This window comes from Crossiella sp. NPDC003009 (assembly GCF_053591555.1).
Window position 1 is genome coordinate 1 of the sequence record NZ_JBSFUA010000048.1, and the last position, 56569, is coordinate 56569.

General features: G+C 71.8%; 52 protein-coding genes (2 of these 52 running past the window's edge). 16 read left to right on the forward strand and 36 right to left on the reverse strand.

All coding sequences use genetic code 11. From position 1 onward, the window contains the following. Positions 1-431 precede the first annotated feature (431 nt). Positions 432-1076 carry a TetR/AcrR family transcriptional regulator gene (locus tag ACWDY5_RS33855; RefSeq protein WP_449726266.1) on the forward strand — a complete coding sequence of 215 codons (645 nt, stop codon included), beginning with the start codon at positions 432-434 and terminating at the stop codon, positions 1074-1076. Here ACWDY5_RS33855 and ACWDY5_RS33860 read toward each other — a convergent pair. The 13 genes from ACWDY5_RS33860 to ACWDY5_RS33920 form a co-directional block, all read right to left on the reverse strand. Continuing rightward, positions 1042-1494 carry an MmpS family transport accessory protein gene (locus tag ACWDY5_RS33860; protein ID WP_449726213.1) on the reverse strand — a complete coding sequence of 151 codons (453 nt, stop codon included), beginning with the start codon at positions 1492-1494 and terminating at the stop codon, positions 1042-1044. The two genes, ACWDY5_RS33855 and ACWDY5_RS33860, sit on opposite strands and share 35 nt — an antisense overlap. A gap of 70 nt (positions 1495-1564) precedes the next feature. Beyond that, a complete protein-coding gene (locus ACWDY5_RS33865) occupies positions 1565-2338 on the reverse strand; it encodes an enoyl-CoA hydratase (protein ID WP_449726214.1) in 774 nt (257 codons plus the stop codon). Further along, positions 2335-3234 carry a 3-hydroxyisobutyrate dehydrogenase gene (mmsB, locus tag ACWDY5_RS33870; RefSeq protein WP_252479569.1) on the reverse strand — a complete coding sequence of 300 codons (900 nt, stop codon included), beginning with the start codon at positions 3232-3234 and terminating at the stop codon, positions 2335-2337. Before mmsB ends, ACWDY5_RS33865 begins: the two co-directional genes overlap by 4 nt. After that, complete coding sequence (locus tag ACWDY5_RS33875) at positions 3231-4271, reverse strand: enoyl-CoA hydratase/isomerase family protein (protein WP_449726215.1); 1041 nt, start codon at positions 4269-4271, stop codon at positions 3231-3233. Before ACWDY5_RS33875 ends, mmsB begins: the two co-directional genes overlap by 4 nt. Beyond that, a complete protein-coding gene (locus tag ACWDY5_RS33880) occupies positions 4268-5437 on the reverse strand; it encodes an isobutyryl-CoA dehydrogenase (protein WP_449726216.1) in 1170 nt (389 codons plus the stop codon). Before ACWDY5_RS33880 ends, ACWDY5_RS33875 begins: the two co-directional genes overlap by 4 nt. Positions 5438-5441: 4 nt before the next feature. Next, complete coding sequence (locus tag ACWDY5_RS33885) at positions 5442-6941, reverse strand: CoA-acylating methylmalonate-semialdehyde dehydrogenase (protein WP_449726217.1); 1500 nt, start codon at positions 6939-6941, stop codon at positions 5442-5444. Positions 6942-7021: 80 nt separating this feature from the next. Beyond that, positions 7022-8017: a phosphotransferase family protein gene (locus ACWDY5_RS33890; RefSeq protein ID WP_449726267.1), complete on the reverse strand. Its 996-nt coding sequence runs from the start codon at positions 8015-8017 to the stop codon at positions 7022-7024. After that, positions 7966-10311, reverse strand: a complete 2346-nt coding sequence (locus ACWDY5_RS33895; protein WP_449726218.1) for a hypothetical protein — start codon at positions 10309-10311, stop codon at positions 7966-7968. The genes ACWDY5_RS33890 and ACWDY5_RS33895 overlap by 52 nt, the downstream gene beginning before the upstream one ends. Then, on the reverse strand, positions 10308-11240 hold the full coding sequence (locus tag ACWDY5_RS33900; protein WP_449726219.1) for a hypothetical protein: 933 nt from the start codon (positions 11238-11240) through the stop codon (positions 10308-10310). The genes ACWDY5_RS33895 and ACWDY5_RS33900 overlap by 4 nt, the downstream gene beginning before the upstream one ends. An 86-nt stretch (positions 11241-11326) precedes the next feature. Then, positions 11327-12586 (reverse strand): glycosyltransferase, encoded by a 1260-nt coding sequence (locus tag ACWDY5_RS33905; RefSeq protein WP_449726220.1) that lies wholly within the window; start codon positions 12584-12586, stop codon positions 11327-11329. Then, complete coding sequence (locus ACWDY5_RS33910; RefSeq protein WP_449726221.1) at positions 12583-12783, reverse strand: ferredoxin; 201 nt, start codon at positions 12781-12783, stop codon at positions 12583-12585. The genes ACWDY5_RS33905 and ACWDY5_RS33910 overlap by 4 nt, the downstream gene beginning before the upstream one ends. Further along, positions 12783-13991 carry a cytochrome P450 gene (locus ACWDY5_RS33915; protein WP_449726222.1) on the reverse strand — a complete coding sequence of 403 codons (1209 nt, stop codon included), beginning with the start codon at positions 13989-13991 and terminating at the stop codon, positions 12783-12785. The genes ACWDY5_RS33910 and ACWDY5_RS33915 overlap by 1 nt, the downstream gene beginning before the upstream one ends. A gap of 36 nt (positions 13992-14027) precedes the next feature. Then, positions 14028-15248 carry an MFS transporter gene (locus tag ACWDY5_RS33920; protein ID WP_449726223.1) on the reverse strand — a complete coding sequence of 407 codons (1221 nt, stop codon included), beginning with the start codon at positions 15246-15248 and terminating at the stop codon, positions 14028-14030. A gap of 73 nt (positions 15249-15321) precedes the next feature. On the opposite strand from ACWDY5_RS33920, the gene ACWDY5_RS33925 reads away from it, so the two are divergent. Then, positions 15322-16311: a DUF5937 family protein gene (locus ACWDY5_RS33925; RefSeq protein WP_449726224.1), complete on the forward strand. Its 990-nt coding sequence runs from the start codon at positions 15322-15324 to the stop codon at positions 16309-16311. On the opposite strand, the gene ACWDY5_RS33930 is transcribed toward ACWDY5_RS33925, so the two are convergent. From ACWDY5_RS33930 to ispG, 3 genes are all read right to left on the reverse strand, one after another. Next, on the reverse strand, positions 16297-17271 hold the full coding sequence (locus ACWDY5_RS33930; RefSeq protein WP_449726225.1) for a hypothetical protein: 975 nt from the start codon (positions 17269-17271) through the stop codon (positions 16297-16299). The genes ACWDY5_RS33925 and ACWDY5_RS33930 overlap by 15 nt on opposite strands. 67 nt (positions 17272-17338) lie before the next feature. Then, positions 17339-18382: a terpene synthase family protein gene (locus ACWDY5_RS33935; RefSeq protein WP_449726226.1), complete on the reverse strand. Its 1044-nt coding sequence runs from the start codon at positions 18380-18382 to the stop codon at positions 17339-17341. Further along, positions 18379-19485, reverse strand: a complete 1107-nt coding sequence (gene ispG / locus ACWDY5_RS33940; RefSeq protein WP_449726268.1) for a flavodoxin-dependent (E)-4-hydroxy-3-methylbut-2-enyl-diphosphate synthase — start codon at positions 19483-19485, stop codon at positions 18379-18381. Before ispG ends, ACWDY5_RS33935 begins: the two co-directional genes overlap by 4 nt. Before the next feature lie 463 nt (positions 19486-19948). Between ispG and ACWDY5_RS33945 the strand changes: the two genes are divergently transcribed. Further along, positions 19949-23605, forward strand: a complete 3657-nt coding sequence (locus ACWDY5_RS33945) for a S8 family peptidase (protein ID WP_449726227.1) — start codon at positions 19949-19951, stop codon at positions 23603-23605. Positions 23606-23652: 47 nt separating this feature from the next. Here ACWDY5_RS33945 and ACWDY5_RS33950 read toward each other — a convergent pair whose 3' ends face one another. Beyond that, entirely contained in the window at positions 23653-25311 is a 1659-nt protein-coding gene (locus ACWDY5_RS33950; protein WP_449726228.1) for a catalase, read from the reverse strand. Between the two features lie 65 nt (positions 25312-25376). Then, a complete protein-coding gene (locus ACWDY5_RS33955) occupies positions 25377-26240 on the reverse strand; it encodes a manganese catalase family protein (protein ID WP_449726229.1) in 864 nt (287 codons plus the stop codon). 108 nt (positions 26241-26348) lie between these two features. Here ACWDY5_RS33955 and ACWDY5_RS33960 point away from each other — a divergent pair, with 108 nt between their 5' ends. Continuing rightward, a complete protein-coding gene (locus ACWDY5_RS33960; protein WP_449726230.1) occupies positions 26349-27008 on the forward strand; it encodes an AfsR/SARP family transcriptional regulator in 660 nt (219 codons plus the stop codon). A 50-nt stretch (positions 27009-27058) separates the two neighbouring features. Here the strand turns inward: ACWDY5_RS33960 and ACWDY5_RS33965 are convergent, their stop codons facing one another. The 13 genes from ACWDY5_RS33965 to ACWDY5_RS34025 form a co-directional block, all read right to left on the reverse strand. Next, complete coding sequence (locus ACWDY5_RS33965; RefSeq protein ID WP_449726231.1) at positions 27059-27667, reverse strand: hypothetical protein; 609 nt, start codon at positions 27665-27667, stop codon at positions 27059-27061. 44 nt (positions 27668-27711) lie between these two features. Further along, positions 27712-28347 (reverse strand): DUF6801 domain-containing protein, encoded by a 636-nt coding sequence (locus ACWDY5_RS33970; protein WP_449726232.1) that lies wholly within the window; start codon positions 28345-28347, stop codon positions 27712-27714. A 208-nt stretch (positions 28348-28555) separates the two neighbouring features. Then, positions 28556-29302, reverse strand: coding sequence for a hypothetical protein (locus ACWDY5_RS33975; protein WP_449726233.1), 747 nt, complete (start codon positions 29300-29302; stop codon positions 28556-28558). Between the two features lie 11 nt (positions 29303-29313). Next, positions 29314-29847, reverse strand: a complete 534-nt coding sequence (locus ACWDY5_RS33980) for a hypothetical protein (protein ID WP_449726234.1) — start codon at positions 29845-29847, stop codon at positions 29314-29316. Beyond that, the gene (locus ACWDY5_RS33985) at positions 29844-31058 is read right to left on the reverse strand and encodes an MCE family protein (protein ID WP_449726235.1); all 1215 of its coding nucleotides are present in this window, start codon (positions 31056-31058) and stop codon (positions 29844-29846) included. Before ACWDY5_RS33985 ends, ACWDY5_RS33980 begins: the two co-directional genes overlap by 4 nt. Beyond that, the gene (locus ACWDY5_RS33990; RefSeq protein ID WP_449726236.1) at positions 31058-32155 is read right to left on the reverse strand and encodes an MCE family protein; all 1098 of its coding nucleotides are present in this window, start codon (positions 32153-32155) and stop codon (positions 31058-31060) included. The genes ACWDY5_RS33985 and ACWDY5_RS33990 overlap by 1 nt, the downstream gene beginning before the upstream one ends. Beyond that, complete coding sequence (locus tag ACWDY5_RS33995; RefSeq protein ID WP_449726237.1) at positions 32155-33243, reverse strand: MCE family protein; 1089 nt, start codon at positions 33241-33243, stop codon at positions 32155-32157. Before ACWDY5_RS33995 ends, ACWDY5_RS33990 begins: the two co-directional genes overlap by 1 nt. Then, positions 33240-34229: an MCE family protein gene (locus ACWDY5_RS34000; RefSeq protein ID WP_449726238.1), complete on the reverse strand. Its 990-nt coding sequence runs from the start codon at positions 34227-34229 to the stop codon at positions 33240-33242. Before ACWDY5_RS34000 ends, ACWDY5_RS33995 begins: the two co-directional genes overlap by 4 nt. Beyond that, positions 34226-35245: an MCE family protein gene (locus tag ACWDY5_RS34005; protein WP_449726239.1), complete on the reverse strand. Its 1020-nt coding sequence runs from the start codon at positions 35243-35245 to the stop codon at positions 34226-34228. The genes ACWDY5_RS34000 and ACWDY5_RS34005 overlap by 4 nt, the downstream gene beginning before the upstream one ends. Next, complete coding sequence (locus ACWDY5_RS34010) at positions 35242-36492, reverse strand: MCE family protein (RefSeq protein WP_449726240.1); 1251 nt, start codon at positions 36490-36492, stop codon at positions 35242-35244. The genes ACWDY5_RS34005 and ACWDY5_RS34010 overlap by 4 nt, the downstream gene beginning before the upstream one ends. Positions 36493-36501: 9 nt before the next feature. After that, positions 36502-37755 (reverse strand): DUF6801 domain-containing protein, encoded by a 1254-nt coding sequence (locus tag ACWDY5_RS34015; protein WP_449726241.1) that lies wholly within the window; start codon positions 37753-37755, stop codon positions 36502-36504. A gap of 3 nt (positions 37756-37758) precedes the next feature. Continuing rightward, positions 37759-38379, reverse strand: coding sequence for a DUF6801 domain-containing protein (locus tag ACWDY5_RS34020; protein WP_449726242.1), 621 nt, complete (start codon positions 38377-38379; stop codon positions 37759-37761). A 398-nt stretch (positions 38380-38777) separates the two neighbouring features. Then, positions 38778-39035: a hypothetical protein gene (locus tag ACWDY5_RS34025; protein ID WP_449726243.1), complete on the reverse strand. Its 258-nt coding sequence runs from the start codon at positions 39033-39035 to the stop codon at positions 38778-38780. An 81-nt stretch (positions 39036-39116) separates the two neighbouring features. Between ACWDY5_RS34025 and ACWDY5_RS34030 the strand changes: the two genes are divergently transcribed. Genes ACWDY5_RS34030 through ACWDY5_RS34050 form a run of 5 tightly spaced genes read left to right on the forward strand, consistent with a single transcriptional unit; the run spans position 39117 to position 44211 of the window. Continuing rightward, positions 39117-41630 (forward strand): DEAD/DEAH box helicase, encoded by a 2514-nt coding sequence (locus ACWDY5_RS34030; RefSeq protein ID WP_449726244.1) that lies wholly within the window; start codon positions 39117-39119, stop codon positions 41628-41630. 3 nt (positions 41631-41633) lie between these two features. After that, positions 41634-42224: a Uma2 family endonuclease gene (locus ACWDY5_RS34035; protein WP_449726245.1), complete on the forward strand. Its 591-nt coding sequence runs from the start codon at positions 41634-41636 to the stop codon at positions 42222-42224. A 45-nt stretch (positions 42225-42269) separates the two neighbouring features. Next, on the forward strand, positions 42270-42620 hold the full coding sequence (locus ACWDY5_RS34040; RefSeq protein WP_449726246.1) for a RidA family protein: 351 nt from the start codon (positions 42270-42272) through the stop codon (positions 42618-42620). Next, entirely contained in the window at positions 42620-43258 is a 639-nt protein-coding gene (locus tag ACWDY5_RS34045) for a helix-turn-helix transcriptional regulator (protein WP_449726247.1), read from the forward strand. Before ACWDY5_RS34040 ends, ACWDY5_RS34045 begins: the two co-directional genes overlap by 1 nt. Then, entirely contained in the window at positions 43255-44211 is a 957-nt protein-coding gene (locus tag ACWDY5_RS34050; protein ID WP_449726248.1) for a threonine ammonia-lyase, read from the forward strand. Before ACWDY5_RS34045 ends, ACWDY5_RS34050 begins: the two co-directional genes overlap by 4 nt. Before the next feature lie 22 nt (positions 44212-44233). Here the strand turns inward: ACWDY5_RS34050 and ACWDY5_RS34055 are convergent, their stop codons facing one another. Continuing rightward, positions 44234-46981, reverse strand: a complete 2748-nt coding sequence (locus tag ACWDY5_RS34055) for an FtsX-like permease family protein (RefSeq protein ID WP_449726249.1) — start codon at positions 46979-46981, stop codon at positions 44234-44236. 67 nt (positions 46982-47048) lie between these two features. Continuing rightward, positions 47049-47639, reverse strand: a complete 591-nt coding sequence (locus tag ACWDY5_RS34060; RefSeq protein ID WP_449726250.1) for a helix-turn-helix transcriptional regulator — start codon at positions 47637-47639, stop codon at positions 47049-47051. A 29-nt stretch (positions 47640-47668) separates the two neighbouring features. On the opposite strand from ACWDY5_RS34060, the gene ACWDY5_RS34065 reads away from it, so the two are divergent. The 3 genes from ACWDY5_RS34065 (at position 47669) to ACWDY5_RS34075 (ending at position 50807) form a co-directional block, all read left to right on the forward strand. After that, positions 47669-48478 (forward strand): LuxR C-terminal-related transcriptional regulator, encoded by an 810-nt coding sequence (locus tag ACWDY5_RS34065; protein WP_449726251.1) that lies wholly within the window; start codon positions 47669-47671, stop codon positions 48476-48478. 83 nt (positions 48479-48561) lie between these two features. Continuing rightward, positions 48562-49593, forward strand: coding sequence for an L-threonine 3-dehydrogenase (tdh, locus tag ACWDY5_RS34070; RefSeq protein WP_449726252.1), 1032 nt, complete (start codon positions 48562-48564; stop codon positions 49591-49593). Positions 49594-49622: 29 nt separating this feature from the next. After that, complete coding sequence (locus ACWDY5_RS34075; RefSeq protein WP_449726253.1) at positions 49623-50807, forward strand: glycine C-acetyltransferase; 1185 nt, start codon at positions 49623-49625, stop codon at positions 50805-50807. Here the strand turns inward: ACWDY5_RS34075 and ACWDY5_RS34080 are convergent. Next, positions 50804-51430: a uridine kinase gene (locus ACWDY5_RS34080; protein WP_449726254.1), complete on the reverse strand. Its 627-nt coding sequence runs from the start codon at positions 51428-51430 to the stop codon at positions 50804-50806. The two genes, ACWDY5_RS34075 and ACWDY5_RS34080, sit on opposite strands and share 4 nt — an antisense overlap. A 75-nt stretch (positions 51431-51505) precedes the next feature. Here ACWDY5_RS34080 and ACWDY5_RS34085 point away from each other — a divergent pair, with 75 nt between their 5' ends. The 3 genes from ACWDY5_RS34085 (at position 51506) to ACWDY5_RS34095 (ending at position 54614) form a co-directional block, all read left to right on the forward strand. Further along, positions 51506-51985: a DUF4383 domain-containing protein gene (locus tag ACWDY5_RS34085; RefSeq protein WP_449726255.1), complete on the forward strand. Its 480-nt coding sequence runs from the start codon at positions 51506-51508 to the stop codon at positions 51983-51985. A gap of 466 nt (positions 51986-52451) precedes the next feature. Further along, entirely contained in the window at positions 52452-53567 is a 1116-nt protein-coding gene (locus tag ACWDY5_RS34090; RefSeq protein WP_449726256.1) for a carboxylate-amine ligase, read from the forward strand. Positions 53568-53576: 9 nt separating this feature from the next. Further along, entirely contained in the window at positions 53577-54614 is a 1038-nt protein-coding gene (locus ACWDY5_RS34095) for an rRNA adenine N(6)-methyltransferase family protein (RefSeq protein ID WP_449726257.1), read from the forward strand. On the opposite strand, the gene ACWDY5_RS34100 is transcribed toward ACWDY5_RS34095, so the two are convergent. After that, complete coding sequence (locus ACWDY5_RS34100) at positions 54568-55479, reverse strand: putative RNA methyltransferase (protein WP_449726258.1); 912 nt, start codon at positions 55477-55479, stop codon at positions 54568-54570. The genes ACWDY5_RS34095 and ACWDY5_RS34100 overlap by 47 nt on opposite strands. A gap of 192 nt (positions 55480-55671) precedes the next feature. On the opposite strand from ACWDY5_RS34100, the gene ACWDY5_RS34105 reads away from it, so the two are divergent. After that, on the forward strand, positions 55672-56569 hold the 5' portion of the coding sequence (locus ACWDY5_RS34105; protein WP_449726259.1) for an endonuclease/exonuclease/phosphatase family protein. Its footprint extends 26 nt past the window's final position; 898 of the gene's 924 nt are visible here — the first part of the coding sequence; the start codon lies at positions 55672-55674; its stop codon lies beyond the right edge, outside the window. Beyond that, on the reverse strand, positions 56545-56569 hold the 3' end of the coding sequence (locus ACWDY5_RS34110) for an FAD-binding protein (RefSeq protein WP_449726260.1). It continues 1577 nt past the right edge of the window; the window shows 25 of its 1602 coding nt (coding positions 1578-1602); its start codon lies beyond the right edge, outside the window; the stop codon is at positions 56545-56547. The two genes, ACWDY5_RS34105 and ACWDY5_RS34110, sit on opposite strands and share 51 nt — an antisense overlap.

Genomic DNA, 56569 nt, shown 5'->3' on the forward strand with positions numbered 1-56569 from the left:
GGCAGCAGCGCGCGGGCGGATTGCGGCGGTGGCGGATGGCCACGGGCGCGAGCTCGGCGCGGTGGCTGTGGCGCTGGCGCGGCGGCAGTGTGGGCGGGGGGGGCAGCGGTGGTGGCGGGGCGGCGGTGCGCGGGCGGATTATGCTGGCGGTGGATGGACCACAGGCGTGGGCGCGGTGCGGCGGCGGGTGATGGCGGCACGCTGTGGGGCGAGTGCGGGCGGGCGCAGAGCCCGGCGCGGCGGCGGGTTCTGGGGTGGCGTCTTGGTGCGCGGTGGGGATGAACCGGTCGTCCGGCCAGGTGCCCCGGCGGTCGGCCCGGGCCGTGGTCTGCCACCATGCGTGGCATCCTCGGCGGCTTGGCGTCGGCCGGGGGACCCCCAGACGAGGAGCGCCGGTGACCGTGACCAAGGCGGCCAGGGCGGCCAAGTCCGTGCCGGCGGCGGACCGCATTCGGCGGGCGGCGCTGACCCTGTTCGCGGCGAAAGGCTTCCACGGCACCGGGATCCGTGATCTGGCCGAGGCGGCCGGGTTGTCCTCGGCCAGCCTGTACCACTACATGGGCACCAAGGAGGACCTGCTGCTGCGGATCATGCGTGAGTGCATGTCCCGGCTGCTGACCGCGGGGCACCGGGTGGTCGCGGCGGATCCGGATCCGCGGTCGCGGCTGGCCGGGCTGGTGCAGGTGCATGTGCTCAGCCATGCGCTGCACCCGCTGGAGACCGCGGTGGCAGACCACGAGCTGCGGGCCCTCTCCCCCGCCGCCCGGGCGAGCGTGGTGGCGCAGCGGGAGGAGTACGAGGACCTGTGGCGGGCGGCCATCGAGGAGGGCTGCGCCCGCGGGGTGTTCCGCACCTCGGCGCCCGCGGTGACCCGGTTGGCGCTGCTGGAGATGTGCGGCGGGGTGGCCCGCTGGTACTCCCCGCGCGGCAGGCTGGCGCTGACCGGGCTGGCCGTGCACTACACCGAGATCGCCTTCGGCGCACTGCACGCCGAACCGTCCACAGTGGACACTGAGGCGGCGCGGCTGCGGACCGGGCTGGTCACCGAGGTGTGGGGCGGGCCAGTGCGCCGTTGAGCGTCTCCCCGGTCGGCGTGCGCGCGGTGCAGACCAGCGGCTGTCCCGGTTCGGCCGTCCTGGTGGCCAGCACGCGTTCCCGGCTGCGGCCCTTGTCCAGGGTGATCACGCAGCTCAGCCCGGCGGCCGGGTCGGCGACGCTGACCCTGGCCTCCGCGCCGGGTGGGATGGCCACCTCTTGCTGCCACGGCAGCGAGGCTCCGTCCACAGTGGCCTGCACCGGTGGCTTGTCCCGGTCGCCGGTGGGCTCGTGGAGGTACTCGATCCGCGCCGGGGCGACCGCGCCGGAGACCTCGTAGGTGACCGCGTAGATGTCGATCGGCCGGTACACCACGGTGAGCAGGTAGGTCACGTAGACCACCACGACCAGGCCCACCACACCGAGCGAGGCCAGCAGCGTCTTCGCCCACGGCTTCATGGCCCCCAGCTTGCCACCGGGCTCGCGCGCCGGTGGGCAGCTGGGGGTGTGCTGGCGTGTCCGGACCAGGTCAGTTGTGCTCGAACTTGGCCGCGCGCTTCTCGATGAAGGCGGCCATGCCCTCCTTCTGGTCCGCGGTGGCGAAGGTGGCGTGGAACAGGCGGCGCTCGAACCGGACGCCCTCGGCCAGGGTGGTCTCGTAGGCGCGGTTCACCGCCTCCTTGGCCATGATCGCGATCGGGGCGGACATCCCGGCGATGGTGGCCGCGGTGGCCAGCGCGTCCTCCAGCAGCGAGTCCGCGGGCACGATGCGGGAGACCAGTCCGGCCCGCTCGGCCTCCTCGGCGTCCATCATCCGGCCGGTCAGGCACAGCTCCATCGCCTTGGCCTTGCCGATCGCGCGGGTGAGCCGCTGCGAGCCGCCGATGCCGGGGATCACGCCGAGCTTGATCTCCGGCTGGCCGAACTTCGCGGTGTCGGCGGCCAGCAGCACGTCGCAGATCATGGCCAGCTCGCAGCCGCCGCCCAGCGCGTAGCCGGAGACCGCGGCGATGATCGGCTTGCGCACCTGGGCCAGCTGGTCCCACTCGGCGAACCAGTCGTCCAGGTAGACCTGCGGATAACCGTTGGGCTGCATCTCCTTGATGTCCGCGCCGGCCGCGAAGGCCTTGGCCGAACCGGTGATCACCAGCGCGCCGATCTCCGGGTCGCGGTCCAGCTCCCGGGCCGCGGTGGTGACCTCGCGCATCAGCTGCAGGTTCAGCGCGTTGAGCGCCTTGGGCCGGTTGAGCGTGATCAGGCCGACCCGCTCGCGTCGCTCCAGGAGGATGGTTTCGTAGCTCACGCCTGGTCTCCCTGCTTCGAGCGGTCACGGATGGCGTTGATGATGCCGGAGAAGTCAGTCCCGGCCCCACCCTCGGCGGCATAGGCGCGGAACAACTCCGCGGTGTGCCGCCCCAGCGCGGTGTCCGTGCCGGTCTCGGTGGCCGCGGCCTCGGCCAGGCCGAGGTCCTTGAGCATCAGCGCGGTGGCGAAGCCGGGCTGGTAGTCCCGGTTGGCCGGGCTGCCGGGCACCGGGCCGGGCACCGGGCAGTTGGTGGTCAGCGCCCAGCACTGGCCGGAGGCGGTGGAGGCCACGTCGAAGAGCGCCTGGTGGGACAGGCCGAGCTGCTCCCCCAGCACGAACGCCTCGCTGACCGCGACCATGGAGATGCCCAGGATCATGTTGTTGCAGATCTTGGCGGCCTGCCCGGCTCCGGACTCGCCGCAGTGCACCGAGCGACGGCCCATCACCGCCAGGATCGGCTCCGCGCGGGCGAAGTTGTCGGTGCTTCCGCCTACCATGAAGGTCAGGGTGGCGGCCTGGGCGCCGACGACGCCCCCGGAGACCGGGGCGTCCAGTGCGGCGTGCCCGGCGTTCGCGGCCGCCTCGGCGGCCTGGCGGGCGGCGGCCACGTCGATGGTGGAGCAGTCCAGGAACAGGGTGCCGGGCTTGGCCTCGGGCAGGATCTCCCGGTAGCAGTCCAGCACGTGCGCACCGCTGGGCAGCATGGTGATGACCACCTCGGCCGCCCGCACGGCCTGCACCGCGCTGCCTGCCGGGCTGACGCCCGCGGCTTCGGCGGCGTCCACCGCGGCGGCGACCGGGTCGTAGCCGTGCACGGTGTGCCCGGCCTTGACCAGGTTGGCGGCCATCGGGCCGCCCATGTTGCCCAGGCCGAGGAATCCGATGACGGTCATGCCGAACCTCCGAACACGGGCTGCTGTCCTGGCTTCGGGGTGAAGTACTCCTCGACCGCGGCGTCGGTGACCTCGGCCAGGGTGGCCGGCTGCCAGGTCGGGTTGCGGTCCTTGTCGATGACCGCGGCGCGGATGCCCTCGGCCAGGTCCGGCGCGGTGAGGAACCGGCTGACCAGGCGGTGCTCCAGGTTCAGGCATTCCTCCACAGTGGACAGTCCGCGGGCGGTGCGCAGGGCGCGCAGGGCGACCTTGACCGCGGTGGGCGCCTTGGCCTGGATCTCCTTGGCCGCGGCCTCGGCTCCCGGGTGTCCGCTGCCGTAGAGGTTGGCCAGGATCTGCTCGACGGTGTCGGCGGCGTAGCAGGAGTCGATCCACTCCCGGTCCTCGGCGAGCTGACCGGCCGGCGGGGTCTCCGCGCGGGCGGCGATCTCCACCAGCAGCTGCTCGGCGGGCAGTTCGGCCAGTTCGGGCAGGGCCGCGCTGGGCAGGTACTGGTCGGCCAGGCCGCACAGGATCGCGTCCGCGGCGCCGATCCGGCCGCCGGTGAGCGCGAGGTGGGTGCCCAGCTCGCCGGGAGCGCGGGAGAGCAGGAAGGTGCCGCCCACGTCGGGGATGAAGCCGATGGAGACCTCGGGCATGCCGATCGCGGTCCGCTCGGTGACCACCCGCACGCTGCCGTGCGCGGACACCCCGACCCCGCCGCCCATGACCAGGCCGTCCATGAACACCGCGTACGGCTTGGGGTAGTTCGCGATCAGCGCGTTGACCTGGTACTCCTCGCGCCAGAAGTCGATCGGCCCGTCGGTGCCGTCCTGGATCGCCTGGTAGATCGAGCGGATGTCGCCGCCGGCGCACAGGCCGCGCTCGCCGGCGCCGTCCAGCAGCACCGCGTGCACCGCGGGGTCGTTCGCCCACTCCGCGAGCGCCGTGCCCATCTCGCGCAGCATGTCGTCGCTGAGCGCGTTGATCGCCCGCGGCCGGTTCAGGGTGATCCGGCCAAGGCCGTCGGTGAGCCTGATGAGGATGTCCTCGCTCATCGGTCACCGCCCATCAGGCCGCGGGAGACGATGACCCGCATGATCTCGTTGGTCCCTTCGAGGATCTGGTGCACCCGGAGGTCACGCACGATCTTCTCCACTCCGTACTCGGCGAGGTATCCGTACCCACCGTGCAGTTGCAGCGCGCGGTTCGCCACTTCGAAGCCGGTGTCGGTGGCGAAGCGCTTGGCCATCGCGCACAGCCGGGTGGCCTCGGGGTGGCGGGCGTCCAGCGCGGAGGCGGCCCGCCACAGCAGCAGCCGGGCCGCTTCCAGCTCGGTGCCCATGTCGGCCACGGTGAACCGCAGCGCCTGCTGCTTGCTCAGCGGCCCGCCGAAGGCGGTGCGCTGGCCGAGGTGCTCGATCGACTTGTCCAGCGCGGCCTGCGCACCACCGAGGGAGCAGGCGGCGATGTTGATCCGCCCGCCGTCCAGGCCGGACATGGCGATGCGGAAACCGTTGCCCTCGCCGCCGATCAGGTTGGCCGCGGGCACCCGCACGCCGTCCATGATGACCTGGCGGGTGGGCTGGGCGTTCCAGCCCATCTTCTGCTCGTTGGCGCCGAACTCCAGGCCCGGCGTGCCCTTCTCCACCGCGAAGGCGGACACCCCGCCCGCGCCCGGCCCGCCGGTGCGCGCCATCACCAGGTAGAAGTCCGAGGCCCCCGCGCCGGAGATGAACTGCTTGACCCCGGTGAGCACGTAGTCGTCGCCGTCGCGGACCGCGCTGGTGCGCAGTGCGGCGGCGTCGGAACCGGCGTCGGGCTCGGTGAGGCAGTAGCTGGCCAGCAGGTCCATCGAGACCAGGCCGGGCAGCCACTTGGCGCGCTGGGCGTCGTCGCCGAAGCGGTCCAGCATGCCGGCGACCATGTTGTGGATGGACAGGTAACCGGCGATGGACGGGCAGCCGGTGGCCAGCGACTCGAACACCAGCACCGCGTCCAGGCGGCTGAGCCCGGACCCGCCGTGCTCCTCGCCGACGTAGATGCCGCCCATGCCCAGCTGCGCGGCCTTGCGCAGCACGTCGACCGGGAAGTGCTTGCGCTGGTCCCAGTCCACCGCGTGCGGGGCCAGGTGCTCGGCGGCGAAGTCGGCGGCCATCTCCCGGATGGCGCGCTGGTCCTCGTTGAGCCCGAACACGTCCGGCCGGATCTCCGAGATGGTCATCGGCTCAGTCCATGGTGGGGATGACGAAGGACGCGCCTTCCTTGACCCCGGACGGCCAGCGCGAGGTGACCGTCTTGGTCCGGGTGTAGAACTTGAACGAGTCCGGCCCGTGCTGGTTGAGGTCGCCGAAGCCGGAGCGCTTCCAGCCGCCGAAGGTGTGGTAGGCCACCGGCACCGGGATCGGCACGTTCACCCCGACCATGCCCGCGCGCACCCGGCGGGAGAAGTCGCGGGCGGTGTCGCCGTCGCGGGTGAAGATGGCCACGCCGTTGCCGTACTCGTGTTCGGAGGGCAGGCGCAGGGCCGACTCGTAGTCCTCGGCGCGCACGATGGTGAGCACCGGGCCGAAGATCTCCTCGCGGTAGATGCTCATCTCCGGGGTGACGTGGTCGAACAGGCAGGCGCCGAGGAAGTAGCCGTCCTCGTGGCCTGCCAGGGTGAAGTCGCGGCCGTCGACCAGCAGCGTCGCGCCCTCGGCGACGCCGGCGTCGACGTAGCCGCGGACCTTCTCCAGCAGTCCGGCGCTGGAGAGCGGGCCGAACTCGGCCTGCTCGTCGAAGGAGTGCCCGATGCGCAGCTCCTTGACCTTGGCCGCCAGCTTCTCGGCCAGCGCGTCCGCGGTGGCCTGGCCGACCGGCACCGCGACCGAGATCGCCATGCAGCGCTGGCCGGCGGAGCCGAAACCGGCGCCGAGCAGGGCGTCCACCGCCCCGTCCAGGTCCGCGTCCGGCATGATGATCATGTGGTTCTTGGCGCCGCCGAAGCACTGGGCGCGCTTGCCGTTGGCGGTGGCGGTCGAGTAGACGTAGTGCGCGATGTCGGAGGAGCCGACGAAGCCGACCGCCTCGATCCGCGGGTCGGTGAGCAGGGTGTCCACCGCGGTCTTGTCACCGTTGACCACGTTGAGCACGCCCGGCGGCAGGCCGGCTTCCAGGAACAGCTCGGCGATGCGCAGCGGCACCGAGGGGTCGCGCTCGGACGGCTTGAGGATGAAGGCGTTGCCGCAGGCGATCGCGGGCGCGATCTTCCACAGCGGGATCATCGCGGGGAAGTTGAACGGGGTGATCCCGGCGACCACGCCGAGCGGCTGGCGCAGCGAGTGCACGTCGATGCCGCCGCCCGCGCCGTCGGTGAACTCGCCCTTGAGCAGGTGCGGGGCGCCCGCGGCGAACTCGACCACCTCAAGACCGCGCTGGATGTCGCCCTTGGCGTCGGCCACGGTCTTGCCGTGCTCGCTGGAGAGCAGCCGGGCGAGGGAGTCCAGCTCCCGCTGGGCCAGGTCGAGGAAGCGCAGCAGCACCCTGGCCCGCCGCTGCGGGTTCCAGGCCGCCCACTCCACCTGGGCGGCGGCCGCGTCGGCGATGGCCGCCCTGGTCTCCTCGACCGAGGCGAGCGGCACCTTGGCCTGCACCTTCCCGGTGTTGGGGTCGTAGACATCGCCGAAGTTGCCCGAGGTACCGGGAACCGGCTTGCCGCCGACGAAATGGGTCAGTTCGTTGACCATGGACGCACCCCACTGTGCTTCGCGGACACCTGGCGAGTGATCAGCGCCACCCACGGCCGAACATATAGTAGGACGTCCAACTATGTCGATACGGAGTGACGGACGTCCAAGTGTTCTAGGAGTTCCGGCAGCCGGTCGATCCAGTCGAGCAGTCGTTGCCGCCAGAGTCCGACCCTGGTCACCGCGGCCGCGGACAGCGACTCGTCGGCGGCCCACTCCGCCCAGTCCTCGCTGGCCAGCCAGCCCAGGCAGCCCACGACGCGGTGCAGCAGCAGCGGAATCTCCGGCACGGTGCGGCCGTAGCCGGTCCAGAAGGCCGGGGGCAGCTCGGCGCCGTGCAGGTAGGCGTGCTCCTGGAACGCGGACAGCTCGTCGAGGGGCTGGCGGACGCCGGGGTAGTCCCAGTCGATCAGGGTGGCCCGGTCCGGGTCGATGATCACGTTGAACAGGTTGACGTCGCCGTGCACCAGACAGGGTCGCTCGGCGCGCAGCTCACCGGCGTGCGCGAGCAGCGCGGCGTCGACCGCGGGCAGCAGGGGCAGCAGGGCGGGGCGGTGTTCGCGCACCCACGGCTGGGTCGCGGCCAGTTCGGCGCGCAGCCGGTCGACCGGGTCGGCCGGGGTCAGCCGGAGCCCGTCGGGGCGGAGCTCGCCGTGCAGGTGCGCGGGGAAGCCGACCGCGTGCACCGCGGCCAGCGCCTGGCCGACCGCGTGCCAGACCCGGTCGGTCGCGGTTCCCGTGCGCACGGCCTCGGCCAGGGTGACGCCCTCGACGTAGGCCACCAGCCGGTCGCCGCGGTCGTTCGCGGCCAGCAGCGCCGGCGCGCCAACCTGGTTGGCGGCCAGGAACTCCGCCATCGCCCTCGGGCTGGGCCGGGGCTGTTCATGTTGGCGCAGCACCACTTTCCGGCCGTCGGCGAGCACGGCCAGGTGCAGCGTGTTGTCCAGTCCGTCGCCGCCGATCGGCTCGACCTGGGCCGCCGCGGGCAGTCCCGCGGCGGCGATCAGGTCGCCCAGGACTGGGTTCAGCGGCCCACCAGGTCGCGGCTGATCAGCGACGGCAGGTCGACCCCGCAGCGCTCGGCCAGCTCGCGCACCGGGTCCGGCAGTGGCAGCAGCTTGCGGATGTCCTTGGTCGCTGGGACGCCCTCACTGCCGCCGATCAGGCTGTGCGGGGTGCTCATCCCGGACAGCTGGTAGCTGCGCCAGGTCGGCGGCTTGCCCTCGGTGAAGGCCAGCGAACGCCCGCTCCACAGCAGCAGTGCCATGGTGCGGCGGTTGCTCACCACCACCGCGGTGCCGCCCTGCTTGCTCACCGCGGCGAAGTCGGTGATCATCCGGGCGGCTTCGCGCAGCGGGCGCCGGCACTCGCCGGTCACCACCCACGCGCCGTCCAGCCGGTCGATCTCGAATCCTCGCTCGCGCAGATCTTCCTGCACGGCCGCGCTCGGTTCGTCCACCGAGTTCTCGGCCAGTTCCAACAGCTGCTCGACCTCGGTCACCGTGGTCGTTCTCCCTTCGAACCGCCGCGTGTCCGGCAACAGCGGTTCCACCAACTCGGGCCTGCCGAATGCGGCCCATTCATAACATCGCTCCCACGCGTGGCGCGCGGTCCGGTCGGCGGCTGAGCCGCCTTGGAGATCGGCATCCTGCAACAGCAGGGCGAGGCAGGCGGCGAGCAGGGTGCTCAGCCGCGCCTGCGCCTGGTCGGGCAGTGCCTTCTGCTCGGCCTCGGTGGGGCACAGGGACTGCGCCAGCGCACTGAGGCCGGGCCGCCATTCGTCGTCGTGACCCCAGACCCCGGCGGCGAGCAGGTCCAGGTACAGGCAGGTGAGCAGCATGCGCACCGGCAGCGGCGCGTCCGGCCCGGCCGCGGCGGCCCAGCGGCCGGCCAGTGCGCGGACCTTGTCCCGGTCCTCGTCCTGGAGCAGCGGGCCGGCGGGGTGGCCGTCCTCGGCGAGCTCGCCGACGGTCCAGGCGGTGGGCCTGGGTTCGGGCAGCACGGAGACCGCGCCGGGCAGCACCCGCTCGGTCAGCGGGTCGCCGAGAACCGATCGGGTGAAGTGCACGTAGGCAGCCCAATCCGGCCGGAACGGCAGTTGATCAGCGGTAATCTTGCCGAGGGTGTCGGTGAACCGGCTCAGGCGGGCCGGGTCGGCGAGCAGCGCGGCCGCGGGCCGGTCGGACAGGCCGGAGCCGCTGCTCTGCTCGGTGCGGGGCGCGCAGGCGGTCAGGTCGGCGACGTGCGCGGGGCCAGAGGCGACGCGGCGCTCGTCCACCAGTGCGCTCACCCGGAGCGCGATCCCCGGTTCCTCGGCGGGAACCCGGGCGCGCACGGGGCCGCTGACGTACAGCTCGGCGGCGGGCACCCGATGGGCGGCCAGCCAGCCGTTGTCGGTCAGGGTTTCGATGATGACGCCGTGGGTGCCGCGCGGCACCAGGAACTCCACCACCGTAGTGTCGTCCTCGCGAAAAGCGCCGAGCAGGCGGGGTCCCCCTGTGCGCTGCGACACAGTGTCCTGTGACGCAGGGGTTTCCGGGGGCAGCGGACCACTTTCGCCTTCGGGCGCAACGGACTCCGCGCGCGGGTGCAGCGCGGCCAGCACGCAGTCGCCGCCCTCGGCGACCGAGCGCAGCAGCCCGGATCCGGTGAGGTGGCCGCCGGCCAGCGCGGTCCACCGGCCGTCAGTGGCCTGCCACTCGATCAGCGTCGCGCTCGCCGGCGCGGTGCGGACCTCGCGCGGCTGGAGGTGCTCGGTGAGGGCGTGCACGGCGGCCGGGTCGGCGGCGGGCGCGGTCAGGCCGAGCACCCGGACGGGGCCAGCGGGCAGCTGGGCCAGCAGGGGTTCGGTGAGGTTGCCGAGGAAGCGCAGCCCGGCCTCCCTGGTGGCCGAGGGCACCATGGCGATGGCGATCTCGTCCAGGGTGTCGGCCAGCCAGGACGGCAGGGTCAGTGCCTGGGCCAGGTCGGCCAGCCAGGTGCCGAGGTCGGCCAGGGCTACCGGTCCCTCGGCCAGGTCGCCGTGCACGGCCAGCCACAGGCCGCCGCCGGTGTAGCCGTCCAGGGTGGGATCGCCCGAGCCGACCGCCACCGCGACCCGGTCCGCGCCGAGCAGCACCGCGAGCCTGGGCAGGAACCTGCCCGGGCCCAGCGCGTGCCCGTGCTGGTAGGCCCGTCCGGCGAAACGGACGTCGGCCGGGTCGTGCTGGGCCGCGCCGTGCCCGGTGAGCACGGTGACCCGCGCGCCGAGCTCGCGGGCTCTGGGCAGGCAGTGCCGTTCCAGGAAGTCGAGGTCGACGGCGTGGCCGGTGATCAGCAGCTCGCGCAGCGGGCCGGTCCACTCGGCGAGCAGGGACAGCGGGGTGCTCACGGGGAGACCTCCAGCAGGCGCGCGCCGAGCGGGGTGACACCGAGGCCGTCGTCCTCGGTGGCGGAGAAGAGGTTCTCGGCTTGGGCGAGCCGGCCGAGGGTGTTGAGGTGCAGGGGGATCGGGCTCGCGTCGGGCCGCGCGTCCCGCGGTGGCGGCTGGTTGCGGCGGACACCGATCCGGCGCGCCTGGGCCAGCATGTCCGCCACCAGCGTGCGACCGAGGGCCCGCAGGCCCCGCGCCGACTCCGCGCGATGGGCCACGAAGCCGGGGTCCAGGTACACCCCGGTCTGGCCGAGGAAGGCGATCTTGGCCTTGCCGCGCAAGGTTTCCGCGCGCTGGGCGCCGATCAGCAGGGTGGCCAGCGCGCCGGGGACCGGGGCCAGGCGGAGGGAGAGCTCGGCGGGAGCCGGGTGGCCCGCGGCATCGGTGTGCGCGGGCAGGTCTGCGGCGAAGGCGGCGACCGTGACATCGGGGAGGGACTCGGTGGTGAGCTCGTGCGGGTCGGGGTGTCCGGCCAGCGCGGCCCACCAGCGGCGCCAGGCGTCCACGCTGTGGCGGCGGAGCAGCACGCCGCGCCAGGTGGCCGCGACCTCCAGGCCGCGCAGCAGCGGGTCCTCGGCGAGGTAGGCGTCGTAGGCGATGGCCTGTTCGGCGGCTTCCTGCCAGTCCTCGGCCTCGGGCAGCAGCTGGGCCGCGCGGGCGAGCATCCGCAGGCTCGCCCGGCGCGGCCGGTCCTCGGCGGGCCAGGGATGTCGGCCGGTGAGGGTGAGCCACTCGGGGCCGGATCCGGACGGCGGGGAGATTCCGGGCAGCAGCCGCTCCAGCGCGGCCAGCACGGGGGCTTCGACGTTGAGGGGGTAGCGCGGGACGCCCGGTGTGCCGGTGGGTTCGGTCCATGCCGGGCCGGACACAGCACTGGCGTTGGGCACGCGCACCCCCTCGTCGATCTTCGCCTAACCACCGTGTCACATCGCGGCCCGGTTTCCCACCGCGAGCGGCCCGAGTGTGACCAGGGTCAGGCTCTGGCGCCCAGCCGGGCCACCGCCTCGATGACCCGGCCGGCGCCGTCCTCCTGGGCGACCCGCTCGGCCAGTGCCGCGGCGCGGCGGCGGTAGCCGGGTCCGGTGACCGCGTCCTTGATCAAGGCGGCCAGCCGGGGCGCGGTGATCTTCTTGAGCGGGACCGAGCCGGGGCTGACGCCGAGCTCGGCCAGCCGGTCGGCCCACAGCGGCTGGTCGCCCAGCACCGGCACGATCACCGAGGGCACGCCCGCGCGCACCCCGGCGCCGGTGGTGCCGGCGCCGCCGTGGTGCACCACCGCGGCCATCCTCGGGAACAGCCAGCCGTGCGGCACCTCGCCGATGGAGAGCACGTGCTCGCCGGTGGCGGCCAGCTCGTTCCACCCGGCCTGGACCACGCCGCGGACCTTGGCCAGTGTCATCGCCTCGACCGCGATCTCGGAGAGCTCCCGCGCCCGGCCGGGGGCCATGCTGCCGAAGGACAGGAACACCGGCGGCTCCCCGGCGGCCAGGAACTCGGCCAGTTCGGCAGGCGGCTGGTAGTCCGGGGACTGCCAGGGCCACCAGTAGCCGACCACCTCGGCCTGGGCGGGCCAGTCACTGGGCCGGGGCAGCACCTGGGGGCTCCAGCCGTGCAGCACCGGCCAGCGGGTCTGCCGGATGTCGCGGTAGAGCGCGCTCGCGCTGCGCACGCCCTGCTCGCGCAGGAACTCCTTGTACCCGGGCAGGAAGCCGCCGCCCAGCTGGGCGAAGCCGCGCATCATCGCGTGCGCGGCCAGGTTGCCGGTGCGGCCCAGCGAACGAGTGGCCAGCGAGATCGGCGGCAGCTCGCCGGAGGGGATGACGCCGCTGGGGAACAGCTCCAGGCCCATGCTCGGGATGCCCGCGTTCCTGGCGATCCAGTACACGAAGCCGAACGCGGCGCGGTGGGTCAGCACCAGGTCGGCGCCCTCGACCGCCCGCTGCGCGCCCCGGCCCAGGTCGCTGATCATCTTGCTGGCGAAGCGGAGCTGCGCGGGCAGCCCGCGCAGGCCGATGCCGTGGTGCTGGAAGTCCTGGCCCGCCTTGCTGGCGAAGTCCGCGCGGATGTCGCCGGGCATCTTCCGGAAGCCGAGCCCCGCCTGCCGGGCCATCGGCTCGAACAGCTGCTGCGCGGCCAGCGACACCTCGTGCCCCGCCTCTTGCAACCGCGCCCCCAGGCCGGTGAACGGCGCGGTGTCCCCGCGCGAGCCCGCCGTCACGATCACGATCTTCACGAACTCTCCTCCAGCGTGATGGCCGCCGCCGGGCACAGCTGGGCCGCCTCCCGGACCGCGGCGAGCTCGCTCGCCAACGGTCGCGGGGTCAGCAGCAGCACCGTGCCGGCCTGCTCATCCTGGTCGAAGACCGCGGGCGCGGTGAGCGCGCACATGCCCGCGCCACAACAACGATCGGTGTCGACCTCGACTCGCATCAGGACTCCCAGGTGACCGGGAGGCTGTGCACGCCGTAGATGCCCATCTTGGTGCGCATCGGCACCTCCTCGGCGGGCACGGCCAGGCGCAGCGTCGGGAAGCGCTGGAACAGCTTGCGGTAGCCGATCCGCATCTCCACCCTGGCCAGCTGCTGGCCGAGGCACTGGTGCACGCCGTGGCCGAAGGCGAGGTGCCCACTGGCGTGCCTGCCCAGGTCCAGCTGGTCCGGGTGCGGGAACTTCGCCGGGTCCCGGTTCGCGGCCGGGGTGTGCAGCTGCACGCACTCGCCCTTGGCGATGGCCACTCCGGCGATCTGCACGTCCTCCAGCGCGACCCGCTGCAAGCCGAAGTGGGTGATGGTCAGGTAGCGCAGCAGCTCCTCCACCGCGGGCTCGACCAGCTCGGGCTCGCCGGTGAAAGCCTTGAGCTGCTCCGGGTTCTCCAGCAGCGCGAAGGCGCCGAGGGAGAGCATGTTCGCGGTGGTCTCGTGCCCGGCGGTGAGCAACAGCACGGCGAAGGAGATCAGCTCCTCCTGGTCCAGCTCGCCGCCGGTGACCAGTCCGCTGAGCAGGTCGTCGGCCGGTTCGGCCCGCTTGCGCTCGATCAGCTCGCCCAGGTAGGCCATGATCTCGCCGAAGGCGGCCATCACCTCCTCGTCGCCGCTTTCCAGGTTCATCATCAGCTTGGTGCGCTCGTGGAAGACCGCCCGCTCGGCATAGGGCACGCCAAGCAGCTCGCAGATCACCAGGGACGGGATGGCCAGCGCGTAGTCGTGCACCAGCTCGGCGGGCGGGCCCTTGCGGGCCATCGCGTCCAGGTGCTCCTCGGCGATCTGCTCGATCCGCGGGATCAGCTCGTTCATCCGGCGCACGGTGAACTGGCCGGTGAGCAGCCTGCGGTAGTGGGTGTGCTCGGGCGGGTCCAGCTGGATGAACATGCCGCGCGGCACCGGCGGCAGGGCCTTGCCCTTGAACCGCTCCACGTCGATCGGCACGTGCCGCAGCTCGCCGCGGGAGCTGAACCGGGGGTCGGCCAGGATCTGCCTGGCCAGCGCGTGCCCGGTGACCACCCAACCGAGGTGGCCGTCCGGGAAGCGCATCCTGGCCAGGGGTTCGGTCTCCCGCAGCCGCCCCAGCTCCGCGGGCGGGTCGAAGGGGCAGCCTGCGGGCCGCGTGGTGGGCAGCGCGTTCGGCAACGAGATCGTCATGCCACCAAGCTACAGAAGTTTCACAAACTCATGAAGTTAATGTTCCGTATAAATCCGTCGGCGGACGGCCGGGCCGATGGCGAGCGCGCCGGCCGCGCCGAGCAGGCCGAGGACGAGGCAGCCGGTCCAGGCGGCGGCCGGTCCACCGTGCTGGTAGACCCAGGTGCCCAGCAGCGGCCCGGTGAGCGCGGCGGCGCTGAACCCGAACCCGATGGCGGCCTGGTAGCGGCCGCGCGCGGCCGGTGGCGCGAGGTCGGCGGCCAGCGCGCCGAGCAGTCCGGCCATGGCGATCTCGCCGAGGGTCCACACCACCACGGTCAGCACGTACTCCAGCGCGGTGTCGGCCAGTCCGGTCAGTGCCATGCCGAGGCCGACCACGGCCCAGGCGATGGCGAGCACCCGCATCCGGTCGAAGCGCGCCACCCAGGTGCTGGCCAGCGGCTGCAGGATGACGATGAGCACGCCGTTGACCGCGACGATGCTGCCGTAGCCCGCCGCGCCGAGCCCGGAGTCCTTGATGGCCAACGGAATGATGACCTCGGCCTGGGTGTAGACGGTGGCGTGCACCAGGACCAGCAGCACCAGCCCGAGCAGCAGCCGGTCCCGCAGCAGCGCGCGCAGCCCGAACACCGGACCGTCCACAGTGGACTTGACCGTGCGTTCGGCGGACTTGGGAATGCCGAGGCCGACGATGACCGCGAAGGCGGTGCAGCCGGTGGCGTTGAGCGCGAACAGCAGCCAGTAGCCGGAGTCGGCGAGGTGGCCCGCCATCACGCTGGCCACCGAGAAGCCGAGGTTGATAGCCCAGAACTGGAGCCCGTAGGCCTTGGTGAGCAGCGGGCGCTCCACCACGTCGGCGATCAGCGCGGCGGCGGCCGGGCGGAAGATGTCGGCCGCCACGCCGTGCAGGAAGGCCGCGCCGATCAGCAGCGGCAGGCTGTGCACCGCGCCGAGCAGCATCAGGCAGCCTGCGCTGGACAGCAGCCCGAGCATCAGGGTGAACCGGCGGCCGACCCGGTCGGTGAGCACGCCGCCGAGGGGCTGGCTGAACAGCGCGCCGACGCCCTTGGCCGCCAGCACCAGGCCGACCTGGTCCAGGGGGATGCCCATGGCGGTCAGGTAGAGCACGAGGAACCCGGCGACCACGCCGCCGATGCGGTTGACCAGGCTGCCGTAGAACAGGATCCAGAACGGGCGCGGCAGACCGGCGAAGGGTCCGGTCCGCGCGGGGCTGGCGTGGGTGGTCTCGGTGCTCACGGTGCTGAGCCTGCGCCCCTTACCCGACCGCCCGGCAATGATTTAGAGTGAGCTAAATCGTGGGGGTGGCACCATGCCTGAGCTGGAGCTGGAGTTCTCCGTCGCCGACCTGGCGCGGACCCGGTTCGCGTTCTCGCCGCTGTGGGAGACCGTGGTGAGCGTGCGGGTGCTCAAGACGCCCGGCGAGCACGCGCTGCACTTCCCGTGGCTGCGCGAGACCCGCGAGCGGCTGGCCGACGCCGGCCTGGACCTCACCCCGTTGACCGACCTGATCCCCGGCCCGCACAGCGGTTTCCCGGACTTCCTCACCCCGCCACCGGACACCGCGGTGCCCGACTTCGACACCGAGCTGGCCCTGATGGCCCGGTCCACGCCGGCGCAGATCCGCAAGGACCTGGCCTACTTCGACTACCCGCCGCAGGCCGGGTTCGTCCGGGCGCTGCACGCCGATCCGGGCCGGCTGGCCGAGCTGGTGGAGGTGGTGCGGGCCTACTGGGAGCTGGCGATCCAGCCGTACTGGCCGCGCCTGCGGGACCTCCTCGAAGCCGAGGTGCACTTCCGGGCCCGGCGGCTGGCCCTGGGCGGGCACCAGCTGCTGTTCGAGGACCTGCACCCGCACCTGCACTGGGCCAACGGCGTGCTGCGGGTGGACAAGCGCTGCTGCGTGCTCTCCGCCCAGCTCACCGGCGACGGCCTGCTGCTGGTGCCCTCGGTGTTCACCTGGCCGGACGCGCTGACCATGGTCGAGGCGGCGGGCTGGCAGCAGACCCTGTTCTACCCGCCACGCGGCATCGCCACCCTGTGGGACCACCGCGAACAGCGCTGCCCGCCGGAAGCCCTGGCCGGGGTGCTGGGCCGCTCCCGGGCGACGTTGCTGCTGGCGCTGGGCGATCCGCTGTCCACCACCGACCTGGCCCGCCGCACCGGCCTGACCGCCGGCGGGGTGTCCCAGCACCTGGGCGCGCTGAGCGCGGCCGGGCTGGTCACCGGGCACCGGCTGGGGCGGCAGGTCAAGTACACCAGGACCAGGGTGGGCGAGCTGCTGGTGTCAGCGCCCCGCTAGCCGGGGGACCACCGCGGCCAGCACGTCCTCCGGCACCGGCCCGGCCAGGTGCACCTGCTGCGCCGAGTCCTCCCGCAGCCCGATCCACACCTGCTCCTGGCCGTCCCGCGCCACCGGCCGTCCCGCCACGCTGCCCTGGTAGGGCCGGTCCCGGCCGGCCTGGGTCATGGTCGCGACCACCCGCCCCGCCCGCACCGGGATCGCGCACACGCCACTGGGTTCGGCGGTGCCGAGCACCGGGTCGACCCGGAACGCCTCGCCCAGGATCAGGCAGAGTTGCTGAGCCGCAACGGGAAGTGGCTGGTCGGCCACGCCGAAGCCGGGCAGCGGCGGCTGGGGCGCCACCGCGGCCAGCTCGCTTTTCTCGTTGAGCCGCGGCAGTTCCGGTCCCGCTCCCCCGGCCCGGCGCAGCACCGCCTCGGCCGCCTCCTTGGCGATCTGGCCGGTCTCGCCCTGCTCGTCGCTCGCGGACTGCTCGCGCAGCTTCACCGTGACGCTGAGCGTGGGCCGCAGTCCCCGGTAGGGCCGGGCCGCTTCCTCGGTGACCAGCTCCACGTCCAGGTCGCTGGCCCGCTCCTGCCGGTCCACCCTGGCCCGCCGCCCCGCCACCGTGTCCGCGCCGGTGACCAGGTCACTGGTCAGCCGGGCGGTCAGCTCGAACCGGGCGGAGACCACGTGGCACTGGTCGGTGAGGAAGACCTCGGTGCGCACCTCGCCGCGCATCACGGCCCGCCAGTCCTCCGCCGTGGGCGCGGTGCAGAGCACGTGGCCCGCGGTCAGCTCCGGCAGGTAGCCGAGCAGCTGACCGGCGGGCATCGGCACCTCGCGCACCGCGGCGCCGTGCTGGGTGGGCCAGTCCGCGGGCAGGCTCGGCGCGGGCGCCGGTGGTGGTTCGGCCTGGCCGCAGGCCTGGGTGGCCAGCACCAGGGCGAGCAGGACCGCGCTGCACCGGGTTCGCATCTCTACAGCATGTCAGCGTCCGGTCGTCGCGGTCAGCACCGCCGTGACCGGCAAGGCGAGCCGTGCGTCATTCCCGCAGCTCGTCCCACCACCAGGCCACCGTCGGGTAAGGCAGCGGCTCCGGACTCGGGTCCAGCGGCGCCTGCGACCAGCCTGGGCTGCCCAGCCCCTGGTAGCGCGGTACCCGCAGGGCCCAGTCGATGTTGCCTCTGATCCCGTGCCCCAGACAGTCAACATAGGACCGCAGTGGCGCGGACCCACCCCGCCGCACCCGTTCCGCCAGCCGCAGGAACAGGCTCATCAGCCGGTCCCTGATGCCCACCGCGGCCAGCACCGCCTCCTCCAGGGAGCGCTCGGACCCGGTGCGCAGCACGGTGACCAGGTTCTGCTCGGTCTGGCCCAGCAACCTTTCCTTGCGGTAGGAGTGCAGGTCGTTGTCCAGCGCGGCCACCATGCTGGCGCAGTCGGTGAGGGCACGGACCCGTGGTGAGTCCAGTTCGGACGAGGGCACCTCCTCGCCGAGGCCGATCTCCAGCATGGCCATGGTAGGCGGGCCGCCGCTGGTGCCCAGGCGCATGCTCAGGTACTCGTCCAGGCCGGGCATCCGGCCGGTGGCGCGGTTGGCCACCTGCCAGGCCACCGCGAACAGCCAGCGGCGGTGCGCCTCGGTGAAGCGGCGGACCTGGGTCGGGGTGGCGCAGCCGCGGAAGCGGGCGCCGATGTCGTGCAGGGCAAGGGCGTACGGGTCGGTCAGGCCGGTGCGCGCCGGATTCTCCAGCGCCTGCTGGACTTTCGCCGCCTCGGGCAGGAACTGGGCCGGGTTGGCGGAGAGGACGCCGGTGTCGCAGCGGACGTCGTCGAAGGCGAAGCCCCAGTACACCCACAGCGTCGCGGCCAGCACGTTGTGGGTGGCGCCCGTGGGCACAAAACGGCAGAAGAACTCGGCGCTGCGGGTGCCGAGCAGACGTGTGCGCGACACCCCCGGCAGGGCCATCCGGTCCAGCCAGGCCACGGCGCGCTGCTCGATGTCGGCGACCGCGGGGTGCACGGCCGGTTCGATCGGGCAGTAGCACGGCAGCAGCTCGAAGTCCTGTTCCAGCGGCTGGGTCACTCGCGTTCCACCGCCATCCGCTCGGCCAGCGCCAGCGCCTCCTCGATCAGGGTCTCCGCGATCCGGTGCTCCGGCACCGTCTTGATCACCTTGCCCTTGACGAAGATCTGGCCCTTGCCGTTGCCGGAGGCCACCCCGAGATCGGCCTCCCTCGCCTCGCCAGGCCCGTTGACCACACAGCCCATCACCGCGACCCGCAGCGGCACCGACATGCCCTCCAGGGCCGCGGTCACCTCCTCGGCGAGCCGGTACACATCCACCTGCGCGCGCCCGCAGGACGGGCAGGAGACGATCTCCAGTCCGCGTTCCCGCAACCCGAGGGACTCCAGGATCCCGATGCCCACCTTGACTTCCTCCACCGGCGGCGCGGACAGCGAGACCCGGATGGTGTCGCCGATGCCCTCGCCGAGCAGCGCGCCGAAGGCCGCCGCGGACTTGATGGTGCCCTGGAAGGCCGGCCCGGCCTCGGTGACGCCCAGGTGCAGCGGGTAGTCGCACTGGGCGGCGAGCTGGCGGTAGGCGTTGACCATGACCACCGGGTCGTGGTGCTTGACCGAGAGCTTCAGGTCGGTGAACCCGTGCTCCTCGAACAGCGAGCACTCCCACAACGCCGAGGCGACCAGCGCCTCCGGGGTGGCCTTGCCGTACTTGCGCAGCAACCGCTCGTCCAGCGAACCGGCGTTGACCCCGATCCGGATCGGCACGCCCGCCGCGCCCGCGGCCTTGGCGATCTCGCCGACCCGGTCGTCGAACTGGCGGATGTTGCCGGGGTTGACCCGCACCGCGGCGCAGCCGGCGTCGATCGCGGCGAAGACGTACTTCGGCTGGAAGTGGATGTCGGCGATGACCGGCAGCGGGGACTTGCGCGCGATGGCGGGCAGCGCGTCCGCGTCGTCCTGGCTGGGCACCGCGACCCGGACCAGCTGACAACCGGCCGCGGTCAGCTCGGCGATCTGCTGCAGGGTCGCGTTGACGTCCGCGGTCGGGGTGGTGGTCATGGACTGCACGCTGATCGGCGCGTCGCCGCCGACCTGGACCGCGCCCACGCGCAGCGCGCGGGTCCGCCTGCGCCGGGCGAGCGGGACCGGCGGGCGGACCGGCATTCCGAGGGGCACAGCGGACACGAATTCCTCCTTGGCCGCCGATGCGCGGAATGCGCGACGACGGGACTACTGGCGGGGAAGAGGGATCGATCGAATGACGCCTGTGGCCGGACGGCAGGGAGCCTAAGTCACGAACTCGGCAGGTCAGCGAGTTGCCGGGCGCGTTCACACGAATTCGTGATGACTCACTCGTTCGCCGCGGACTGGGCCGTTCGGGGCGCGGTCCGGTGCCGTACATCGCGCGAATGGCCGCAGTACACCGTGGTTTTCCCGGCTGGCCGGCCGCTGACCGCGACCGCCCACCCTGCTGGATGTCAGGCTGCCGTTGGAATTGCGGACTACTGGTTACCCTGAGCGAAAAGACCAGGGAAGAATCAGGGTCCGAAGCGACTTTCGTCTGCTCTTTGTGCGGCTTTTTGTCAATGCGCTACCGCACACGTGATGAAGCTGAAACATAAAGCACATGCGACATCCCGGGAAGAGAACGCTGCCGGTCGCCGCGCTGGCGACCGCACTGCTGGCACTGGGCGTGCCCGCCCTCGCCGACCCCGCCCCGCCCGGCCCGCCGCCGGGCGGAGCCGCCGGCGGCGGGCTGCGGACCATCACACTGATCACCGGTGACCAGGTGCACGTGGACGAGCGCGGCCGTCCGGTGCACGTCGAGGCCGGACCGGAGCGGACCGGCACCGCCTTCCGCAGCTGGACCGAGCAGGGCCAGTGGCAGGTGCGGCCCAGCGACGCTGAGGCGCCGGTGCGGGCAGGCCGGGTGGACCCCCGGCTGTTCAACATCAGCCTGCTGCTGGACTCCGGCTACGAGGACGCCAAGCGTCAGGACGTGCCGCTGCTGCTGGCCGGGGACGGCACCCGTTCCGCGCCCAGCGCGCTGGCGGGCACCACCCGGACCAGGGAGCTGCCCGCGCTGGGCCTGACCGCGGTGTCCGCGCCCAAGAACACCGCGGTCCGCACCTGGAACACGGTCAAGGAACAGGCCCGCGCACGCGCCACCGGCAAGGTGTGGCTGAACGCGACGCTGAAGTACACCCTGCATGAAAGCGTGCCGCTGATCGGCGCGCCTGCCGCCTGGCAGGCCGGGCACACCGCCAAGGACGTGCCGGTGGCGGTGCTGGACAGCGGCATCGACGTGGACCACCCGGACTTCGCCGGGGTGCTCAAGCAGGCCAAGGACTTCTCGAACTCCCCGCACGGCATCAAGGACACCATCGGTCACGGCACGCACGTCTCCTCCATCGTCGCGGGCAGCGGCGCGGCCGGTGGCGGCAAGCAGGTCGGCGTGGCCAAGGACGCCAAGCTGCTCTTCGGCAAGGTCGGCGACTTCGGCCCCACCGAGGACGCCGCGCTGGCCGGGATGACCTGGGCCGCGGCCGAGCACAAGGCCAAGGCGGTGAACATGAGCTTCGGGCTCCGGCAGACCCAGCCGGATCCGGTGAGCGAGGCCATCACCCGCCTCTCCGCCGAGCACGGCACGCTGTTCGTGATCGCGGCGGGCAACAGCGGCGAGCAGGAGCCGGTCGGCCACCCGGCGACCGCGGACGCCGCGCTCGCGGTGGCCAGCTCCACCAAGGACGGCAGGCTCAGCGACTTCTCCTCGCGCGGCCCGCGGGCCGGGGACTACGGGCTCAAGCCGGAGATCGCCGCGCCGGGCGGCGAGATCCTGGCCGCCAAGGCCTACCCCGGGGGCGGCGAGCGGTACCAGGCGATGTCGGGCACCTCGATGGCCGCCCCGCACGTGACCGGCGCGGCCGCGGTGCTGGCCGGGGCGCACCCGGACTGGAGCGCGGCCCGGCTGAAGGCGGCGCTGATGAGCACCGCCAAACCGCTGGCCGGGGTGTCCGTGCACGGCCAGGGCGCCGGCGTGGTCGACCTGGACCGCGCCACCAGGCAGCAGGTGACCGCGGAGACCGGTGGACTCTCCCTGGGCTACTTCAAGTGGCCGCACCAGGGTCAGCAGCCCGCGAGCAAGGACGTGGTGTACCGCAACGACGGCGACACCCCGGTCACCCTCGACCTGGCGCTGTCCATTGTGGACAAACAGGGCGGCGCGCCGGATCCCGGTCAGTTCTTACTGAGCACCCAGCGGATCACGGTGCCCGCCAAGGGAACCGAGAAGGTCAGTCTCACCGTGGACCCCGGCAGGCGGATCGGCCTCTACGGCGGCTGGCTCACCGCGACCGCCGGGGACGTGGTGGTGCGCACCGCGGTCAGCTCCTACGTGGAGGAGGAGCGCTACGACCTGACCGTGAAGGTCACCGGCCGGGACGGCAAGCCGGTCACCGCCGAGCGCGAGGCCGAGCTCACCGTGACCGACCTGCGGGACGGCACCAGCCAGCAGCTGGCGATCAGCGAGGAGGGCGTGGCCACCGTGCGCGCCGCCAAGGGCGACTACCAGCTCAGCAGCACCATCAAGGAGTACGACCAGCGCGGGGTCGAGCAGGGCGACCCGGTCTCGCTCACCCAGCAGGTCGCGCCAAAACTGCGGCTGGACAAGGACATCACGCTCAACGCCGACGCGCGCACCGCGAAGCGGGTGGAGGTGGAGCTGGACGATCCGAGCCTGCGGATCACCGGGATCGAGCTGAGCGCGGTCTCCGGCGGCAAGTCCCCGGCCCTGTTCCCGCCCTTCACCGACACCGACGCGCCGGTCTACCTCGGCTCGCTCGGCGGCTCGGCCGCGGACTTCCGGCACCTGACCCACGTGACCGCCGCCCGCCCGGAGATCAGCGCGCACCTAGTTGCCCCGCAACGCCTTCCGCTCGGCCTGTGGCGCAACCGGTCCTCGCCGCAGCTGCTCGGCGAGCACACCCTGCCGGTAGTGGACGTCAAGGCGGGCGACCCGGCGGACCTGGCGGGCAAGGACCTCAAGGACAAGCTGGCCCTGCTGACCCCGCCGGTCCGGGAGGACGCCTTCGACCGGATCACCGCGGTGGCCAAGGCGGGCGCGAAGGCGGTGCTGCTGGTCGAGCCCAGCCGGGTGCGCCCGCAGACCAAGCTGCCGCTCCCGGTGCTCGGCAGCACCGAACACCGCCTCACCACCCTGCGCGAGCTGCTGGCCAAGGGCCCGGTGTCGATGCGGCTCAACGGCATCGCCACCAGCCCGGTCAGCTACGACCTGGCCTTCACCAGCTCCGGCACCATGGCCGAGGGCGGCAAGCTACGCGCGCACCGGCACCAGCTGAGCCGGATCGAGGCCACCTACCGCGAGGACGGCATCAACAGCACCTTCCGGCCCAGCTGGCGACCGGGCCTGGACGGTCCGGCAGCCGCGGAGATCCCGGACAGCTACCCCTTCCGCGAGGGCGCGCCGCCGGTGCCGGCCGGGGCCACCCGCACCGAGTACGTGACGCCGGGCTGGTGGCGCAAGCACAGCGAGCTGGGCAACGGTTTCGACCGCGCCTCCGGTGGTGACAGCAGGCAGTTCGACCTGGCGGCCACCCGGTTCACCCGGCACGGCGCCCAGCGCGTGGACTACAACGCCGGTCCGTTCGCGGCCAGGCCCGGCGGCGGCCACGGTGGCGCCGCCCGTCGAGGTGACGAGCTGATGGCCAACGTGAACCTCTTCGTGCCGCAGGGGAACCCGGCGCAGTACGCACGGCAGGCCTACCAGTCGGTCACCGGCGAGACCACGTTGTCCAGCGGTGGCACCGAGATCGGCCGCACCCAGCAGCCCGGCAACGGGCACTGGCGGGTTCCGGCCGGTCCGGCCACCTTCGAGCTGAGCGCCAAGGCGACCTACGGGGACCGGCAGGCCGAGGCGGGCTGGACCTTCCGCTCCGACACCGCGGCCGAACTGCGCCACCTGCGCCTGCTGTACGTGACGCCGAACCTCGGCCTGGACCGGGACAACACCGCCAAGGCCGGGAAACCGCTACCAGTCACGGTGTCCACGCACCACGGCGAGGGCGAGACCAAGGCGACCCTGGAGGTCAGCCTGGACGGCGCGAGCTGGCAGCCGGTACCGCTGCGCAAGACGGGCGCGGGCTGGACCGGCCTGCTGCCCGCGCTGGGCAAGGCCGGCGACAAGGTGTCGCTGCGGCTGACCGCCGAGGACGCCGCCGGCGCCAAGGCGCACCAGACGCTGCGCCAGGCCTACACCCTGCGCTGAGCCGGAAAGCCGTGCGGGCCGGTCGTTTCCGGCCCGCACGGCAGCGCTCAGCCGGCGGGCTGGTACCGCTGGTTGGGCACGCAGTGGGTCATGGTGAGCCCGTCCACCGGCCGCGGCCCGTTCTTGCCCAGCCGGGACAACCGTTCCCGGTCCTCCTCGGAAAGGTCCTGGCTCGCCAGCGGTTCCAGATCCGCCACATCCGCGGGCGCGATGCCCAGACCCTCGCCGACCCGCAGTCCGAGCTCGTCCTCCACCAGCAGGAAGTGCCACACCATCCGCTCCTGGATGGCCCGCTCGCACTGTCCCAGCTGGTCGATCAGGTTGTGCACCAGGTCGTCCCGCTCCCACTGCTCCATCAGCCGGAACCGCTGCCCCGCCTGGAGGTAGTCGTTGGTGCGCGGGATCCGCTTGCGGGTCACCCTGCCGGTGATCTCCGGCCCCTGCTCGTCGTGGGTCGGGTACTCCGCCTCGCGCAGGCCGCCGGTGATCGAGGGCTCGTAGTTCACGTGCGGGTTCTCCCCCGCCGCGTCCACCCGGTAGGTCATCGCGCCGTCCCGCTGGTTGGTGCGCACCTGCGCGTTGCGGGCCTGGTTGACCGGCAGCTGCAGGTAGTTCGGGCCGACCCGGTAGCGCTGGGTGTCGCTGTAGGAGAACGTGCGGCCCACCAGCATCTTGTCGTCGGAGAAGTCCAGGCCGTCCACCAGCACCCCGGTGCCGAAGGAGATCTGCTCGTTCTCGGCGAAGTTGTCCGATACCGGGCGGTCCAGCACCATCCGCCCCACCGGCAGCGCGGGGAACTCCTGTTCCGGCCACACCTTGGTGTCGTCAAGCGGGTCGAAGTCCAGCTCGGGGTGCTCCTCGTCGGTCATCAGCTGCACCAGCAGCTCCCACTCCGGGTAGTCGCCTGACTCGATGGCGTCCCGCAGGTCCTTGGTGGCATGGCCGAGTTCATTGGCCTGCACCACGGCCGCGTCCGCCGCGGTCATGCTCTTGACCCCGCACTTGGGCATCCAGTGGTACTTCACCAGGTGCGTGCGCCCGTCGGCGTCGACCCACTTGTAGGTGTTCACGCCGAAGCCCTGCATGTGCCGGTAGTCCGCCGGGATTCCCCTGGGGCTGAACAGGTTCACCAGCATGTGCATGGCCTCCGGGGTCTGCGACATGAAGTCGAAGATCCGGTTCGGCTCCTGCCGGAAGGTCACCGGGTCGGGCTTGAGCGCGTGGATGACGTCCGGGAACTTGATCGCGTCCCTGATGAAGAACACCGCCAGGTTGTTGCCGACCAGGTCCCAGTTGCCGTCCTCGGTGTAGAACTTCACCGCGAACCCGCGCGGGTCCCGGGCGGCCTCGGAGGAGTCCCGGCCGCCGATCACGGTGGAGAAGCGCACCGCGACCTCGGTGCGCTTGCCCGGCTCGGCGAACAGCTTCGCCCTGGTGTACCGGGAGATCGGCTCCTCGCCCCACTTGCCGTAGGCCTCGAAGTAGCCGAAGGCGGTGGTGCCCCTGGCGTGCACCACCCGCTCCGGGATCCGCTCCCGGTCGAAATGGCTGATCTTCTCCAGGAACTGGTAGTTCTCCAGCGTGGCCGGTCCGCGCGCGCCGACCGTGCGCTGGTTCTGGTTGTCGTACACCGGATGGCCCTGCCGGTTGGTCAGCACCGGGCGCTCATCGCCCGGCCCGGACCCCTTGCTCGCCACGTCGGTCATCGCGGTCACCCTCTCCTCTGGCACGATCCTGCCGCGCTCGGGGTACCCGGACCGGGCGCATCCACTCAGGTCAGCTTGTCGATCGCCCGATCGATGAGCTTCAGGTTGGCCGGCGAGGTGGCGTAGAGCAGCGGGTTCGGCTTCGGCGCCGAGGCGGGACCGCCCAGGGGCTCCGGATGCTCCAGGTAGCCCATCTGGTGGGTGCCGTCCGGCGCGACACCGCTCGCCCACGGCCCCTCCGCGGACTCCTGGCCCTCGGAGAGGTTCCATAACGTGCCCGCGTGCTCGACCTCCTCCTCGTCGAAGAGGTCGTTGGGCACCACGGTGCCCTCCAGCCCCTCCTCCTTGAGCTGCTCGATCGCGGCCAGCCACATGTTCTGGTGCGCGGTGTCGCGGGCCAGGTTGAACTTCAGCATCGCGCGCACGCCGGGGTCGTCGCTCATGTGGTAGAGCCGGGCGGTCTGCAACCGGCCCTGGGCCTCGGCGGCCACGTTGGCCCGGAAGTCGGCGAGCAGGTTGCCGCTGGCCACGATGTAGCGGCCGTTCCACGGGTAGCCGTTGCTGTCGGCCAGCAGCGGGCCGCCACCGGCCACGATGGCCTGCTGCGGGTCCATGCCACCGATCACCGCGGCCAGCACCGGGTCGTTCTCCACGGCCTTGGCGGTGACCTCGGACGGGGCGCCCTCCAGCAGCCGGGCGATCATGGTGGAGATCATCTCCACGTGCCCGATCTCCTCGGTGGCGATGTCCAGGATCAGGTCCTTGTACTTGCCCTCCATCCGGCAGTTCCAGCCCTGGAACAGGTACTGCATGGTCACCGTCATCTCGCCGTACGCGCCGCCGACCAGCTCCTGGAGCTTGCGGGCGTAGTGCGGGTCCGGGGCGCTGGGCTTGGCCTCGAACTGCAGTCGCTTGCTGTGGTAGAACATCGCGCTCCCTACTCTGCTCGGGTCATCCCCGACGCTAGGCAGGGCCCGTCACCACGACGTCACCGCGAACCCGCGTTTCCGTGGCGGGGCAACGGGAATCCCGCCGCCGTGCCAGCCTCTCTCCAGCTGCTCGGTCAGTTCGCACTGCACGACGACCGGCCGCTGTCCACCACCCCCGTCTGCCGCAGGCTGCTCGCCTATCTGGCGCTGCGCGCGCACCCGGTCAGCAGAGCGGCCACCGCGGCCCAGCTGTGGCCGGACCTACCGGCGCAGCGGGCACACGCCAGCCTGCGCACCACGCTGTGGCGGCTGGCCGGGCGGGAGCTGGTGTGCGCGGGGCCCAGCGAGCTGGCGCTGGTCGGGACCGTGCGGGTGGATGTGCGGGAGGCGCGCAGGCTGGCCGGGAACCCGGAGGCCGACATGACGCTGTTCGAGCGGGACCTGCTGCCGGACTGGCCGGAGGACTGGCTGCTGCTGGACCGCGAGTGGTTCCACGAGCTGCGGCTGCGCGCGCTGGAGGCGCTGGGCGAGGCGCACCTGCGCCAGGGCAGGCCGGTGCCTGCCTGGGCGGCGGCCACCGCGGTGGTGCGGGCCGAGCCGCTGCGGGAGAGCGGGCACCGGCTGCTGCTGCGGCTGCACTTGGCCGAGGGCAACGCGGCGGCGGCGCTGCGGCACTACGAGGGGTTCCGGCGGCAGCTGCGGGCCGAGCTGCGGGTCTCGCCCTCGCCCCGGCTGCACCGGCTGATCGCGCCGCTGTTGCGCGGTTGAGCCGCCCCTGACCGACGACGGCGGTCAGGGGCGGCTCGGTCAGCGGGCGGTCAGACCACGCGCTTGAGGTTGAGGCTGATGGTGTTGTCCGGACCCGGGATCATGAAGTTGATCAGCAGCTCGGCCAGGTGGCAGTTGCTGAACTCCGGAATGGTGTAGGCGCCGCTGAGCTTGCCGCCGGTGAGCGGGTTGAAGCCCGGCTCGCTGGTCAGGTCGATCTGCATCGGGACCTTGCTCTGGCACTTGTCCCCGACCGGGTAAGGAATGCCGCCGGCCTTCACATCGCTCAGCCGCAGCACCACCTGGGAGCTGGAGGTCACCACTCCGCGCACGATCTTGCCGGTGGTCTGCCCCTGCGGCAGGAACTCGATCGTCGCGGTGACCGGGATCAGGCCGAAGACCTTGAACTCCGAGTGCGCCGGCGGCAGCGTCAGGTCACCCTTGATGTCCCCGGTGGCCGCGTTGAGGTCGACCGACAGCGCGCCCGGCCCCAGCGGCAGGGTCGAGCCGGTCTTCTTGACCACGCTCTGCCCCTCCACCGAATAGTTGATTTTCACCGCCGGACCGGCGGGCTCGGCCGCCGCGCCACCGGCGAAGGTGACAACTCCGATCAGGGCCACCGCGAGCACCCGTAACGCCGACTTACCCGATCTCCTCATGGACATTCCCTCCACGGATCGAACTACGGAATTCGCATTCGCGCTTACCTGGCGGCGGTAACCGGAATCTTGGCCAGCAGCGGGTCCTGCCCGGCGTCCTGCTTGCAGGCCAGGTCGAAGGTGCCCAGCTCGGTGGGCGAGCCGTCGGCCTTGCGCGGGGTGAGCTTGGAGACGTGGTCGCCCACGCTGACCCCGATGTGGCCGGGCGCGCGCACGCCGATCCCGGGCACCGGGCCGCGGGCCACCGTGACCAGGTCGCCGGTCTTGGGCACCGGGGTGCTCGGGATGCGCAGGCCGGGCAGGGTGACGTCGATCAGCGCCCCGTTGGCGTCCACCGCGAGCATCGCCTCGGCGTCGCCCTCGATGGTCTCGGCCTCGAACAGCAGCAGGGCCTGGGCGGTCGCCTCGGGCACGGTGATGGTCGCGGAGAAGTTGGTGGTGCGCATGAGCTCGCCGACCTTGACCGTCTCCGGCATGGTGACGTCGATCTTGGTGGTCAGCTGGGACGGGCCGATCAGCGGGAACTCGCAGGTGTAGGTGAGGGTCTTGGTGATCGGCCCGCTGGCGGCGGCCGGCGCGCTCGCCCCGGCGTCGGCGACCGCGCCGGTCAGCACCAGTGCGGCGGCGCCGAGGACGGCGGCGGCTCGTCGGGACAACCGTGCGGAGATTGCGGCTCTCATGTCGAACGTCTCCTTTGACATCGAATCTCAGAGAGGGAACGGCTGATCCGCGGATGCCGCACAACTTGCGACGAATCGGAGCCTACTCGCAAGTAGGTAACGTCACAAGAAATTCACTGACCCTTCTGTGAACCGATCACAGAAACGTACTCCGGTGATAATTCAAGCCGACTGGCGACGGTGTCGTTTTGTCATCTGAATGCAGTCCTCAGCGCGGTTGTAGTTCGGTGATCAACCATTTTTCGCCGGTGCGGCGGGCGGTGACGCCGAGCTGGGCGGCCGAGGCGGAGGTCTGGTTGTTGTCGCCGCGGGTGGCGGTCTGGTCCAGGAAGACCAGCAGCACCGCCCGGTCGGCCGACAACTCCCGGACCCCGGTGGTGACCGCCTTGGTGGACAGCACCAGCTTCTGCTGCGGGGCCTGCTCGCGCACCTGGGCGAACAGCGCGTCGTACTGCGCCCGCGCGGCGTCCACCAGCACCTCGGCCGCGGCCGCCTCGGTGCTCGCGGTGTCGTCGTGCCGGTAGGAGAACACCCGGCGCAGCGCCTCGGCCACCTGCCCGGAGACCTCGGCCGTGGCCGGTCCGTTGACCAGGGCCTGGTTGCGCGCGGCCGCGCTGTCGCTGCTCCGCCAGCCCTGCACCAGGAAGAACCCGGCCAGCAGCGCGAGGGCGACGGTGAGCGCGACCAGCCAGCGCCCCGCCCGGGCTGGCCGGGACCGGACCCGTTCCGCGACAACAGGTTCGGCCCCGGCCTCAACCGCCGCGGTGGCTTCGTCGGCCACTGCGGCAGCCCCGGTCGCCCGAGCAGCGCCAGCCACCGGGGCAGCGCGGGTCCCCTTCTCTTCCAGCGCGCCGGTGTCGCCGGCCTGGCCGGGCCGCGCGGGGTGCGTGGTGCGGGTGCCGGCCACCGCGGGCCTGCGGCGGTGCGGGGCGGTGGCGCGTCGGGTGGGAGCCATCAGAGGTCCTTTCAGGAGGCCGCGACCGGGACCGGACCGAGCCCGCTGAGCTTCCAGCCGGTCTCGGTGCGGGTCAGCTCGGCCTGGAACCGGTTGCGCTTGGTGGTGGCCGCGGCCCCGTCCGGGGCGACCTCGATCTCCACCGCGGCGATCAGCTTCGCCTTGCCCGCGCGGTCGTCCAGCTCGGTGACGGCGGCGTCGGTGACCCGCCCGGTGGTGATCGTCTTGGTCTCCTCGATTTGTTTCTTGCTGCTGGCCCCGGTGTTGCGCAGCTCCTCGTGCAGCGCGCCGGTGGAGGTCTCCAGCCAGCGGCGCATGCCCTCGTCCACCCGCCGGTAGTCCAGGCTGTTGAACTCCGCCACCGCCCGCTCCCCCGCGGTGCGCACCTGCTCACGCAGCTCGGCGAACTTGACGCCGTCGTCCTCGGCGGCGGCGTACCACCACCAGCCCGACCCGGCGGCCAGCAGCGCGGCGGCCACCGCGAGGATCAGGTGCAACCGCAACGGGTTCCGGCGTGCGGTGGCCGGTTCGTCAGTCTCGCTCATCGGTTTCCTCCCGGCAGGCCGAGCAAGCCGCCAAGGGTGGCGGTGTCCGGGCTGAGGCTCTCCAGCTGTGCGGGTTGCCAGTTCGAGGTGGCGGCGGTGACCTTGCCGCCCTTGGGCGCGTTCTGCGATCCGCGCACGCTGCTGGGGTGGCCGCGCGGCAGGGTGCAGGCGGCCTGGGTGTTGAGGGGCTTGCCAGGGGTGGTGACCAGGCCGTTGCGGTACTCGGTGCCCTCGTAGCCCTGGGTGCAGGGCAGCGGGTTGAAGTAGGTGACGGTCATGCCGAAGTGCGCGCCGTCGGCGCGGGCCACGGTGCTGCCCGCGGCGACCGCGGCCGGCGCGGTGAACAGCAGCTGCTCCAGCCCGGCGTTGCGGGTGACCATGACGTTGGCCGTGGTGAGCAGGTTCGCGATGACCACGCCGAGGTTCGGCCCGGTCTCCCGCAGCACGGCGGAGACCTGGCCGGAGACCGGCGGCACCGCGGCCACCACCTTGCGGAAGTCGCCGTCGGACTCGCGGAACTGCTGGGCCAGCAGCTTGGCGTTGCGGGTGAGGTCCTTGAGCGCCTGGGACTGCTCGGCTTGGGTGTCCAGCACGGTGCGCCCGTCGGTGAACAGCTGCTTGGTCTGCGGCAGGTGCTCGATCGCGGCCTCGGTGAAGGAACCCGCGGAGTCCAGGATCTGCTGGAGGTTGCGGCCGGAGTCGGTGAACGCGGTGCCCAGCTCGTCCACCACGGTGCGCAGCGACTTGGTGGGCACGGAGGACACCAGGCCGTCCACCGCGGCCAGCACGTGCTCCACCGGCTTGGGAATCCTGGTGTCGCTCTGGCCGATCACCGAGCCCTGGGCCAGGTACGGGCCGCCGTCGCGGCGCGGGCGCAGGTCCACGAACTGCTCGCCGACCGCGGACCGGTTGCTCACCACGGCTTGCGCGTCGGCCGGCACCTGGGGGCCGCCGTCGTCCAGGATCAGGTCGACCTCCACGCCGCGGGCGGTCAGCCGCAGCGGGCCGACCCGGCCGATCGGCACGCCGCGGTAGGTGACCTCGGCGTTGGTGAAGATGCCGCCGGAGTCGGCCAGCTGCACCCGCACGGTGTAGCCGGCGTAGCCGAACCAGCGGTCCAGTCCGGCGTAGCGGGCGCCCACGTAGGACACCCCGACCAGGGCGACCAGCACGAAGATGCCGATCTGCCAGCGAATCCGCGCGGAGAGCATCAGCGCACCCCCGTCGAGATGGCGGGCACGCCGTCCACCGGCGGCAGCGGCAGCACCGGTTTCGCCGCGTCCGGTTTCGACTCGGTCCGCTGCTGTTGTCGCTGCGCCTCGGGTCCGGCGTTCTCCGCGTGCAGGGTGAGGTAGGTGTTGAGGTAGTCGCCCTTGATCGCGTTGAGCGCGGCGTCCGGGAACGGGTAGGTGAACAGGATCTCCAGCGACTGCGGCAGGTTCTGCCCCGCCTCCACCAGCCGTTGCAGGATCGGTTGCAGCGCCTTGAGGTCGGCCACGAAGTCGTCCTTGCTGCGCCGCACGGTGTCCACCGCGACCTTGCCCATCTTGTCCAGCGCGGCCAGCATCGCCACCATCGACTCGCGCTGCTCGTGGAAGACCTGCAGGCCGGGGCCGAGGTCGGTGATGGCCTTGTCGATCTGCCCGGTCCGCCCGGCCAGCACGGTGTTGAGCCGGTTCATCCCGTCCAGGGCCTTGGTCAGGCTCTCCTTGTTCTGATCCAGCTGGGTGACGAACTTGTCCATTGTGGACAGCAGTGCCTTGAGCTGGGCCTCGTTGCCGTCGAAGGCCGAGGCCAGCTCGCGGCTGATGTCCCGCAGCTGCTGCACGCCACCGCCGTTGAGCAGCAACGACAACGCGCCGAAGACCTCTTCCACCTCGGGGTTGCGGTTGGTGCGGCTGACCGGGATCACCGCCCCGTCGGCCAGCACCGCGGTGTCCGCGCCCTGCTCCGCGGGCCGGGCCAGCTCCACGTACTTCTCGCCCAGCAGGCTGGACTGCCGCAACCTGGCCAGTGCCGCGGCGGGCAGCTTCACCTGTCCGTTGACCGCGACCGTGACGTCCACGGTGCGCCCGTCCTCGGCCAGCTCGATCCGCTCCACCTTGCCCACCGCGACGTCGTTGACCTTCACCGCGGCCTGCGGCACCAGGTCCAGCACGTCCCGGAACTGAGCGGTGACCCGGTACGGCCGCTCGCCGAGGTCCGCGCCGCCGGGCAGCGGCAGGTTGTACAGCCCGTCGAACCCGCCGACGCCGCACCCGGTGGCCAGCAGGGCGACCGCGCTCAAGGCAGCAATCCGTTTGCGCATCACCGATCTCCTGCCGGGAGGGTGTGCAGGTCGCCGACCACCGGCAGCGGCAGCACGGGCAGCTTCTTGGCGTCCGCGCCCGCGCTGACCGGGACCAGGCGGGTCTTGGCCCTCGGCGAGAGCTCGAGCAGGTTGACCCGCCCGTCGATGACCCGCTGCTCCGGGTTGTAGGCGTTGAGCAGGTTGGTCATGGCCAGCGGGGCCACGTCCAGCGCCTCGGCCAGTGCGGAGCGCTGGTCGGCCAGCACCTTGGTGATGCCGGTGAGCTTGTCCACTGTGGACTTGACCCGGCCGCGGTGCTCGCCGATGAACTCGCCGACCTGGCCGAGCGCGGCGGGCAGCTCGGCCAGCGCGGCGCGCAGCGCGTCCCGGTCGGCGGCCAGGAAGCGGGTGACCTCGGCCAGCTGTTGTTCGGCCGCGACCACCTGGTTGTCGTTGCGGGCCAGCATGCCGGTGAACTTGGCCAGGTTGTCCACGGTGCCGAACATGTCCTGCTGCGAGCCGTCCAGGGTCTTGGCGGCCTGGCCGAGGTCGCGGAACAGCTTGTTCAGCGCGGCCCCGTTGCCCTCCAGGTTGGCCGCGCCGGTCTCCAGCAGGCTGGACAGCGCGCCCTCCTTGTTGGCCCCGTTGGGTCCCAGCGCGGTGGCCAGCTTCTCCATGCTCTCGTAGAGCTGGTCCAGCTCCACCGGACTGGCGGTGCGCTCGACCGGGATCACCGCGCCGTCGGCCAGGGTTGGCCCGCCGCGGTAGACCGGGGCGAGCTGGAGGTAGCGGTCGGAGACCAGGCTGGGCGCGACCGAGACCACCTTGGCCTCCGCCGGCGCCTTCACCCCACTGTCCAAAGTGAACTCAACGCGGACCCGTTGTCCCTGCGGCTCAACGGAGTCGATGGTGCCGACCCGCACGCCGAGCATCCGCACGTCGGATCCGGCGTACACGCCGACGGCGGCGGCGAACCAGGCGGTGGCCCGCACCCGTTCGGCGCTGCCGCGCCACCACCACACCCCGGCCACCCCGGCGACCAGGGCGAGCACCGCCACCCCGATCAGCACCCGGGTTCCCTTGCCACGACTGCGGAACCAGCTCACTTGCCGCCTCCCTTGGGTGGCACGCAGCCCTCTTCGCCGGAGACCGGCGCGAGCAGGCCGCACATGTAGCTGTCCACCCACCGGCCGTTGCCGGCCGCGTTGTTGATCAGCCGGTAGTACGGCCCGGACAGCGAGAGCGCCTTGTTCAGGTTGTCCTGGTTGCGCTGCAACACCTCGGCCACCTTGTCCAGCCGGTCCAGCGCGGGCCCGAACTGAGCCTTGTTGTCCTGTACCAGCCCGGTCAGCTCCCTGGACAGGTCGCGGATGCCGGTGAGCAGCTTGCTGATCGCCTCCCGCCGGTTGCGCACCTCCTCCAGGAGCTTGTTGCCGTCGGCGAGCAGGGTGGCGATCTGCTCGTTGCGGTCGCTGAGCGTCTGAGTGATCTTGCGGCTGTTCTCCAGCACCTTGGCCAGCTCCAGGTCCCTGGAGGCGATGGTGGTGGACAGCGCGGACATCCCGTCCAGTGCCTTGCGCACGTGCTCCGGCGAGTCGCGGAAGGTCTCCGAGAGCACCGTGAAGCTCTGCGCGAGCTGCTGGGTGTCGATCTGGCCGATGGTGTCGGTCAGCCCCTGGAAGGCGTCGCTGATGTCGAACGGGGTGCTGGTGCGCTCCTTGGGGATCGGCGTGTCGCCGTCCAGGCTGCCGCCGCCCTGCGGGTCCAGCGCCAGGTACTTCTGGCCCAGCAGCGTCTTGATCCGGATGGACGCGCCGGTCTTGTCGCCGAGCTCCACGCCGGAGACCTTGAACCGCACCGCGACCCGGTCCCCGGCCAGCTCCACCGCGCTGACCGTGCCGACCTTGAGTCCGGAGACCCTGACCTCGTCGTCGGGCTTGATCCCGGCGGCCTCGGTGAACTCCGCGGTGTAGCTGGAGCCGCCGATCATCGGCAGGTCCTCGAAGAAGAAGGTGGCCAGCACCGCGATCCCGATCGTGGTCAGGCCTGCCAGGCCGACGGTGACCGGGTTGCGTTCCCGGAAGGGCTTCATCCCTTGCACCTTTCGTGGGTGAGCGGGATCCCGACCGGCGGCCCGCCGGGCGCGGGGGGCACCCCTGGCGCGGAGGCCGAGCAGAGGAAGAAGTTGAGCCAGGAACCGTAGGAGCCGATCCGGCCGATCGCCTCGAACTTGGTGGGCAGCCGGTCCAGGAACTCCGTGAGCAGCTTCGGTTGCTCCATCAGGTTCCCGGACAGCGCGCCGAGTCCGGCGATGTCGGCCTTGAGCGGGGCGCGCGCCTTGTTCAGCAGGTCCGCGGTGGCCCCGGTCAGCTCGGACATCGAGCCGATCGCCTCGCCGATCGGCTTGCGGTCCGCGGCCAGCCCGCTGACCAGCCGCTGCATGGTGCCGATCAGGTTCGCCAGCTGGTCGCCACGGGAGTTGACCGTGGTGAGCACGGTGTTCAGGTTGTTGATCAGGTCGCCGATCACCTTGTCCTTGGCCGCGATGGTCGAGGTGAGCGAGGCGGTGCGGGCGAGCAGGCTGTCCACCGTGCCGCCTTCGCCTTGCAGCACCTGGACGATCTCGTAGGACAGCTTGTTCACGTCATCGGGGTTCAGCGCCTGGAACAGCGGCTTGAACCCGTTGAACAGCAGGGTGAGATCCAGCGCGGGCGTGGTGCGCTCCAACGGGATCTGCCCCTCCGGCGGCAGGGTCGCGGTGGTGCCGGCGCCCTGGTCCAGGGCCAGGTAGCGCTGGCCGACCAGGTTGCGGTAGCGGATGGCGGCGGTGGCCGAGGCGAAGATCCGCCGCCTGCCCTCGACGGAGAACTGCACCTCGACCACCCCCCGGCCGGCCAGTCGCAGTCCCTCGACCTTGCCGACCCGGACCCCGGACATGCGCACGTCGTCGCCCTCGTTGAGCGAGGTCACGTCGGCGAAGCGCGCGGTGTAGAAGTTCGCGCCCACCGCGGTGGTGTTGGAGATGGTCACCGCGAGCAGGGCGGTGACCAGCACGGTGAGCACGGCGAAAACGCTGAACTTGAGCAGTGGCGCGGTGATTCCCTTCACTTCAGGGTCACCTCCGTTCCCCGGTAGATCGCGCCGAGCAGCACGCCGCTCCAGGACGGCACCGCATCGGGGGTGCGGCCGAGCGCGGGCGCGAGCAGCTGGGCGAGCAGTTGGCTCTCCTGCGGCGAGTTGGCCAGGCCGAGGTCGGCGGTGTCCCCGCTGACCGGCAGCGCGACCGTCTTGCCGCTGCTGGGCGGGGTGCCGAAGGGGTAGCAGCGCGGGCCGCCGCGGGCGTGGTAGACCGGATCGTCCTTGCCCGGCTTGTACTCCCCGCGCGAGGGCACCGGGTGCAGGTGCACCTTCAGGCCCGGCCGGTCGGTGCCCGCGCCGAACGCGGAGTTCATCACCGACTTGAACTTGGTGAGCGTGTCGGCCATGCAGGGCCAGGCGGGCGAGTACTTGGCCATCGTCTCCAGGGTGGTCCTGCTGGCGTCGGAGAGCCGGATCACGTTGTCCTTGTTGGCGCGCAGGAAGCCGCCGAGGTCGTTGGCGGTGGCGCCCAGGCTGCGGTACAGCAGTTTCAGGTTCTCCCGCTGCTCGACGAAGGTCTTGGTGGTGACGGTGAGGTCGCTGAGCGCGTCCAGGGCGTCCGGGATCGCGGTGCTGTAGGTGTCGGCCACCTTGACCAGCTCGCGCATGCCCTCGGTGAGCGCGGGCACCTCGGGGTTGATCTCGGTGAGGTAGTGCTCCAGCCGCACCAGGTTCTGCCCGAGCGCCTTGCCCCGGTTGGCCAGGGCGGCCGACATCGCGCCGAGGGTGACCGAGAGCTTGTGCGGCTGCACCGCCTCCAGCATCGGCATCAGGTTGGCCAGCAGGCGTTCCAGCTCGATCGCGGTGGCCGAGCGGTCCTGCCCGATCACGTCGCCGGCGCCGAGGGTGTCGCCGGTTCCGTTGTCCGGCAACATCAACGCGACGTAGCGCTCACCGAAGAGGGTCTTGGGCAGCAGCCGGGCGGAGACGCCCTTGGGGATGAGCTCCAGCTTGTCCGGCTGCATGGCCAGCTCCAGCTCGGCGCCCTCGCCGCGGCTGGAGATGCGTTTCACCGAGCCGACCACCAGTCCGCGCACCTTCACGTCGGACTCGGTCATCAGCTGGTTGCCCACGTGGTCGGTGCGCAGCAGCACGCTCACCGCGGAGCTGAAGTCGCCGCGGTAGACCGCGACGGTCAGGCCGAGCAGCAGCGAGATGATCACCAGGAACAGCAGGCCGAGCAGGCGGCCCCTGAGCACGTGCGGGTTCGACGGCATCGGCGGGCCTCACTCATATCCGAGGAAGGTGAGGGTCAGGTTCAACGTGTTGCCCGGCCCGGAGATCAGTCCGGTCAGCAGCGAGTCCAGCGGCTCGGTGACACCGCAGTTGCCGAAGGGCGGGATGGTGTAGGTCGCGCTCATCGGGGTGGGCCTGGTGGGCAGGAACGGCGGCGGCGGCGGGGCCGAGACCAGGTTGATCACCGCGGGTTCCACGGTCCTGCAGTTCGGCCCCACGTCCAGGGGCACGCCGCCGACCTTGATGTCGCGCAGCTTGATGAACATCTTCGAGGTCGCCTTCACCTGGCCGCGTTCGATGATGCCCGCCACCTGGCCGACCGACTCGAACTCGATCACCGAGTTGTTGGGCACGAACCGGAACAGCACGAAGTAGCCCTTGGACGGCGGCAGGGTGAGGTCGCCCTTGATCTCGCCGACCGGCAGTTTGATGATCACTTCGGTGAGCATCTCGCCGGGGCCGATCTTGACCTCGGACTCCATCTTCTTGATCCGGGACACCCCTTCGACCTTGTACCGGATCCGCCGGGCGAACGGCCCCACCTGCTGGTCCTCACCCGCGCCCGGCACGGTGGTTCCGGTGCTGGGCAACGGTTTGCCGCCGCTGGTGGGCACCGGCAGGGCGCCGCTGGGGCCGGGCACGGTGGTCAGGTTCCGCCCGGTGACCGGGAGCTTGACCAACTGGGCGTCCTGCCCGTCGTCCTTGGCGCACTTGAGGATCAGCGGCGGCCCGTCGTCGGTGGCCGAGCCGAGGGTCAAGGTCAGCTCGGTCGCGGTGACGGTCAGGTCGCCGGGTTGTGCCGGGGTGAGCGCGGGCGCCTTGCCGGTGGCGACGACCTTCAGCTCCCCCTTCTCCGGCACCTCGGTGGCCGCGACGCTCAGCTCCGCCGCGGTGACCGCGGCGGAGAGTCCCGCGCCGTTGACGGCGAGGCCGAGACCGGCGGTGCCGATCACCGACTTCGCGCCGCCGAGGGCGGGCAGCACCGTCTCCGGCAGGGTCGCGGTGACGGTGAGGGCGGACTGGACCGGCGCGCCGACCGAGCCCGAGGCCGGGAACACGCCCGCGACCTCGGTGACCACCGCCTGGGCGGTCAGCTCCGGCGCGGTGCAGGTGTAGGCGATCCGGCGGGCTGTCGATTCGGCGGCCGCGCTGCCGTCGCCGACAAGGGAGACGCCGAGTGCCGGCACCAGCAGCGCCGCGGCCGCGAGGGCCCCGAGCCGGTGCGCCGATCCAGTCCGGGTCATCTGCTACTTCCTCGCCGCGGCGACCGGGATCTCGCCGAGCTTGAGGTCCTGCCCCGGGTTCTCCTTGCAGGGCAGGTCGAAGGTGCCCAGCTCGGTCGGCGAGCCGTCGGCCTTGCGCGGGGTCAGCTTGGCGTCGAACCCGCCGCTGACGATCGCCTGGGCCTGGCCGGGGTTGTCCACCGTGGTCGGCGGGACGTCGCCGGTGGCGGGCACGGTCAGGTCACCGGTGTCCGGGATCGGGGTGGACGGCACGGTCATGCCGTTGATGTCGACCGTCTTGCTCACCCCGGCCGCGTCCTTGACGTCGAAGTGCGCGACCGCGGAGCCGTCCAGGCTCTTGGCCTCGAACAGGTCGAAGGCCTCCACGATCCGCTCCGGCACCAGCACGCTGACCTTGAAGTCGGTGGCCTGGGCGGGCTGGCCGACCACGGCCGAGTCCGGCAGGTTCACCGAGATGGTCACCTGGAGCTCGTCGGGGCCGATCAGCGGGAACTCGCAGGTGTAGGTCAGGGTCTTGGTGACCGGCACCGCCTGCGCGACCCCGGCGCCGACAGCGGCGAGGGCCAGGCCGGCGAGCACGGCTGTGGTCCGAGTCAAGATGGTGGTCAAGTGGCGTCGAGCCATGTGAACTTCTCCCTCGGTCAGCGAGCGTCATTGTTCGCCGAATTCACTCGAACGACTCGTTGACAGAAAAAATCCGGGGCAGGGGAGTCGCCGAAAGAAACCCGGAAGGCAGGCGGCAATACGGCAGGTGACCTGCACGAACGGCCTCCTACTAGCCGGTAGGTTACTGTCGTGTGTCATAGCTAGGCAAGAACCAAACCGAGGAAACTCCCCCAAGAGGCCAACATTTCGCCGGTTTTGTCACCACCCTGACAATCCACTCCGCCGAACGTGCTCACCAGGGCACCAATTTCCCGGGTCAAGTTGTCAGCGCATCAAAATAATGACCCGATGGAGTGATGAGGGCGCACCCATTCCCCGGCATAGGCGTTTGCGATACCACCGAAATGCGCCGCCGGTTACGCCGAACGCCCGGCTTCCGCCTGCGACAACGGCCGCGCGACCGACTCCGGGGACTTGCCGGCGGCCGCCACACCGAGCACCAGCTCGGCCACGCCGCCGGCCAGGTAGCCGCCGGCAGCGAGCCGGGCACGTCGAAGAAGCGGCCGAGCACCAGCGCCCAGCGCGCCCCACGGCAGCCGGTCCAGCCGCGCCGGAATGGCCGTCTCCACCTCGCCCGCCACCTGCCGCGGCCGCTGCTCGTCACCGAGACGCATGAGCGCCGGGATACCCGGTCGGTCACCAACCGCTCCCCGCTGGTGACCAGGTCAGCCGGGTAAGGCACGATCGGGGGCACCATGACGCTCACCGAGTACCTGCCGGACGGCCAGGATCCCGACGCCCTGTTCGACGCCTTCAGCACCTGGGCCGCGGGCCAGGGGATCGAGCTGTACCCGGCGCAGCAGGAAGCGCTGATCGAGATCGTCTCCGGCGCGAACGTGATCCTGTCCACGCCGACCGGCTCCGGCAAGAGCCTGGTCGCCGCGGGGGCGCACTTCGCCGCGCTGGCGAACAAGCAGCGGACCTTCTACACCGCGCCGATCAAGGCGCTGGTCTCGGAGAAGTTCTTCGCGCTGATCGAGATGTTCGGCGCGGAGAACGTCGGCATGATGACCGGCGACTCCAGCGTCAACGGCGACGCGCCGATCATCTGCTGCACCGCGGAGATCCTGGCCAACATCGCGCTGCGCGACGGCGCGGACGCCGAGGTCGGCCAGGTCGTCATGGACGAGTTCCACTTCTACAGCGAGCCCGACCGCGGCTGGGCCTGGCAGGTCCCGCTGATCGAGCTGCCCAAGGCGCAGTTCCTGCTCATGTCGGCCACCCTGGGCGATGTCAGCCGGTTCGAGACCGACCTGACCCGGCGCACCGGCCGCCCCACCTCGGTGGTCAGCTCGGCCGAGCGCCCGGTGCCGCTGTTCCACTCCTACGTCACCACGCCGCTGCAGGAGACCATCGAGGAGCTGCTCTCCACCCAGCAGGCCCCGATCTACGTGGTGCACTTCAGCCAGGCCGCCGCGCTGGAGCGGGCGCAGGCGCTGATGAGCATCAACGTCTCCAGCCGCGCGGACAAGGACGCGATCGCCGCGCAGATCGGCAAGTTCCGGTTCACCGCCGGGTTCGGCAAGACGCTGTCCCGGCTGGTCCGGCACGGCATCGGCGTGCACCACGCCGGCATGCTGCCCAAGTACCGCCGGCTGGTGGAGCAGCTGGCCCAGGCCGGTCTGCTCAAGCTGATCTGCGGCACCGACACCCTGGGCGTGGGCATCAACGTGCCGATCCGGACCGTGGTGTTCACCGCGCTGAGCAAGTACGACGGGGTGCGCACCCGCATCCTCAAGGCGCGCGAGTTCCACCAGATCGCCGGCCGGGCCGGGCGGGCCGGGTACGACACGGTGGGCAACGTGGTGGTCGAGGCGCCGGACCACGTGGTGGAGAACGAGCGCGCGCTGGCCAAGGCCGGCGATGACCCGAAGAAGCGGCGCAAGGTGGTGCGCAAGAAGCCGCCGGAGGGTTTCGTCTCCTGGGGCGAGCCGACCTTCAAGCGGCTGGTCGAGGCCGAGCCCGAGCCGCTGACCTCCAGCTTCCAGGTCAGCCACGCCATGCTGCTGAACGTGATCAACCGCCCCGGTGACGCCTTCGCCGGTATGCGGCACCTGCTGGAGGACAACCACGAGGACCGCCCGGCGCAGATCAAGCACATCCGCCGCGCGATCGCGATCTACCGCGCCCTGCTGGCCGCGGGCGTGGTGGAGAAGCTGGACACCCCGGACGAGGACGGCCGCACGGTCCGCCTGACCGTGGACCTCCAGTTCGACTTCGCCCTCAACCAGCCGCTGTCCCCCCTGGCGCTGGCCACCATCGAGCTGCTGGACCGGGACTCCCCGACCTACGCGCTGGACGTGGTCTCGGTCATCGAGTCCACAGTGGACAATCCCCGCCCCGTTCTTTCCCAGCAGCAGTTCCGCGCCCGCGGCGAGGCCGTCAACAAGATGAAGGCCGAGGGCATGGAGTACGAGGCGCGGATGGAAGCCCTGGAGGAGGTGACCTGGCCCAAGCCCTTGCAGGACATCCTGGAAGCGGCCTACAACATGTACCGCCGCGGCCACCCCTGGGTCGCCGACCACGAGCTCTCACCGAAGTCGGTGGTGCGCGACATGTACGAGCGCGCCATGACCTTCGTCGACTACATCGCCTTCTACCAGCTGGCCCGCTCCGAGGGCCTGGTCCTGCGCTACCTGGCGGATGTCTACAAGGCCCTGCGCCAGACCGTGCCGGACGACGCCAAGACCGAGGAGCTCACCGACCTCATCGAATGGCTCGGCGAACTGGTCCGCCAGGTCGACAGCAGCCTGCTGGACGAGTGGGAACAGCTCCGCAACCCCACCGACGAGGACGACCCCGAACAGTCCACAGTGGACACCGCCCCACCCCCGGTCACCGCCAACCCCAGGGCCTTCCGGGTCCTGGTCCGCAACGAGCTGTTCCGCCGCGTGGAGCTGGCCGCCCGCCGCGACTTCTACACCCTTGGCGAGCTGGACGCGCACGCCGGCTGGGACGCCGAGCGCTGGCGGGAGGCCCTGGAGCCGTACTTCGAGGAGTACGACGAGATCGGCACCGGCCCCAACGCCCGCGGCCCGGCCCTGCTGATGATCAACCAGGACGAGCACCCCGGTCAGTGGGTGGTGCGCCAGGCCTTCGACGACCCGGCCGGCGACCACGACTGGGCGATCACGGCCGAGGTGGACCTGGCGGCCTCGGATGAGGCGGGCAGCGCGGTGGTGCACGTGACCGAAGTCGCCCCAGCCTGACCGATGTCTGGGGCGAACTGGCCTTATCCGCCACCGAACGGCTGGACCGCCGCCGATCTCGACCGGATCGGCGGCGACGGACCGTGCGCGGAGCTGGACGTGCTCCAGCGCATCGAGCTGGTCGACGGCGAGCTGATCGTCATGGCGCCGCGGACCGAGTTCCACCGCCGCGTCGTGGAACGTCTGCGGGACGAACTCCACCGGCAGGCACCCCCGGAACTCACCGCCACCCGCGAGATGGACGTGGTGCTCGGCCCCCGCCAGCGCCCCTGCCCCGACGTCTCCGTGGCTGCCGCCACCGCCGCCCGCGACCTGGACCGCACCTTCTACCAGCCCGAAGACGTCCTGCTGGTGGTCGAGGTGGTGTCCAAGTCCTCGGAGATCCGGGACCGGGAGACCAAGCCCCGCCGCTACGCCGAGGCGGGCATCGCGCACTTCTGGCGGGTGGAGAACAACTCCGGCACCCCGGTCGTCTACGTCTACGAGCTCGACCCGGCAAGCCGCTCCTACGCGCTGACCGGCATCTTCCACGACCGCCTGGAATGCCGCGTGCCCTTCCCAGCCGACATCCGCCTGGACACCCTGGTTCGCTAGCTCACAACTCTTGGACACTCAGTCCAGCAGTTGTACATTTCGTCCATGACCGACGAGCACCCGTACTCCACCGCCTTCCGCAGCGGCGACCTGGTAGCCGTCTCCGGCCGCCTCGGCGTCACCGAACCGGGCGTCCTGACCCCCGGTGGCTTCCCCGCCGAATGCGCCCAAGCCTTCGCCAACCTCGACGAAGCCCTGGCCGAGGCGGGCGCGCGGCGCAGCGACGTAGTGCAGGTGACCGCCTACCTCACCGACATCGGCGACCGGGACCGGCTCAACGCCGCCTTCGCCGCGTTCTTCGCCGAGCCCCGGCCCGCGCGCACCTGTGTCGGCGTGGCCAGCCTGCCCTACGGCGCCTGCGTGGAGATCGACGCGCTCGCCAGGGTTGTCGGCTGATGGCGGAGCGGGAGGCGATCCTGGCGGCGCTGGGGCCGGTGGCGGAGGGGATCGTGGCCACCTTCGGCGCGTGTTGTGAGGTGGTGGTGCACGACTTCCGGCGGCCGGCGAACTCGGTGGTGGCCATCGCGGGCGCGGTCACCGGGCGCGGGGTGGGCGGGGCGATGAGCGAGATCGGCATGGGGCTGCTGGCCAGGGGCGATGACGCGGCTGACCAGCTCAACTACATCACCCGCACGCCGGCGGGCAAGATGGTCAAGTCCTCCACGATGTTGTTGCGGGACAGCGACAACACCGTCTTCGGCGCGCTGTGCGTGAACCTCGATCTCACCGGTCTCACCCAGGCCCAGCAGCTGCTCGGCGGGCTCGCCGGGGTGGACAACCCGCTGCCCGCGCCGACCACCACCTTCGGCGACGACATCGACGCCGTGATCGACTCCATTGTGGACAGACGTCAGCTGGCCGATCCACGCCCGTGGGCCGAGCTCGGCCGGGAGGAGCGGCTGGCGCTTTTCCAGGACCTCAACGAGCAGGGGGTCTTCGCGGTGCGCCGCGCGGTGCCCAGGGTCGCCTCCCGCCTGGGCATCTCCCGGGCCTCCGCCTACAGCTACCTCGCCCAGATCAAGGAGAACGCATGACCTCCCTCCCGGTGACCCTGGCCGACGTGCGGGAGGCCGCCGCCCGGCTGGCCGGGGTGGCGCACCGCACCCCGGTGCTGCGCTCCCGCCAGCTCGACGACCTGGTGGGCGCGCGGGTGCACCTCAAGTGTGAGAACTTCCAGCGGATCGGCGCGTTCAAGTTCCGCGGCGCCTACAACGCGGTCTCCCGGCTTTCCGCGGCCCAGCTGCGCACCGGCATCGCGGCATATTCCTCCGGCAACCACGCCCAGGCCGTGGCGCTGGCCGCCCGTGAACTGGGCAGCAGCGCGGTGATCCTGGTGCCCGAGGACACGCCACAGTCCAAAAAGGACGCGACCACGGGCTACGGCGCGGAGCTGGTCACCTACGACCGCTACACCGGCGACCGGGTCGCCATCGGCGACAAGCTGGCCGCGGACCGCGGTCTCGCGCTGATCCCGCCGTACGAGCACCCGCACGTGATCGCCGGTCAGGGCACCGCCGCGCTCGAGCTCCTGGCCGAGGTCGACGACCTGGACACCGTGCTCACCCCGGTCGGCGGCGGCGGGCTGATCGCCGGTTCGGCCACCGCGGCCAAGGGCGTCTCCCCCGGCATCCGGGTGGTCGGGGTGGAACCCGAGGCCGGTGACGACACCCGCCGCTCGCTGCTGGCGGGCGAACGGGTCTCGGTCCCGGTGCCGCGCACCATCGCCGACGGCCAGGCCGCGGAGATCCCCGGCGAGCTGACCTTCTCGATCAACCGGCACCTGGTGGACGAGGTGGTGCTGGTCAGCGACGAGGAGATCCGGGCGGCCATGCGCTTCGCCTTCGAGCGGCTCAAGATCGTGCTGGAGCCCAGCGGCGCGACCCCGCTGGCCGCGCTGATGACCGGCAAGCTGCCCACCGGCGGCCGGGTCGGCGCGATCCTCTCCGGCGGCAACATCTCCCCGGAACGGTTCGCCGAGCTGATCTAGGGCGTGTCCGCCGGGTCACGCCCTAGGTGTGCCTGCGGTCGATCCGCACCCGGCGGCGCACGCAGGCCAGTGCCACCAGGGCGGCGATCGCGGGCACCACCACCAGCACGAACCCGATCACCGGCCAGGGCAGCACCAGCTCGTACGGCAGCGCCACCGGCCCGTCCCGCCACATCCGGCGCGCGCCCTGGGCGGAGACCACCGCCGCGGGCAGGATGCCGACCAGCACGCCGAGCACGCTGCCCAGGCCGGAGATGATCAGTGACTGGGTCACCGCCAGCGCCCGCCGGGTGCGCAGCGAGGCGCCGACGGTGGCCAGCATGACCGAGTGCCGCCGGGTGTCGATCAGCGACAGCACGGTGGCGGTCACCGCGGCCGTGGTGCTCAGCAGCGCGGTGCAGGCCAGCAGCAGCAGCGCGAACAGCGCCGCCTCCCTGGTCGTGCCGCGCTCCACGTAGCCGCTGAGCCCGAAGGCGCGCACCACCTCGCCGATCCGGTCCTGCTCGAACCGGCTCAGCCGCCGGCCCAGCTCGATGTCCAGGCCGCGCAGGCTCGGCGCCACCCCGGTCCGCGCCGCGGTCTCCGGCGGCAGCACCACCAGCGCCGAGCCGACCTCGCTGGGCACGGCCAGCGCGGGCAGGGCGAGATCATGGCTGCCCTGCGGGGTGTTCACCACCAGCCTGGCCATCCCGTCCTGGACGTACCTCGCGTCCAGCACCACCGCCTCGCCGCGGGCCAGCGCCGCCGCCGCGGCCGGGTCGGTGACCCCGCTGACCCGGCGCAGCAGCTCGGCGTCGCCCACCAGCACGGTGCCCAGCAGCCGCCGGTGGTGCACGCAGTCCGGTCCGCCCGGTGGCAGCCACTGCTCCCTGGTGGTCCACTCCGGCCCGCACCCGGCAGCCGGGGACATGGCCACCTCCACCGTGTGCGGGCAGCCCCCGCCGCCACAGCGGTCCCAAGTCCCCGGCAGCGCGTTGACCTCGGCGAAGGAGCGCGCGGGCAGCGCCTCGCCCAGGGTGCGCCGCAGCGCGTCCCACCCGGGCGGGCGGGTGGCCGCGTCGGGCACCAGGACCGCGGCGTGCCGGTCCGGCAGGGTCGGCCAGTAGCGGCCGGAGGTGTAGGCGTTGCGGGTGACGTCCAGGGTGGCCAGCGCGATGGTGCCGATCACCACCGCCATCACCGCGGCGATGGCCGGCGCGCTGCGCGCCCGGTGCCTGCCCAGCTCGCGCAGCGCGATCCGCACGCTCACCGGCAGCGCGGGCGCGAGCGCGGCGATCCCGCCGACCAGCGCGGGGAAACAGGCGAACAACCCGACGCTGATCAGCACCGTGGCCACCGGCACCAGACCGCGCCAGTCCAGCGCGAAGGCCGCCGCGGCGGCCACCGCCAGCCCGGTGAGCACCAGCGCCGCGCCCAGCACCGGGGTCACCCTGGACGGCCGCCGCTCGCTGCGCCGGTCGGCCAGCAGCTGCCCGGCCCTGGTCCGGCCGGCCCGCACCGCGGGCACCACCGCCGCGGCCAGCCCGGCGAAGATGCCCAGTGCGAACGGCAGCACCAGGTCGTCAAGGCCCACCTGGAACCGCCAGATCCGCGGCAGGTCGAACCGGTGGAGCAGCTCGATCAGCACCCCGGCCCCCACCGTGCCGACCACGCTGCCCAGCACCGCGCCGCCCAGGCCGAGCAGCAGGCCCCACAGCAGCAGCAACAGCACCAGGTGCCCGCCGCTGGCCCCGTTGGCGACCAGCGCGCCCAGCTGCCGCCGCCCCAGCCGGATGCCGACGGCGAACATCGCCCCGCCCAGCAGCACCACCTGGACCACCGCGATCCAGACCAGCAGCATGCCCAGCCGCTCGCCGGTGGACTGGCTGCGATCCTGCCCGCCAGTCAGGTCGTCGATGAGCAGGTCGTGGAAGCTGCGGTAGGCGCCGGTGGGGTCACCGGGCAGCGGCACCCGCTCCGGCGGCGGCGGCTCGGTCACCGCGCCCTTGGAGTACACCGCCAGCCCGTGCTCGTTCGCCGCCAGCACCCCTGGCCAGTCGAAGTCCTTGTCCACCAACCACATCCGACCGCCGAGCCGGGGCAGCTCACTGGGCGGCAGGCTCGCGGCCAGCTGCTCGTAGAGCGCGCCGGGCTGGGCGTAGAGCACCAGCTCGCCGTGGTCCCTGCTCGGCCGGGCCACCCCGACCACCAGGAAGGCGCGTCCGGCCTCGGGCACGGAGACGGTGGCGCCGAGCTCGATCCCGGCCGCACGCAGGAACTCCGGCGAGGCGGCGATCTCATCAGTGCCCTTCGGCGCCCGGCCGCGCAGGTGCTCGGTGATGCCGTGGGTCAGCGGATGGAGGTAGTCCAGCTCCTGAAACTGGGCGCTCAACCGGGTCTGCCCGGCCTGCGCGGTCAGCAGCGAGCGGGTCATGGTCAGCGCGGTCGCCCCCGGCGGCAGCTCCGGCCGGGTCGCGTGCCGGTGCGCGGGGGCGCCCTCCCCCGGCGGCGCGGGCCGCACCTGGGAGCCGTCCAGGTTCTGCAGGATCGGCACGTCGCCGTAGCCTGCGTCGGTCAGCCTGGCCCCGGCCTGGCCGATGGTCTGTTCGATGGTGCGGCGCGGGGTGGTGCGCTGGGCGTCGGAGAGCACGTCGCTGAGCAGGGTGGCGGCCACCGGCACCGAGATCATCACCGCCAGCGCCAGGCTCGCGCCCCTGGTCGCGCTGATCCAGCGCAGCACCAGCCGCAGCACCGCCCGCACGGCGGGCCGGCAGAACACGCCGCGCCGCATCGACCGTCCCTTCAGGACCGGGTTCCCGCTCCTTCAGCGGCAGTCTTCCCGGCGGGGACGGCTCAGGTCATCCTCCGACTCGCCCGGGTTCGGCCTGTTCGGTCACCGGCGCGGCGGCCGAGGCCTGCCCGGTCGCCTCGGCCTGGGCGCGGCGGGCCAGGCGCTGCTCGCACTGCTCCAGCCAGCGCACCTCGGCCTCGGCCTGGAACACCAGCGAGTCCAGCACCAGCAGCCAGGCCAGGTCCTCATCGGCGGAGGCCTGCGCCTTGAGCCGGGTGTAGTTCTGCAGCACCCGCAGCGTGTGCAGCCGCTGCACCCGGACGATGCCGCGCGCGTCCACCCCGGGTAGCGCGGCGGCCAGGGCGATCTTGATGGCCAGCTCGTCGCGCGCGGGCGCGCCGCGGTCCACCGGGGACTGCAGCCAGCGCTGCACCTCGCCCCGGCCGCCGTGGGTCAACCGGTAGTAGATGTGGCCCTCGGCGTCCTGCCCGGCCGGTTCGACCAGGTCGTCGCGTTCGAGCCGTCCCAGCGTGGTGTAGACCTGCCCGATGTTGAGCGGCCAGGTCGACCCGGTGCGCGACTCGAACTCGGCGCGCAGCTGGAAGCCGTACTTGGGCCCCTGCTGTAACAGGGCCAACAGGGCCTGGCGGATTGACATGACCCCGTAGGTACCACCTCCGACCGCGCTTGTCGCCCCTCCTGTCGAATCTGGTTTGGACCAGTTGCCGGGACGGCCACTGGCACAAGCAGGACGAATTGAAAATTCAAAAGAGCATACAGTGCCAGCATATCGAGTATGCTACTCTGCGAAACCCCTGGCGCCGCCCCTGCATTCCCGAGGTTTCCATGGCCGTCCAAGCAGATGTCCGGGTATTCGTCATTGATCCGCAGCCTATTGTCATCGCCACCCTGCGCACCGTGTTCGCCGGCACCGGCGACATCGCCCAGGTGGGCGGCGCCACCTCATGGCGTACCGCGTATCCCCAGTTCAGCCGGTGTCATCCGGATGTCGTACTCCTGGAGCTGGCCAGCACGCTGGACGACGGCCTCGAACTGATCCGGCACTTCCGCGAATACCACCCCGGCACCGAGGTCCTGGTGTTCAGCGGCGAAGGACGCCGGGTGCTGTGCGCATTACGCGCGGGCGCCCGCGGTTTTCTGCTGAAATCGACCGGCCGGGCCCAGCTCATCGAGGCGGTGCGCCGGGCACGCGCCGGGATCGCCACCGTGTCACCAGAACTGCTGTCCCAACTGGTGGCCGAGGTCCAGCAGGACGGCAGCAGGCCAAAACTGTCGGCCCGCGAACTGGACGTGCTCCGGCTGGTCGCCGCCGGTCACCGCAACACCGACATCGCCCGCGACCTGTTCGTCACCGAGGCCACCGTGAAGAGCCACCTGCAACGGGTCTTCAGCAAGCTCAAGGTCAACGACCGGGCCGAGGCGGTGCGGGCCGCGACGGCCGCCGGACTGCTCTGTGCAGAAGGACTGAATCGCTAGTTCAGTAATCGTCGATGGACGCATGCGCACGTGCGCACCCAGACTCAGGCATCGCGTAACCGCTAGTTGTCTGGAGATGCCTGGTGAAAGCACTGATCAAGGCGAAGGACGAGCCCGGCCTGTGGCTGGAGGAGGTCCCGATGCCCGCCGTCGGCGCCGAGGACGTGCTGGTGCGCGTGCGCCGCACCGGCATCTGCGGCACCGACCTGCACATCCAGGACTGGGACGACTGGGCCCGGCGCAACGTGCCGGTGCCGCTGGTCACCGGGCACGAGTTCGTCGGCGAGGTGGTCGAGGTCGGCTCGGCGGTGCGCGAGGTCGCCCTCGGCGACCTGGTCAGTGGCGAGGGCCACCTGGTCTGCGGCAAGTGCCGCAACTGCCTGGCCGGGCGGCGGCACCTGTGCGCCCGCACCAAGGGCCTGGGCGTGCACCACAACGGGGCCTTCGCCGAGTACGTGGCGCTGCCGGCCAGCAACGCCTGGGTGCACCGCAACCCGGTGGACCTGGACGTGGCCGCGATCTTCGACCCGTTCGGCAACGCGGTGCACTCCGCGCTCAGCTTCCCGATCATGAACGAGGACGTGCTGATCACCGGCGCGGGCCCGATCGGCGTGATGGCCGCCGCGGTGGCCAAGCACGCCGGCGCCCGGCACGTGGTGATCACCGACGTCAGCCCGTACCGGCTGGAGCTGGCCGAGAAGGTCGGCGTCTCACTGGCGCTGGACGTCAGCAAGCACGCCATCGCCGACGCGCAGCGCCAGCTCGGCCTGCGCGAGGGCTTCGACGTCGGGCTGGAGATGTCCGGGCAGCCCTCCGCGCTGCGCGAGATGATCGCGAACATGACCCACGGCGGCCGGATCGCGATGCTCGGCCTGCCCAGCAAGGAGATCCCGGTGGACTTCTCCACCGTGGTGCTCAACATGCTCACCATCAAGGGCATCTACGGCCGGGAGATGTTCGAGACCTGGTACTCGATGTCGGTGCTGCTGGAAGGCGGCCTCGACCTCAGCCCGGTGATCACCCACCGGTTCGGCCACGAGGACTTCGAGGAGGCCTTCGCCACCGCCCGCGAGGGGCGCTGCGGCAAGGTCATCCTCGACTGGACCACGAACTGAGCACCCACCCCAGCACGGAAAGGGACCTGATGTTCGGCAGCATGCGCGAGGACCTGCGCAACAGCCTCCAGGAGATCCGCGAGGCCGGCCTGTACAAGGCCGAGCGGGTGATCACCACCCCGCAGAACGCCTCGGTCGGCGTCGGCGGCGGCCCGAAGGTGCTCAACTTCTGCGCCAACAACTACCTCGGCCTCGCTGACCACCCCGAGGTGGTGGCCGCGGCCAAGGCGGCGCTGGACGAGTGGGGCTTCGGCATGGCCTCGGTGCGGTTCATCTGCGGCACCCAGCAGATCCACAAGGACCTGGAGTCCCGGCTGTCGGCCTTCCTCGGCACCGAGGACACCATCCTGTACAGCTCCTGCTTCGACGCCAACGGCGGGTTGTTCGAGACGCTGCTCGGCGCCGAGGACGCGGTGATCTCCGACGAGCTCAACCACGCCAGCATCATCGACGGCATCCGGCTGTCCAAGGCCAAGCGCTTCCGGTACAAGAACCGCGACATGGCCGACCTGGAGCGCTGCCTCATCGAGGCCAAGGACGCCCGCTACCGGCTGATCGCCACCGACGGCGTGTTCTCCATGGACGGCTACCTGGCCCCGCTGGACGAGATCTGCGCGCTGGCCGAGAAGCACAACGCGCTGGTCATGGTGGACGACTCGCACGCGGTTGGCTTCACCGGCCCGACCGGCGCCGGCACCCCGGAGCTCTTCGGCGTGCAGGACAAGGTGGACGTGCTCACCGGCACCCTGGGCAAGGCCCTCGGCGGCGCCAGCGGCGGCTACGTCTCCGGCCGCGCCGAGATCGTGGAGCTGCTCCGCCAGCGCTCCCGCCCGTACCTGTTCTCCAACTCGCTGGCCCCCGCGGTCACCGCCGCCTCGCTCAAGGCCCTCGACCTGATCAGCACCTCCGGCGACCTGCTGGAGAAGCTGCGCCAGAACACCGAGCTGTTCCGCCGCGAGATGACCGCCCGCGGCTTCGACGTGCTCCCCGGCGAGCACCCGATCGCGCCGGTCATGATCGGTGACGCGGCCGAGGCGGGGCGGATGGCGGAGGCGCTGCTGGAGCAGGGCATCTACGTGATCGGCTTCTCCTACCCGGTGGTGCCGCACGGCAAGGCCCGCATCCGCACCCAGATGTCGGCCGCGCACAGCACCGACGAGGTCTGGCAGGCGATCCAGGCTTTCGAGAAGGCCCGCGAAACCCTGAAGGGCTAAGGCTCGACCAGGGCGGGATGCCGAGGATCATCGACCCGGACAACCAGATCGGCCAGGTTGTCCGGGTCGACCTCCTCCGCGTACCGCTGGTAGGCGGGCAGCGTCCAGTGCAGATCCGGGGCCGTGCGGCGGGCCAGCGCCGCCTCGGAGAGTCGCAAGTGGACGGTCAACTCCAGCGGAAGTCCTTGTCCCATCAGCAGTGTGCCGTCCAGCAGCAGCACCCCGCCCGGCGGCAGTGGCACCCGCTCGGCCCTGGTCGCCCGGTCCGTGACCGGGTTCCACAGGCTGGGCAGCACCAGGCCGGATCCCTGTGGCGCCAACGGGTCCAGCACCTCCCGGCGCAGCGCGCCCGCGTCCAGCCAGTTGAGGTAGAAGGAGTCCGGGTCGCGCCTGCCGTGTTCCAGCCGCAGCGAGGCCGGGCGCAGGAAGTCCCCCGCGGAGACCCGCAGCACCGGCCTGCCGCGCACCCGCAGCGGCTCGGCCAGCGCGTCGGCCAGCAGGCCGGGCTCGGCCGCGGCGGCCCCGTCCACGGCGACCCTGGCCCACAGTTGCCTGGGCAGGGCGGCGATCCGGTCGGCGACCTCGGTCACCAGGACGTCGAAGGACACCGGTCGCACCCGCATCCCCCCATCCTGCCAACACCTGCGCGTTTGGCCGGGAACGGCCCGGGTAGCCCGGGGTCCACGAGGAGGTGTGCGATGAGTGAGCGAGTCCGGCCAGCTCGGTTCCCCTGGCCGCAGATGGTCGCGCTGAGCACTGGCGTGATCTTCTTCCTGCTGGGACTCGGCGGTTTCGCCGTCACCGGCTTCACCGACTTCTTCCGGCACGACCCGGTCATCGACGCGCTCGGCTTCACGGTGAACCCGATGCACAACGTGATCCACTTCGTGCTCGGCATCATCGGCGGGATCTGCGCCAGCGGACTGCGCGCCACCATGGCCTACGGCTGGATCCTGATCGTCGGCTACGGCGCGGTCCTGGTCTACGGCCTGTTCGTCACCGGCGACCCCGCGCACGACCTGCTCAACCTCAACTGGGCGGACAACGTGCTGCACCTGGCCGCCGTCGGGGTCGGCGTGCTGATCGTCATCGGCGCCAACCGGATCGGCCGCGAGGACGGCTGGGTGGTGCCGCGGCCGGGTGCCCCGACCCCTGGCCAGTCAGCCAATCGGGGGTGAGCTACTGCACGTGCTAGTTCCGGAACAAGAGGGAGTGGTAGACCGTTGAACCAGTTGACTGACGCGTGCCAGATCCGGCGACGAGCATCCCGAGAGTCGCCGTCGAGCCCGGGTGGCATGCGGTGAACCCCCCAGACCACCGCCTCCCCCATCCGGTGGAGATCGCCGCGTCAGTCCACCGCCGTCGGTCGGTAACACCCCCCTCGCCGGCCGACGGCCCCCTTCGTTTTGGGGAACAAACGGCAAGTGCGATAAGTTGTACTTGGTGGTCGGCGTGTTACGTGTCCCCCGGGCTCACTTTCCGCCTTCATGGAATACCGTTCGGCTGGAGCCATGTCGTGCCTTTCGCCGAGAGGCGACCTAGCGCGTCGACCGCCCCAACTTCCCCGGCAACCGCCGGGATGCCCCGGGTAGCCACCCGGATGCGCGCAGCCTTCGCCCGCCCCACTGCGGCAGGGTGATGGGCATGAGCGAGTGGACCTTCGGGGTCGAAGAAGAGTTCATCCTCGTCGACGCGGACACCGGCAGGCTGGCGGCCCAGGCTGCGGCCGTGCGCCGCGGCGCCGACGCCGGCGGATCCGATGAGCAACTCCAGGAGGAGCTGACCCGCTTCCAGGTGGAAACCGCCTCGCCGGTCTGCACCACCGCAGAGGAGCTGACCCACCACCTGGCCCGGCTGCGCGGCAGGCTGGCCGACAGCGCCCGCGAGCTGAACCTGTGGCTGCTGGCCACCGGCACCGCGGTCTTCCCGGAGCCCTGGCCGCCGCCGCTGGCCGGCAAGGACCGCTACCAGCTCATCGCCGAACGCTACGGCGGCCTGGTGGACACCCTGTGCGGCTGCCACGTGCACGTGGCCATCCCGGACGCCGAGTTCGGCATCCGGCTGTCCAACCACCTCCGGCCCTGGCTGCCGCTGCTGCTCGCGCTGAGCGCGAACTCCCCGTTCTCCCGGGGCCAGGACAGCGGCCACGCCAGCTGGCGGCACGTCAGCTGGGCCCGCTGGCCGTCGGCAGGCCCGCCGCCGTTCTTCGACTCCCCCGCCCACTACGACGCCAGCGTGAGCGCTCTCCTGCGAGCCGGGGCGGCCCTGGACCGCAAGATGGTCTATTGGGACATCCGCCTGTCGGAGGCCCAGCCGACCCTGGAGGTCCGGGTCTGCGACGTGGCGGCCACGGTGGAGGAGGCGGTGCTGCTGGGCGTGCTGGTGCGCGCGCTCGCCCAAGCCGCCAGCCACGACATCGAGGCCGGGGTGGCCGCGCCGCGGATCCCGCACGAGGTGCTGCGCGCCGCGCTGTGGCGGGCCGCGCGGGACGGCCTCGGCGGCCACTGCCCCGATCCGGAGTCCGGCTCGTTGCTGCCGGTCAGCGCGGTGCTGCGGCGTGCCCTGCGGCGGCTGCGGCCGTTCCTGAGCGCCAACGGCGAGCTGGAGCTGGTCGAGCGGCTGACCGAGCACCTGTTCACCGTGGGCGGCGGCGCGCAGCGGCAGCGGCAGGCGATGGCCCGCCGCGGCGAGCCGATGGATGTGGTCGAACTGCTCGCCAGGCAGACCACGGTTTCGTCATTACTGGACTCGCCCAGCTAGCGTAGGAGGGTGCAACCAGGTCGTCCGCCGCGTCAGCGCCAGCCCAACCACTCCAGTGTCCACCTGCTGTCCTCCTCAAAGGTGATCAGCGACCTGGTGGTGAACGCCCGGCTGGGCCCGGACGACCTGGTCATGGACCTGGGCGCGGGCACCGGTGCGATCACCGCCGAGCTGGTCCGCACCGGGGCCCGCGTGCTCGCGGTGGAGCGGGACGAGGAGTTCGTCGGCGACCTGGAGCGCCGCTACGGCGAGCACGAGAACCTGCGGGTGGTGCACGACGACCTGCTGTCGGTGCCGCTGCCGCACCGGGAGTTCGCGGTGGTGGCCAACATCCCGTTCTCCATCACCACCGCGCTGCTGCGCCGCCTGCTGAACACCCCGAACGGCTCGCTCACCCAGGCTGACCTGCTGGTGGAGTGGGGCCTGGCCAAGCGCCTGACCGCGGCCTGGCCGAGGGACCTGGAGAACGCCTGGTGGGCGGCCCGGTTCGAGATCGCCATCAAGCACCGGGTCCCGGCCACCGCGTTCCGGCCGGCCCCCAAGGTCGACGCCGCGCACCTGGTGCTGCAACGCAAGTCCGGCCAGAGCCGCCACCTGCAGGGCGTGATCTGGGCGCTGCTGAGCACCGCCTACGGCTCGCCGAACACCCCGGCGCGGGCCGCGCTGACCTCGTTCATCACCAGGGGCCGGGCGCACCGGATGCTGCACGAGATCGGCATCGAGTCGCAGGCCCCGGTGGGCACCATCAAGCTCAGCCAGTGGCTGGGCATGGCGGATGAGCTGGCCGCGGACCGCTCGCTGTCCTGGCCGCCGCTGCCGAAGAACCTGCGCACCGACGGCAGCCGCCGCGAGGAGTCCACCAACCGCGGCCTCCGCGCGCCCCAGGGCAAGGCAGCCGCGCAGGGCCGCTCCGGCCAGGGCAAGCCGGCGCACGGGAAGTCGGACCAGGGGAAGTTCGGGCACGGGAAGTCGGACCAGGGCCGCACCGGCCAGGGCCGCGCTACCGGCAAGCCCGACGGTAAACCGCGACGCGCACCGAAGCGCTGACCGCACAAGGCTCCGGCAGCACACCGATCCGCCCGGCCAGCTCGGCCGGATCGGTGTGCCAGGCGCTCGGCCCCATCCCGACCACGGTCGCGATGTCCCGATGCGCCAAAGACAACTCGAACGAGCGAACCTCATCATCAACCCGGGTGAAATAGGCCCCGAGCTTCTCCTCCACCCGCCATGCCTTGCCCTCGTCCACCCGCAGCAGCCCCAGCGCCGCCACCAGCTCACCGAGGTGCCCGGCCTCCGGCGTCACCACCACCAGCCGCCCGCCAGGGGCCAGGATCCGGGCCAGCTCGGGCCCGTTGCGCGGCGCGAACACGTTGAGCACCACCGAGGCCACCCCGTCCCGCACCGGCAGCCGCCGCCACGCGTCACACACCACGGCCCCCAGCCGAGGATGTTCCCTGGCCGCCCGCCGCGCCGCGAACTTGGACAGGTCCAGCGCCAGCCCCACGGCCTCGGGCGCGCCGCGGAGCACCTGCCCGAGGTAGTACCCGGTCCCCGCGCCGAGGTCGACCACGGCCCCACCAGTCGCCCCGCCCGCCACCGAGGCCTTCCCAGCCGCCGCCTCTTCCCGGGCCGCCGCCGCCGCTCCGGCCGCCGCCAGCGCCTCCCCCGCCGCCGCGCTCACCGCCGCCGCGACCGGCCGGAAATGCCCAGCCCCCAGGAACTCCGCCCGCGCCGCCACCATCGCCGCGGTGTCCCCGGTTCCCGCCCCCGCATCTCCCGCGAGCAAGCTCAGGTACCCCTGACGCGCCACGTCGAAGGAGTGCCCCGCCGCACACCGCACCGCCCGCCCCTCGGCGGCCAGCCCCAGCCCGCAGTGCGGACAGGCCAGCAACGGCAACACCTCTGAGATCACCGCGCCACTCCACCACAGGCGCCGCCGCCCAGCTCACGCAGGTGCCCGGCCACCGGACCGTGCCCCAGGCCCCCACCCGGCCCCCTACGCCTTCCGGCGGATTTCCCTTACCGGCCACCACATCGACACGTTCGGCCGCACCGGGGCCTGGCAGGGTGAACGGGATTGCCCCCGAAACCCCGCGGAGGAACCATGTCCCGGCGAGCCCACCGCGCGAAACCGTTGCTGGCAACGCTGTTCTGCGCCGCCCTGGCCGTCCTCGGCCTGACCCAGGCCACCCCCGCGCTGGCCGGAGCGGCCCCGGTGATCGGCCCGGCCCGCGGCGACACCCTGCACGTGATGTCGTTCAACCTCCGCTACGCCGCGAGCACCCAGCCGAACTCCTGGCCGGTCCGCCGCCCGGTGCTGGCCGAACTGCTGCGCCGGGAACAGCCCACCGTGCTCGGCACCCAGGAAGGCCTCTACGGCCAGCTGAAGGACATCGAAGCCGACCTGCCCGCGCACTACGACTGGATCGGCCTCGGTCGCGCGGGCGGCAGCCAGGACGAGTTCATGGCGGTCTACTACGACACCCGCAGGCTGACCCCGCTGGCCTTCGACCACTACTGGCTCTCCGACACCCCGAACGTGATCGGCTCGAAGTCCTGGGGCAACCGGGTCATCCGCATGGTCACCTGGGTCCGCTTCGCCGACCGCCGCACCGGCGCCGAGTTCGTCACCGTCAACACCCACTTCGACCACGAGTCGGAGAGCTCCCGCCAGCGCAGCGCCGAACTGGTCCGCGACCGGATCAACGCCCTGTCCCCCGGCCTCCCGGTCATCCTCACCGGCGACTTCAACACCGCCGCCGGCAGCACCCCGGCCTACGACATCCTCCGCACCGGCGCCACCCTCACCGACACCTGGCCCGCCGCCACCGAACGCCGCACCCCGCTACACGCCACCTTCCACGGCTACCGGCCGCTGGTGCCGGGCGGCGACCGCATCGACTGGATCCTCACCAGGGGCGCGACGAGCATCCGGGCCGCGGCCATCAACACCTACGCCCGCAACGGCCAGTTCCCCTCAGACCACCTGCCGGTCCAGGCCC

Bases quoted from the DNA above. Each gene is read 5' to 3' on its own strand.
- ACWDY5_RS33860 (WP_449726213.1), bottom strand. From the start codon at position 1,494: ATGAAGCCGTGGGCGAAGACGCTGCTGGCCTCGCTCGGTGTGGTGGGC.
- ACWDY5_RS34030 (WP_449726244.1), top strand. From the start codon at position 39,117: ATGACGCTCACCGAGTACCTGCCGGACGGCCAGGATCCCGACGCCCTG.
- ACWDY5_RS34085 (WP_449726255.1), top strand. From the start codon at position 51,506: ATGAGTGAGCGAGTCCGGCCAGCTCGGTTCCCCTGGCCGCAGATGGTC.
- ACWDY5_RS33975 (WP_449726233.1), bottom strand. From the start codon at position 29,302: ATGGCTCCCACCCGACGCGCCACCGCCCCGCACCGCCGCAGGCCCGCG.
- ACWDY5_RS34010 (WP_449726240.1), bottom strand. From the start codon at position 36,492: ATGCCGTCGAACCCGCACGTGCTCAGGGGCCGCCTGCTCGGCCTGCTG.
- ACWDY5_RS34075 (WP_449726253.1), top strand. From the start codon at position 49,623: ATGTTCGGCAGCATGCGCGAGGACCTGCGCAACAGCCTCCAGGAGATC.
- ispG (WP_449726268.1), bottom strand. From the start codon at position 19,485: ATGCCGGTCCGCCCGCCGGTCCCGCTCGCCCGGCGCAGGCGGACCCGC.
- ACWDY5_RS33965 (WP_449726231.1), bottom strand. From the start codon at position 27,667: ATGAGGAGATCGGGTAAGTCGGCGTTACGGGTGCTCGCGGTGGCCCTG.
- ACWDY5_RS34020 (WP_449726242.1), bottom strand. From the start codon at position 38,379: ATGGCTCGACGCCACTTGACCACCATCTTGACTCGGACCACAGCCGTG.
- ACWDY5_RS33945 (WP_449726227.1), top strand. From the start codon at position 19,949: ATGCGACATCCCGGGAAGAGAACGCTGCCGGTCGCCGCGCTGGCGACC.
- ACWDY5_RS34055 (WP_449726249.1), bottom strand. From the start codon at position 46,981: ATGCGGCGCGGCGTGTTCTGCCGGCCCGCCGTGCGGGCGGTGCTGCGG.
- ACWDY5_RS33950 (WP_449726228.1), bottom strand. From the start codon at position 25,311: ATGACCGACGTGGCGAGCAAGGGGTCCGGGCCGGGCGATGAGCGCCCG.
- ACWDY5_RS33885 (WP_449726217.1), bottom strand. From the start codon at position 6,941: ATGGTCAACGAACTGACCCATTTCGTCGGCGGCAAGCCGGTTCCCGGT.
- ACWDY5_RS34045 (WP_449726247.1), top strand. From the start codon at position 42,620: ATGGCGGAGCGGGAGGCGATCCTGGCGGCGCTGGGGCCGGTGGCGGAG.
- ACWDY5_RS34090 (WP_449726256.1), top strand. From the start codon at position 52,452: ATGAGCGAGTGGACCTTCGGGGTCGAAGAAGAGTTCATCCTCGTCGAC.
- ACWDY5_RS33880 (WP_449726216.1), bottom strand. From the start codon at position 5,437: ATGACCATCTCGGAGATCCGGCCGGACGTGTTCGGGCTCAACGAGGAC.
- ACWDY5_RS33955 (WP_449726229.1), bottom strand. From the start codon at position 26,240: ATGTTCTACCACAGCAAGCGACTGCAGTTCGAGGCCAAGCCCAGCGCC.
- ACWDY5_RS33925 (WP_449726224.1), top strand. From the start codon at position 15,322: ATGCCTGAGCTGGAGCTGGAGTTCTCCGTCGCCGACCTGGCGCGGACC.
- ACWDY5_RS34035 (WP_449726245.1), top strand. From the start codon at position 41,634: ATGTCTGGGGCGAACTGGCCTTATCCGCCACCGAACGGCTGGACCGCC.
- ACWDY5_RS34040 (WP_449726246.1), top strand. From the start codon at position 42,270: ATGACCGACGAGCACCCGTACTCCACCGCCTTCCGCAGCGGCGACCTG.
- ACWDY5_RS33985 (WP_449726235.1), bottom strand. From the start codon at position 31,058: ATGCTCTCCGCGCGGATTCGCTGGCAGATCGGCATCTTCGTGCTGGTC.
- ACWDY5_RS33970 (WP_449726232.1), bottom strand. From the start codon at position 28,347: ATGAGAGCCGCAATCTCCGCACGGTTGTCCCGACGAGCCGCCGCCGTC.
- ACWDY5_RS33990 (WP_449726236.1), bottom strand. From the start codon at position 32,155: ATGCGCAAACGGATTGCTGCCTTGAGCGCGGTCGCCCTGCTGGCCACC.
- ACWDY5_RS33910 (WP_449726221.1), bottom strand. From the start codon at position 12,783: ATGCGAGTCGAGGTCGACACCGATCGTTGTTGTGGCGCGGGCATGTGC.
- ACWDY5_RS34025 (WP_449726243.1), bottom strand. From the start codon at position 39,035: ATGCGTCTCGGTGACGAGCAGCGGCCGCGGCAGGTGGCGGGCGAGGTG.
- ACWDY5_RS34000 (WP_449726238.1), bottom strand. From the start codon at position 34,229: ATGAAGCCCTTCCGGGAACGCAACCCGGTCACCGTCGGCCTGGCAGGC.
- ACWDY5_RS33930 (WP_449726225.1), bottom strand. From the start codon at position 17,271: ATGCGAACCCGGTGCAGCGCGGTCCTGCTCGCCCTGGTGCTGGCCACC.
- mmsB (WP_252479569.1), bottom strand. From the start codon at position 3,234: ATGACCGTCATCGGATTCCTCGGCCTGGGCAACATGGGCGGCCCGATG.
- ACWDY5_RS33980 (WP_449726234.1), bottom strand. From the start codon at position 29,847: ATGAGCGAGACTGACGAACCGGCCACCGCACGCCGGAACCCGTTGCGG.
- ACWDY5_RS34015 (WP_449726241.1), bottom strand. From the start codon at position 37,755: ATGACCCGGACTGGATCGGCGCACCGGCTCGGGGCCCTCGCGGCCGCG.
- ACWDY5_RS33875 (WP_449726215.1), bottom strand. From the start codon at position 4,271: ATGAGCGAGGACATCCTCATCAGGCTCACCGACGGCCTTGGCCGGATC.
- ACWDY5_RS34060 (WP_449726250.1), bottom strand. From the start codon at position 47,639: ATGTCAATCCGCCAGGCCCTGTTGGCCCTGTTACAGCAGGGGCCCAAG.
- ACWDY5_RS34050 (WP_449726248.1), top strand. From the start codon at position 43,255: ATGACCTCCCTCCCGGTGACCCTGGCCGACGTGCGGGAGGCCGCCGCC.
- ACWDY5_RS33915 (WP_449726222.1), bottom strand. From the start codon at position 13,991: ATGACGATCTCGTTGCCGAACGCGCTGCCCACCACGCGGCCCGCAGGC.
- ACWDY5_RS34080 (WP_449726254.1), bottom strand. From the start codon at position 51,430: ATGCGGGTGCGACCGGTGTCCTTCGACGTCCTGGTGACCGAGGTCGCC.